45 protein-coding genes and 2 tRNA genes (1 of these 47 running past the window's edge) are annotated in these 57,671 nt (G+C 48.0%); 22 read left to right on the plus strand and 25 right to left on the minus strand.

Annotated features, from left to right (window positions below):
- Positions 1-434 precede the first annotated feature (434 nt).
- From IC229_RS21125 to IC229_RS21160, 8 genes are all read right to left on the minus strand, one after another.
- Complete coding sequence (locus IC229_RS21125) at positions 435-1,814, minus strand: PKD domain-containing protein (protein ID WP_190889011.1); 1,380 nt, start codon at positions 1,812-1,814, stop codon at positions 435-437.
- Positions 1,815-1,924: 110 nt separating this feature from the next.
- Positions 1,925-2,011 (minus strand) — tRNA-Ser (locus IC229_RS21130).
- An 81-nt stretch (positions 2,012-2,092) separates the two neighbouring features.
- Positions 2,093-3,238 carry an asparaginase gene (locus IC229_RS21135; RefSeq protein ID WP_190889012.1) on the minus strand — a complete coding sequence of 382 codons (1,146 nt, stop codon included), beginning with the start codon at positions 3,236-3,238 and terminating at the stop codon, positions 2,093-2,095.
- An 87-nt stretch (positions 3,239-3,325) separates the two neighbouring features.
- Positions 3,326-4,129, minus strand: a complete 804-nt coding sequence (locus IC229_RS21140; protein ID WP_190889013.1) for a TatD family hydrolase — start codon at positions 4,127-4,129, stop codon at positions 3,326-3,328.
- A 57-nt stretch (positions 4,130-4,186) separates the two neighbouring features.
- Positions 4,187-5,191 carry a glycosyltransferase family 2 protein gene (locus IC229_RS21145; protein WP_190889014.1) on the minus strand — a complete coding sequence of 335 codons (1,005 nt, stop codon included), beginning with the start codon at positions 5,189-5,191 and terminating at the stop codon, positions 4,187-4,189.
- Positions 5,178-5,825: a polysaccharide deacetylase family protein gene (locus tag IC229_RS21150; RefSeq protein WP_190889015.1), complete on the minus strand. Its 648-nt coding sequence runs from the start codon at positions 5,823-5,825 to the stop codon at positions 5,178-5,180. The genes IC229_RS21145 and IC229_RS21150 overlap by 14 nt, the downstream gene beginning before the upstream one ends.
- A gap of 88 nt (positions 5,826-5,913) precedes the next feature.
- Positions 5,914-7,035 (minus strand): glycosyltransferase family 2 protein, encoded by a 1,122-nt coding sequence (locus tag IC229_RS21155; RefSeq protein WP_190889016.1) that lies wholly within the window; start codon positions 7,033-7,035, stop codon positions 5,914-5,916.
- 51 nt (positions 7,036-7,086) lie between these two features.
- Positions 7,087-8,046 (minus strand): lysylphosphatidylglycerol synthase transmembrane domain-containing protein, encoded by a 960-nt coding sequence (locus IC229_RS21160; protein ID WP_190889017.1) that lies wholly within the window; start codon positions 8,044-8,046, stop codon positions 7,087-7,089.
- A 46-nt stretch (positions 8,047-8,092) separates the two neighbouring features.
- On the opposite strand from IC229_RS21160, the gene ruvC reads away from it, so the two are divergent.
- On the plus strand, positions 8,093-8,683 hold the full coding sequence (gene ruvC / locus IC229_RS21165) for a crossover junction endodeoxyribonuclease RuvC (protein ID WP_190889018.1): 591 nt from the start codon (positions 8,093-8,095) through the stop codon (positions 8,681-8,683).
- Positions 8,684-8,703: 20 nt separating this feature from the next.
- Here ruvC and IC229_RS21170 read toward each other — a convergent pair whose 3' ends face one another.
- On the minus strand, positions 8,704-10,698 hold the full coding sequence (locus tag IC229_RS21170; RefSeq protein ID WP_190889019.1) for a beta strand repeat-containing protein: 1,995 nt from the start codon (positions 10,696-10,698) through the stop codon (positions 8,704-8,706).
- A 295-nt stretch (positions 10,699-10,993) separates the two neighbouring features.
- Between IC229_RS21170 and IC229_RS21175 the strand changes: the two genes are divergently transcribed.
- From IC229_RS21175 to IC229_RS21195, 5 genes are all read left to right on the plus strand, one after another.
- On the plus strand, positions 10,994-12,100 hold the full coding sequence (locus IC229_RS21175) for a sensor histidine kinase (RefSeq protein WP_190889020.1): 1,107 nt from the start codon (positions 10,994-10,996) through the stop codon (positions 12,098-12,100).
- Positions 12,097-12,867 carry a LytR/AlgR family response regulator transcription factor gene (locus IC229_RS21180; protein ID WP_190889021.1) on the plus strand — a complete coding sequence of 257 codons (771 nt, stop codon included), beginning with the start codon at positions 12,097-12,099 and terminating at the stop codon, positions 12,865-12,867. Before IC229_RS21175 ends, IC229_RS21180 begins: the two co-directional genes overlap by 4 nt.
- Before the next feature lie 191 nt (positions 12,868-13,058).
- Positions 13,059-13,232 (plus strand): Sec-independent protein translocase subunit TatA/TatB, encoded by a 174-nt coding sequence (locus IC229_RS21185; RefSeq protein ID WP_190889022.1) that lies wholly within the window; start codon positions 13,059-13,061, stop codon positions 13,230-13,232.
- Between the two features lie 145 nt (positions 13,233-13,377).
- On the plus strand, positions 13,378-14,136 hold the full coding sequence (locus IC229_RS21190; RefSeq protein WP_190889023.1) for a dioxygenase family protein: 759 nt from the start codon (positions 13,378-13,380) through the stop codon (positions 14,134-14,136).
- Positions 14,137-14,151: 15 nt separating this feature from the next.
- Positions 14,152-14,664: a hypothetical protein gene (locus IC229_RS21195; RefSeq protein WP_190889024.1), complete on the plus strand. Its 513-nt coding sequence runs from the start codon at positions 14,152-14,154 to the stop codon at positions 14,662-14,664.
- A 46-nt stretch (positions 14,665-14,710) separates the two neighbouring features.
- Here IC229_RS21195 and IC229_RS21200 read toward each other — a convergent pair whose 3' ends face one another.
- The gene (locus IC229_RS21200) at positions 14,711-15,547 is read right to left on the minus strand and encodes a toxin-antitoxin system YwqK family antitoxin (RefSeq protein WP_190889025.1); all 837 of its coding nucleotides are present in this window, start codon (positions 15,545-15,547) and stop codon (positions 14,711-14,713) included.
- Positions 15,548-15,674: 127 nt separating this feature from the next.
- Between IC229_RS21200 and IC229_RS21205 the strand changes: the two genes are divergently transcribed.
- The 3 genes from IC229_RS21205 to IC229_RS21215 all read left to right on the plus strand — a co-directional run bounded on the left by IC229_RS21205 (position 15,675) and on the right by IC229_RS21215 (position 17,524).
- A complete protein-coding gene (locus IC229_RS21205) occupies positions 15,675-16,103 on the plus strand; it encodes a secondary thiamine-phosphate synthase enzyme YjbQ (RefSeq protein WP_190889026.1) in 429 nt (142 codons plus the stop codon).
- Between the two features lie 181 nt (positions 16,104-16,284).
- Complete coding sequence (locus IC229_RS21210; protein WP_190889027.1) at positions 16,285-16,743, plus strand: hypothetical protein; 459 nt, start codon at positions 16,285-16,287, stop codon at positions 16,741-16,743.
- 46 nt (positions 16,744-16,789) lie between these two features.
- Positions 16,790-17,524 carry a DUF4476 domain-containing protein gene (locus IC229_RS21215; protein ID WP_190889028.1) on the plus strand — a complete coding sequence of 245 codons (735 nt, stop codon included), beginning with the start codon at positions 16,790-16,792 and terminating at the stop codon, positions 17,522-17,524.
- A gap of 13 nt (positions 17,525-17,537) precedes the next feature.
- On the opposite strand, the gene IC229_RS21220 is transcribed toward IC229_RS21215, so the two are convergent.
- The gene (locus IC229_RS21220; RefSeq protein WP_190889029.1) at positions 17,538-19,604 is read right to left on the minus strand and encodes a thioredoxin domain-containing protein; all 2,067 of its coding nucleotides are present in this window, start codon (positions 19,602-19,604) and stop codon (positions 17,538-17,540) included.
- A gap of 113 nt (positions 19,605-19,717) precedes the next feature.
- Positions 19,718-21,361, minus strand: a complete 1,644-nt coding sequence (locus IC229_RS21225) for a T9SS type A sorting domain-containing protein (RefSeq protein WP_190889030.1) — start codon at positions 21,359-21,361, stop codon at positions 19,718-19,720.
- Positions 21,362-21,477: 116 nt separating this feature from the next.
- On the opposite strand from IC229_RS21225, the gene IC229_RS21230 reads away from it, so the two are divergent.
- The 3 genes from IC229_RS21230 to IC229_RS21240 all read left to right on the plus strand — a co-directional run bounded on the left by IC229_RS21230 (position 21,478) and on the right by IC229_RS21240 (position 23,503).
- On the plus strand, positions 21,478-21,936 hold the full coding sequence (locus tag IC229_RS21230; protein WP_190889031.1) for a hypothetical protein: 459 nt from the start codon (positions 21,478-21,480) through the stop codon (positions 21,934-21,936).
- A gap of 82 nt (positions 21,937-22,018) precedes the next feature.
- A complete protein-coding gene (locus IC229_RS21235) occupies positions 22,019-23,332 on the plus strand; it encodes an MFS transporter (RefSeq protein WP_190889032.1) in 1,314 nt (437 codons plus the stop codon).
- A 93-nt stretch (positions 23,333-23,425) separates the two neighbouring features.
- Positions 23,426-23,503 (plus strand) — tRNA-Val (locus IC229_RS21240).
- Positions 23,504-23,668: 165 nt separating this feature from the next.
- On the opposite strand, the gene IC229_RS21245 is transcribed toward IC229_RS21240, so the two are convergent.
- Entirely contained in the window at positions 23,669-23,872 is a 204-nt protein-coding gene (locus tag IC229_RS21245) for a hypothetical protein (protein WP_190889033.1), read from the minus strand.
- Between the two features lie 333 nt (positions 23,873-24,205).
- Positions 24,206-24,400 carry a hypothetical protein gene (locus IC229_RS21250; protein ID WP_190889034.1) on the minus strand — a complete coding sequence of 65 codons (195 nt, stop codon included), beginning with the start codon at positions 24,398-24,400 and terminating at the stop codon, positions 24,206-24,208.
- A 302-nt stretch (positions 24,401-24,702) separates the two neighbouring features.
- Between IC229_RS21250 and IC229_RS21255 the strand changes: the two genes are divergently transcribed.
- Entirely contained in the window at positions 24,703-27,360 is a 2,658-nt protein-coding gene (locus IC229_RS21255) for a T9SS type A sorting domain-containing protein (RefSeq protein WP_317171607.1), read from the plus strand.
- A gap of 351 nt (positions 27,361-27,711) precedes the next feature.
- On the opposite strand, the gene IC229_RS21260 is transcribed toward IC229_RS21255, so the two are convergent.
- Positions 27,712-32,448, minus strand: a complete 4,737-nt coding sequence (locus tag IC229_RS21260; RefSeq protein ID WP_190889036.1) for a beta strand repeat-containing protein — start codon at positions 32,446-32,448, stop codon at positions 27,712-27,714.
- 132 nt (positions 32,449-32,580) lie between these two features.
- The gene (locus IC229_RS21265) at positions 32,581-34,494 is read right to left on the minus strand and encodes a helix-turn-helix transcriptional regulator (protein ID WP_190889037.1); all 1,914 of its coding nucleotides are present in this window, start codon (positions 34,492-34,494) and stop codon (positions 32,581-32,583) included.
- 355 nt (positions 34,495-34,849) lie between these two features.
- Between IC229_RS21265 and IC229_RS21270 the strand changes: the two genes are divergently transcribed.
- From IC229_RS21270 to IC229_RS21280, 3 genes are all read left to right on the plus strand, one after another.
- Positions 34,850-36,430 (plus strand): tail fiber domain-containing protein, encoded by a 1,581-nt coding sequence (locus IC229_RS21270; RefSeq protein ID WP_190889038.1) that lies wholly within the window; start codon positions 34,850-34,852, stop codon positions 36,428-36,430.
- A 284-nt stretch (positions 36,431-36,714) separates the two neighbouring features.
- Positions 36,715-36,942 carry a hypothetical protein gene (locus tag IC229_RS21275; protein WP_190889039.1) on the plus strand — a complete coding sequence of 76 codons (228 nt, stop codon included), beginning with the start codon at positions 36,715-36,717 and terminating at the stop codon, positions 36,940-36,942.
- Between the two features lie 151 nt (positions 36,943-37,093).
- Positions 37,094-38,440, plus strand: coding sequence for a Gfo/Idh/MocA family protein (locus IC229_RS21280; RefSeq protein ID WP_190889040.1), 1,347 nt, complete (start codon positions 37,094-37,096; stop codon positions 38,438-38,440).
- Positions 38,441-38,522: 82 nt separating this feature from the next.
- Here the strand turns inward: IC229_RS21280 and IC229_RS21285 are convergent, their stop codons facing one another.
- Entirely contained in the window at positions 38,523-39,653 is a 1,131-nt protein-coding gene (locus tag IC229_RS21285; protein WP_317171608.1) for a redoxin domain-containing protein, read from the minus strand.
- A 126-nt stretch (positions 39,654-39,779) separates the two neighbouring features.
- Positions 39,780-39,980, minus strand: a complete 201-nt coding sequence (locus IC229_RS21290; RefSeq protein WP_190889041.1) for a hypothetical protein — start codon at positions 39,978-39,980, stop codon at positions 39,780-39,782.
- A gap of 154 nt (positions 39,981-40,134) precedes the next feature.
- Between IC229_RS21290 and IC229_RS21295 the strand changes: the two genes are divergently transcribed.
- On the plus strand, positions 40,135-41,019 hold the full coding sequence (locus tag IC229_RS21295; RefSeq protein WP_190889042.1) for an oxygenase MpaB family protein: 885 nt from the start codon (positions 40,135-40,137) through the stop codon (positions 41,017-41,019).
- Positions 41,020-41,199: 180 nt separating this feature from the next.
- On the opposite strand, the gene IC229_RS21300 is transcribed toward IC229_RS21295, so the two are convergent.
- Complete coding sequence (locus tag IC229_RS21300) at positions 41,200-42,633, minus strand: glycoside hydrolase family 30 protein (RefSeq protein WP_190889043.1); 1,434 nt, start codon at positions 42,631-42,633, stop codon at positions 41,200-41,202.
- 121 nt (positions 42,634-42,754) lie between these two features.
- Entirely contained in the window at positions 42,755-44,359 is a 1,605-nt protein-coding gene (locus IC229_RS21305) for a SulP family inorganic anion transporter (protein WP_190889044.1), read from the minus strand.
- A 157-nt stretch (positions 44,360-44,516) separates the two neighbouring features.
- Here IC229_RS21305 and IC229_RS21310 point away from each other — a divergent pair, with 157 nt between their 5' ends.
- Both IC229_RS21310 and IC229_RS21315 read left to right on the plus strand, forming a co-directional pair.
- Entirely contained in the window at positions 44,517-45,731 is a 1,215-nt protein-coding gene (locus tag IC229_RS21310; RefSeq protein ID WP_190889045.1) for a class I SAM-dependent methyltransferase, read from the plus strand.
- Positions 45,732-45,758: 27 nt separating this feature from the next.
- Positions 45,759-46,439: a hypothetical protein gene (locus tag IC229_RS21315; RefSeq protein WP_190889046.1), complete on the plus strand. Its 681-nt coding sequence runs from the start codon at positions 45,759-45,761 to the stop codon at positions 46,437-46,439.
- Between the two features lie 84 nt (positions 46,440-46,523).
- Here IC229_RS21315 and IC229_RS21320 read toward each other — a convergent pair whose 3' ends face one another.
- The 3 genes from IC229_RS21320 to IC229_RS21330 all read right to left on the minus strand — a co-directional run bounded on the left by IC229_RS21320 (position 46,524) and on the right by IC229_RS21330 (position 51,346).
- Positions 46,524-49,019, minus strand: coding sequence for a bifunctional UDP-N-acetylmuramoyl-tripeptide:D-alanyl-D-alanine ligase/alanine racemase (locus IC229_RS21320; protein ID WP_190889047.1), 2,496 nt, complete (start codon positions 49,017-49,019; stop codon positions 46,524-46,526).
- Between the two features lie 158 nt (positions 49,020-49,177).
- Complete coding sequence (corA, locus tag IC229_RS21325; RefSeq protein WP_190889048.1) at positions 49,178-50,305, minus strand: magnesium/cobalt transporter CorA; 1,128 nt, start codon at positions 50,303-50,305, stop codon at positions 49,178-49,180.
- 159 nt (positions 50,306-50,464) lie between these two features.
- Positions 50,465-51,346: a sugar phosphate isomerase/epimerase family protein gene (locus tag IC229_RS21330; protein WP_190889049.1), complete on the minus strand. Its 882-nt coding sequence runs from the start codon at positions 51,344-51,346 to the stop codon at positions 50,465-50,467.
- 260 nt (positions 51,347-51,606) lie between these two features.
- Between IC229_RS21330 and IC229_RS21335 the strand changes: the two genes are divergently transcribed.
- Positions 51,607-52,809 (plus strand): hypothetical protein, encoded by a 1,203-nt coding sequence (locus tag IC229_RS21335; protein WP_190889050.1) that lies wholly within the window; start codon positions 51,607-51,609, stop codon positions 52,807-52,809.
- A 45-nt stretch (positions 52,810-52,854) separates the two neighbouring features.
- Here IC229_RS21335 and IC229_RS35935 read toward each other — a convergent pair whose 3' ends face one another.
- Together IC229_RS35935 and IC229_RS21345 are read right to left on the minus strand one after the other, a co-directional pair.
- On the minus strand, positions 52,855-53,766 hold the full coding sequence (locus IC229_RS35935; RefSeq protein ID WP_317171609.1) for a Gfo/Idh/MocA family protein: 912 nt from the start codon (positions 53,764-53,766) through the stop codon (positions 52,855-52,857).
- Positions 53,767-53,840: 74 nt separating this feature from the next.
- Positions 53,841-55,304 carry a DEAD/DEAH box helicase gene (locus IC229_RS21345; protein WP_190889151.1) on the minus strand — a complete coding sequence of 488 codons (1,464 nt, stop codon included), beginning with the start codon at positions 55,302-55,304 and terminating at the stop codon, positions 53,841-53,843.
- 283 nt (positions 55,305-55,587) lie between these two features.
- Between IC229_RS21345 and IC229_RS21350 the strand changes: the two genes are divergently transcribed.
- Together IC229_RS21350 and IC229_RS21355 are read left to right on the plus strand one after the other, a co-directional pair.
- Positions 55,588-56,685 (plus strand): SMP-30/gluconolactonase/LRE family protein, encoded by a 1,098-nt coding sequence (locus tag IC229_RS21350; RefSeq protein ID WP_190889051.1) that lies wholly within the window; start codon positions 55,588-55,590, stop codon positions 56,683-56,685.
- A 69-nt stretch (positions 56,686-56,754) separates the two neighbouring features.
- Positions 56,755-57,671, plus strand: partial view of a TonB-dependent receptor gene (locus IC229_RS21355; RefSeq protein WP_190889052.1) — the beginning only. 1,168 nt of this gene lie beyond the right edge of the window; the window shows 917 of its 2,085 coding nt (coding positions 1-917); its start codon is at positions 56,755-56,757; the stop codon falls past the right edge of the window.

Raw genomic sequence — 57,671 nt, forward strand, 5'->3', positions numbered from 1 at the left:
TGGTTTGTTTTCGCACCTCAAAGTTCAGCCATTGGTTAATGCCAATCTTCATTTCTAGCCATTTTCAGACAGTTTCTCAGGCTGCCACTTTTTACATGTCCGGATTCGTAGAAAATACAATCCCTATTATCATACCAATCCCGGTGCCACACTGTGTCAATATCTCACCCGATTTTAAGGGCATAATACGTATGTTTAGTTTTGAGATAAGAATTCAAGCCTTTACCTAACTCTACCCTGATTGTTGCGCTACGTTTTATTTCTCTCTTACTAAACCAGATGGCATAAATCATAAAAGCCAACGTCAGACCTATTTCTCTCAATAGTGAAAAGTCTCTTCACAAAAAAGGATTTTTACAAAATGGTTTTATAAATAGTTTTTTCAGTGGAGAAAGCGTAAAAATTCATAATTACAGAAAACAAACTATTGCTTATTAATTTCGCTTATTTAACATATAACCTGCATTATTATTTACAACATTATGCGCGTCTATCGGATAGAAATTTATTGAGGTTTTTGAGACCAATTCAACTTTATATTTTTTCCAGGCCGGATCGAAATCGCTGTTCCAATTCCGGTAGCTCATAATATTATTGGCGTCGATTTTAAATTCAACTTTTTGACTTTTTTTCTTGCCATAATAGGTTGAATAATAAGTATAATAATTCTTCCCAGCCGAAAAATCGAAGAATACATCCGTATCAGCAGCATACTTTCCCTGATCCCAAACTCCCTGCAGAACGGAAAGCGCTGACTGTGATTTCACTACGTCATTCAGGGGTTTCTCTACGTCGCTCGTTTTGGTAAATAGATTTGATGCCTGCTCCGTTAAAGAACTGCCAGATTCAAAGATGCGAAATACGTTCATCTCGTCATCGGAAACAATTTGAAAACGAGCATGCTTTTTCTTTTTTCCAGTAGCATCTTCAACATAGATTGTATTATCTACGATACTATATTTAAATTCTACCCTGGCCGTTTCTGGACTACCTGAAATTGAGACACTAGGCTGGTAATAATCCTGATAGGCAAGTATGTTATTATCGGGAGAAAACCGATACGTATAATTATCATATTTATTACCTTCTCCTTTCACATAAACTCCCCAAACACCTGGCAAAAAATTCACCAAAGATTGGTCGTCTACTACGTTTGCCATTGTGTACTTAACGACAGGTATGGGCACACTATCTGTTTTTGATACGTTACCCCCTTTTCCAGTTGCTGTCAGTTTTACATAGTACGTTCCGGCTTTTGAATAATGTTGCGTCGGATTAGGCTCAGTAGATGTCTTACCATTCCCAAAATCCCAGACATAAGATTCTGCATGTATAGAGCTATTGGTAAATATCACCAGCCCGTTTGAATTCGCCCAGGTAAAATTGGGAGCTGGTTTTATCGTTGATATCTCAATTTCTTTAGTTAGCAAGTCGCTGGCCGTAGGGTTTTTAACAGTCAGCTTAACACTATACGTTCCGTTTCCTGAGTAAGTATGTTTTGGGTTTTTATCTGTGTTGGCTGCTGATACGTCGCCAAACGTCCATTCGTAAGCATCCCCTTCGGCAGACTCATTCTTGAACTGAATGGTGCCTTCTCCTGAATTTTCCCACGTAAATACTGCTTTTGGACCGGGACGCAGGGTTTCTTTTGGCGAGCAGCCTATTATTGGCGGAATAGTTATAGCAAAAAGGAGACTAAAGAGTAATTTCATAAGGGTGGAACGATAAAATTCTGAATAAATATAGAGCATTCTGGCTTTTTTGTAAGCATTTGCCAGAGCGGAACCATAAATCAACCTCTGTAGATTGGCCATCGCAGCCAGTTTGGAGGATTTTTTGATACAATTAATTGGGAGGAAGGCTGGTCAACTAGCAAAAAAGGCTTATAACCACCTGAATAAAGTAGATTATAAACCTTTATAAGCAGAGAGCGAGGGATTCGAACCCCCGGTACCCTTGCGAGTACTTCTGATTTCGAATCAGACCCGTTCGACCACTCCGGCAGCTCTCTTCGAATTTCGGACTGCAAAGATGCACGTTCACCCTTAATAACGCAAGGCATCCAGGCAAAAAATAGCTTTCACAACCTAATTTACTCGCTCATTTCACCACTGATGGATTGCGCCAGCAGGGTCCGCAGACGCGTAGTGACCACCAACTCCCGGCCTTTTTCACTACCCAGCAAGACCATCAGCTTCGTAATAGCGGCTTCGGTGGTGATATCGGCTCCACTGACGACGCCAATCTCTACTAGCGGAACGCTAGTCTGATACTGCCCCTGGGTAACACGTCCACCTTCACACTGTGATACGTTGAAAATCAGTACGCCCCGGTCGATAGCGCCTTTTAACGTCTCCAAGAGCCAGGGGTCGGTGGGGGCGTTGCCAGCTCCAAACGTTTCCAGTACAATACCGTGTAAGGTAGGCGCATTGCAGATTGCGTCAACAACAGAGGACGTAATTCCCGGAAAGAGTTTCAGGATCGCTACGTTCGGATCGAGTACCGTCCGAATTGTTAACGACTGGTCTGGCTGATGTGCCTGAATGAACGGTCGATTGTAGTCGATACTCACGCCTGCCGTTGCCAGATGCGGATAATTTTCCGACACAAACGCGTTAAACTGTACACTCTCCCGCTTGGTAGATCGATTGCCACGTAGCAGCAGCGAATTGAAATACACGCACACTTCGGGCACCATGGGCGGAGCTTTTATTATATTTCCCGACTCATTCCCGCCCGTATCAACAGTTGCCACGTTCACGGCGGCAGTATCCACTGCGGCCGCAATCTCCAGGGCGGTCAGGAAATTTTCGCGGGCATCGCTTCGAGCGACACCGATGGGTAGTTGGGCGCCGGTCAGAATAACGGGCTTATTTAGTCCTACCAGCATGAAACTCAGCGCCGATGCCGTATACGACATGGTGTCGGTGCCATGCAGAATCACAAAACTGTCGAACGTAGCATAATTGCTCTGAATGATTTGGGCCAGTTCTACCCACACTTCAGGTTTCATATTCGACGAATCGATGATATTCGGAAGCGTCAACAGCGTAATATCAAAATCCAGTCGATGGAGTTCGGGCAGCCGTTCGATAGCGCGTTCAAAATCAAACGGTACTAGTTGACCGGCATGTTGGTCATACACCATACCGAACGTACCACCAGTATAAATAACGAGCACTGACGCTCGTGGATGACTGGACGAACGTGGTTTAATGTGAATGGTTCTGTACGACATACATGTGTCTGGGCCAAGCTCCAGCTTGACCCGTTTAGCAAACTTACTACGTTAATCACGGGTCAAGCTGGAGCTTGGCCCAGACAATTAGGGGAGCAAATTAGCGTATAAAGCTGGTAACAGCGATTGTGCATTAGCGGTCGTATGCCGTGCTACGTCGTCAATATGGACTTGTTTAAGATCGGCTACGCGTTGGGCAATGCGTTGTAAATAAGCCGGTTCGTTACGTTTCCCACGATACGGCACCGGGGCCAGATACGGCGCATCCGTTTCCAGAACGAGGTGATCCAGATCAACGTAGGGCAACACCTTATCCAAACCGCCATTCTTGAACGTAGCGACTCCACCAATACCTAGTTTAAAACCGAGTTCAATAGCCCGATTAGCCTCATCAAGCGTACCGACAAAACAATGAAAAATACCCGTCAGGCCAGGCAAGGCTAATTTCTCGATCAGGTCGGCGGCTTCGGCAAAGGCATTACGATCGTGACCCGAACGGGTGTGCATCGAAACGGGTAAATTTTGCGCTGATGCCCATCGGAGCTGCGTTTCAAATGCAACAAACTGTTGCTCGACAAATGTCATATCCCAGTAGAAATCCAGCCCAATTTCACCTATCGCCATAAACGCGTTCCGATTCAGCGCATCTTCCACAGCGGTCAACTCCTCCTCGAACGTATCACTTACGTAGGACGGATGCAGCCCCATCATCGGCAGACAACGGTCGGGATATTGATCGGCCAGCGCCATCATTCCTGCTACAGTTTCGCGGGCGCAGTTGGGCATCCAGATTTGGCTGATCTGTTGCTTTTCAGCCTGTTGAAGCATTACGTCCCGGTCCTCATCAAACTGAGAATCATAAATATGGGCGTGGGTGTCGATTAATGTCATTTTATAGCATTATAAAGTTGTAGAGTTATAAAGCTTGGAATCCTTCAACTCTACAATTCATTCATACCTTCTCCCCTTCCACTCCAGACCCGTTGGCAGGAGGTAAAAAAGTACAGCCAGTGGGCCAATAATGAGTTGGTAGGGCTCAAATAGCAACGCATACGGCCATAAGCTGGTTCGACGGAGTCGGCTGATGCCGAAGGAAATGACGAAGGTTTGTACAAATAATCGCATCAGATACAGGGCAACTGCCAATACCGGAGAAAACAAAGCCAGCATCAACAACAGTGGCAGAGTCAGGTATTGTCCGAACAACGAAACAACCATCCAAAGGGGTAATTGCGTAGCCCCGCGCATCCAGCGTTTGCGTTGCTGAAAAAACGTCCGAACTGAAGTTACGGGCTTTGTGTGGGCTAATACGTTCGTATCAAGAATATTCCGAAAACCGTATCCTTTAGCGATAATCGTCCGAAACAGGCTGTAATCTTCAGTGACCGAAAATGGCAGCGACGCATATCCCCCAACGGCTTCATAAGCGACCCGGCTCACCGCCATGTTGTTGCCCATCGCCGTCACCGGAATGCCTAAACTGCTTATAATATGCGTCAGGGTGAGGTTATAGAGCCAGTCAATCGTTTGGAGTTTATGGAAAATAGTCGCGCCTTCGGGTAACGTAACGCCGGTGATTATACCTGTTTTTGCCGTTAGTTGTCGGCCCATTTCCGTGAGCCACTCGACGGGCACCTGTGTATCGGCGTCGGTAAAAAACAGTAGCTGTCCACGCGCCTGTTGCGCTAACTGCGCCAGCACGTTCGCTTTTCCCCGCAAACCCGTCAGCGCCAACGTAACGTCAATGAGCCGATACGTTGGTTTGTCGGCAATAAACTGCATGACTAATTGCCGGGTCTGGTCGGTGGACTGGTCGTTGCCGATAATCACTTCGACAGTATTCGGCGCGTGGTGAAGTTGGTCGATAGCGATTAAGCAATCCAGAATGCAGCTTTCTTCGTTACGAGCGGCAATGAGAATGCTGATGACGGGCTGCGGCTCAGTAACCGGCATAAATGGGTTGCGGAACAGCCCGGAACGAATACCCCCGCTCGGCAAAATGGGCGAGCATTCGGGGCAGTACGTACCGCATGGTAGGCCAGGCCTTCAGGCTGTCGTGAAAGACAACAATAGAACCAGGGCCGGTATACTGAATGGTTTTCCGAAGACAGCTTTCGGCAGGTAGATCGGGGTCGAAATCACCGCTCAGTACGTCCCACATCACAATTGAATACGATTCCATCACCTCGGCTACCTGCGACTTTCGGATACGTCCGTATGGCGGGCGAAACAGGTCCGTTTCAACACCTAACTCCTGCTGACATTTTTGGATATTTTCCAGATACGTTACGTCGTCGGTACGCCAGCCATTAAGGTGATTGTAGGTGTGATTACCGACCATATGTCCTGCTTCGAGTACCTTATACAATACGTCGCGATGCTTTCGAACATTGTCACCGATGCAAAAGAACGTAGCCTGGGCTGCAAATTTATCCAGTTGCTCCAGCACGAATTCCGTTACGTCGGGTATTGGCCCATCGTCGAAAGTCAGGTAAATCGTCGGTTCGGCATCGTCCTCAATTTTCCACCAGCACTCCGGATACACCGTCCGAAGCAGAAAATTCGATTTATGTAGAAACAGGCCCAAAATAATGTATGATATAAGATGTAGGATGTATGATATTTAGGTGGGATGATATATCATACTTCATATACCATACATCCTTTATCTTACATCAATTCAGTTTTCGTCCTTTCCAACTATATCCTTTTCCCTGAGCAGCCAGCCCGAAGAAAAGGACGTAGAGTGGATAGATAAGCTGCGTCAGCGGAATGGCTGCCACCGACATTTTTTTTTGTAAAAAAACAAGAACTTGCCGTAAAAACAAAAACTCCGGCAAGACCTTCAGCCCTATAACGGAAAGAGCAACATTTCCGTTTAAAAAATCGAGGCAATAGCCTATCACAGCCAGAACTGGAGCGGCATTACTCATAAAGATAAACACCGCCAGTAGCGAGGGCAGTGGACTTGAATAGGCCCGCCATTTGCTCGCCCAACGTTTCCGCTGATTATAAAAGGCCCCCCACGATCGATGCGGCCCGGTTCGGACAATGGCGTCGGCACTTTTCAGAAATCGAACACCCTGCGGATACCGGCTGGCAATCTTGTGCATCAGAAATTCATCATCGCCCGACGCCAGATGATCGACTCCCGCAAAGCCGTTTACTTCCCCGAATACTTCCTTTACGTAGCAAAGGTTGGCTCCGTTGCACATGGTCGGAAAACCGAGTGCCAGGGTGCAGGCCCCCGCCCCGATCAGGCTGGCAAACTCTACCGTTTGTAAAGAGTCGAAAACGCTACGTTCGGTTGTAAACGTGACCGGACCTGTTATCATTTTTGCACCGGTTTTTGCATAGGTCGTTGCAAACGCTGCCAGCCAGTTCGGTCCAACGCGACAATCACCATCGGTGGTGATGATCAGTTCGCTGGTTGCCAGCGCAATACTTTGGGTTATCGCCCGCTTTTTGGGCGACGTCGTGCGCTCGTTAGGTAAGGGCAGAGGGCGAAGGGCATAGGGTGTTTGGTTAACGTAGCGCTGAACAATCGCCAACGTATCATCGGTGGATGAATCGTCGGCGACGATTACTTCGAAATGCCGATACGTTTGCGAGTTGAGGTCCTGCAATAAGTTGGCAATGTTGCTGGCTTCGTTGCGGACGGGGATTATAACGGTAATGAATGGACAATCATCCAGACGCGATTCAGTTCCTATCGATGGCATTCGAAGCCAGGTCAACCAAAGTACCAGCGTAAAAACGGCGTATAAGCTACTGATTATGAGGAGAAAAAAGGTCATTTAGTTGATAGTCGTCAGTCAGTATTCGTTAGGTTTACTGTAGCCTAACGACTATCGACTAATTTTCAGTTTCCATACCCAAATCAGGCCAACCAATACGGGTGTTAATAAGTTAGCGACCCATAACGTTAACGTAGCGGTCAGCAATACAGGTGCGGGTATGCCAAAAGGCGCAAATACCCACAGCGAAGCGGCTTCCCGAACACCCAGATCGCTTAGCAGGTTGAAGGCGGGCGTTATGGTTTTCACCAGAAATACTACACCAATTCCTGAGGCCGCTACGTTCGGCGAAGGGTTCAGGCCAACCAGCCGCATCGCCAGGTAAAATTGAATGGAAAATACAACGTAACGGAGGGCTGCTACGCTCAACGCCCTGATGATATCCATATCGGAATACTGACCCGCTACGTTCCAATACTCCGAAAATCGACGTAGCGTCGGGCGGTTTTCAAGCCAGTTTATCAACCGATAACGTAACAGTCCGAATACCACGCCCCCTAGCGACAACGTAATGAGTATCATTGATAGCCATTGTCCGGTGGTGTTGTTACGTTCGGGAGCAGCGCTCAGATGATATGCCCAGGCCACTGTGCCAAAAACCAGTGCTACGTAAAACTGCATCCCGCCCGACACCATCGACGCCCCTATCGCCTTTGCCCGATGATTTGGCAATGATAAAACCCGACCAGCCGTATCACCCAGTTGAGCAGGCAGCGCGAAGCCTAACGAAACACCTACCAACACGCCTTTGTAAGCATCGGCGAACGTAGTGGTCTCGACGCGCCGGAGGAGAATTTGCCATTTCAGGGCTTCGAAACCCCAGTTTATGGGCGTCAGTAAAAAAAGTGCAACGACCCAGCGCCCGGGGTGGTTGACGCTACGTAGTTGTGCCTGAATAACCGACCAATCGACGGGTTGTTGACGCACTACGTAGAAAATGTAGACGACCAACCCGACAAAAACGGCTGTTTTTGCCCAGAAAATGAATTTTTTGCCCGATTTTAGCGACAAAACAAACGGAGAACACGTTACTTTGTAAGAAACCTCAACCCAACTCATGTTTATTACCCCAAAATCATCCGAACAACAGACCGAGAAAATCATTCTCGGTGTCGATCCCGGTACACAGGTTGCCGGTTACGGCATCATTTCGGTGAAAGCGGGGGTCATGCACATGGTGCTATCAGATGTGGTTCAATTGAACAAATATAGCACCTACCAACTGAAGCTCCAGAAACTATACGATACCATCCTGCGACTTATTGATGAATATCACCCCGACGAGATGGCTATCGAAGATCCTTTTTTCGGTAAAAATGTGCAGTCGATGCTCAAACTGGGTCGGGCGCAGGGAGTCGTTATGGCAGCAGCACTCTCGCGGAGCATTCCGATTGTAGAATACGCCCCGCGACGTATCAAACAGTCGGTGACGGGCAATGGTAATGCATCGAAGGAGCAGGTTTCGCAAATGGTGAGTCATTTGTTACGGGAAGATCTGAATCCAAAATTTTTCGACGCAACCGATGCTTTAGCGATTGCCGTATGCCATCATTTTCACGAAAACGCTCTGCCCACCGTTTCTGGCAAAAAAACTAAAAAAGGGGCTTGGGGCGCGTTCGTCAGCGAAAACTCAAACCGAATCATGTAACGCAGACGGCCGCGTTACGTCTATTTTTTTGTCAAACGCCGTTTGATGGCCCTGTTTTCGACACGTAACGCATTAATTTCCCGCTGCTGCTGAATCATATACAGGGTTAGCTCTTCAATCTTTTCCAGCAGTTTGGCCTCCATTTTTACGGGCTCAATTCCTTCTTTTACTACGTCCTCTGCCGAGGGAACACCCGGCAAATGACCATACTGCTGAATATGCCGCTCCACTTCCGAAAGTGACTTTAGGTGATACGTAGTCGAAAATACCTGATCACTCCATTGATTCACATTGTCGATACGTAGTCGATGCTTAGCCAGCACCGTTTCCCCCTGCTCGTTGACGGTCAGGAATTGATCTGTGGAACCGTTACGTAGGTTGGGGTTGAGCAGGTGGGTAAATTTGATGGTGCCATTACTACGTAGGCGAATGATGCCGCGAACGTCCAACGGAAACAGCGGAGAATCGGTGCCGATGCCGACGGCAATGCTGGTGTTGGAAGGGTCACCCAAAACGATGGCGTTGTTTAACGCGACCGATGTATTAGCCCCAATCGCCACCGAATTCTGGATTGTACCACTGGTTGGTTTGGTGTTGGCCCCCAGCATGAGGTTATTGCTGCCGGTAGTAATGACTGTTCCCGACGATGGGCCAAGCGCTACGTTATTTACACCCGTGGTGTTATTGTAACCCGCCTGATAGCCGATAAACACGTTGGCGGTAGCGGTCGTGTTGGAAAACCCCGCTCGATAGCCGACGAACGTATTTCTGTCGGCCGAGGTGTTGTTGTAGCCCGCCTTGGAACCGATGAACGTATTGCCTGAAGTAGTGTTGCTGTAACCTGCCGAATCGCCAACCATCACGTTTAAACTACCAGTCTGATTCGTATTGTTGGCAGATGACCCTATGGCGACATTGCCAAAACCAGTGGTATTAAGATAACCGGCCCGGTAGCCTGTAAAGCTGTTTTGCTGCCCCGTTGTGTTTACAGCACCGGCCTGAAAGCCGAGCACTGCATTAGCAATGCCAGTGGTGTTATTATAGCCAGCCTGATGGCCAACAAACGCATTTAAAGAACCCGTCGTATTCTTATTGCCGGCAAAATTGCCTAGAAATGTATTCGTGCTTCCTGTCGTATTGGCATATCCGGCCTGATAGCCCAAAAACGAATTGTTATTGCCTGTTGTGTTTGAAAAGCCCGCCTGATAGCCCAAAAATTCATTGAACGTCCCGGTTGTATTTGCGTATCCCGCTCTGGAACCAATGAAGACGCTATTAGAAGCCGTGTTGTTGAAGCCCGCCGAATCACCCATCATTACGTTGTGGTCAGCACTTCCATTTAAATTTCCGGTGTTTGCCCCTACCACCACATTGCCAAAACCTGTTGTATTACCCTGACCCGCCCGCGAGCCTATAAATACATTAGAAACGCCTGCGGTGGTGCCATAGCCCGCGCTACGACCCACTGCCACATTGTTAAAGCCTGTCGTGTTACCAAAGCCAGCAAATACACCTACAAACGAATTGCCAATCCCCTCCGTGTTTTTGTTGCCTGTATAATAACCGAGAAATGTATTGCCACCTCCTGTTGTGTTTAGAAAGCCGGACTGGTAGCCCATAAATACATTGTCGGAGCCCGTCGTGTTAAACTGGCCCGCCGAAGCGCCCACGATTGCATTGGAAGACCCCGTCGTATTCTGGCTGCCAACAGAAAGGCCCATGAATACATTATTGGAGCCCGTCGTGTTTTTAGCTCCAGCATAAACACCTACGAATGCATTATACTCCCCCTCCGTGTTATCCCGGCCTGCTGAACGCCCAACAAACGTATTAAACGAACCTGTCATAGTCGCGTTGCCAGCTTCATACCCTACCAATACGTTAGAAACTCCAGGAGTACTTGAATTAGCCACGTTGGCCGTATAGTTGGTAGGTTGCCCCTGAGCCACTAGATTCATGCCTGTCAGTAACAGAAAAAAACCGAAAACACGACGTAGGATAGTTTTTGTGTGCATAGCAGTAATTGGTAAGAAGTTAGGATAAACCAAAGGTAACCTCCTGACAAACAGAAGCAATAACATCATTACCTATGTTGACAGGTTTTTAGCGAACGGAAAACCAGCGTTTACAGAAAGATTATTGATGACTTGTATTGGACGTCCAGGCTACTAACTACTACTATTCATTACCGGAATTTCAGGGCTTTACCAGCCACCCTTCCAAGGTTGATTCACCGACACATTCGGGCTATTTATCCCAATTTTTGCCCCTATTGAGATTGATTCACCAATTGAGCCGTAAATTTCCCGAATGACAAAACGGCTTTCGACCATAGCCATTCATGTGTTTGGCTGCCTGACGTTTCTGGCTCTGCCCTATCTTTTCGCTTCGGATGGGTTTGACAAACTGGCGGAACTGTCGTACAATCCCCACGAACGTAGGAACGTAGTGTCGTATCTGATTACGATTGCTTTTTTCTACATCAACTACTACGTACTGATTCCCAGGCTGTACTTCAACCGCCGATACGTTCTGTATGGCGTCAGTGCATTAGGTTGTTTTGTGCTGATTGAAAGTGTATTATTCGTTATCAACCGGGGACAATCGCGTCCGCCAATGGAACGCCGACAACCGCCCCCCGAACGTAACGACTACCAACCTTCATTCCCTAACGACAATCGCCCTCCTCGTCCATCTGAAGAGTTTGGCCAGATGGGGCCGTCAGATCGGCGGGGTTTACCGCCTGAATCCAGTCAGACGTTTTTTCTGACGCTGGCGGGATTTCTGCTGGCGCTGGCTATCCGTGTAAACAACCGCCTGCGCGAAACCGAACGCGAAAAAATCCAGACGGAACTTTCGTACCTGAAAGCGCAGATTAACCCTCATTTTCTGTTCAATACGTTGAATAGCATCTACGCCCTGTCGATTATCGATTCCCCCCCTACCGCCGATGCCATTGTGAAACTGTCGTCGTTTCTGCGCTACGTCATTCAGGATTCACAGAAAGATCTCGTGTCGCTGGCGAATGAGCTGGATTATATCAGTCACTACGTTGCTCTGCAAAAACTCCGGATAGACAGTTCGGTGGAAATTGATTTTACCATAAACGGGCGTCCGAATGGCAAGCAGATTGCACCGTTGCTGCTGATTTCGTTTATCGAAAATGCGTTCAAATACGGCGTCAGTCCTGAAGAACCGTCCGCCATTAAGATTCGGATTACCATTGGTGATACTGAACTGGAATGCTACGTCTTTAACAAAAAGGTGCGGGTGTTTCAGCCGATGGCGGTGGCGAGTGGAATCGGTCTGACCAATACGCAGGCCCGGCTCGATCTGTTATATCCCAACCGGCACCGGCTGGTTATTAGCGACAAACCCGATAGTTTTATCGTCGATTTAACCCTTACGTTGTCATGATACGTGCCATAGCTTTAGACGACGAACCGCCCGCGCTACGTGTGCTGACCCATTTCTGTCAGCAGGTAGATTTTGTTGATTTACAGAAAACGTTCACCCGAACCGTCGAAGCGCTACGTCATCTGGAGCAGTTCCCGACCGATTTGCTGTTTCTGGACATCAATATGCCGTCGGTATCGGGCATCGATTTTTACAAAGCCCTGAGTGATACGTCGGCAGATGATACGTCGCCGAAGCAGCCGTTAATGGTCATTTTCACGACTGCATACGCCGAATATGCGGTAGAAGGTTTCACACTCAATGCTGTCGACTACCTGCTGAAGCCTTTTACGTTCGAGCGGTTTTTACAAGCCGTCAACAAAGCGGCTGATTTTCAGCGATGGCAGCAGCATTCGGAGACTACTGGCGAGGCTTATCTATACGTGCGGGCCGATTACACGCTTCATAAAATCGCCTTCAGCGATATAGTTCTGATTGAAGGGCTTGACGATTATCTCAAAATTCACCTTCATCCAGTCAATCGGGCTGACGTGCCCCGGGCTGGCGTGCCCCGGACTGACGTAGCGCGTCCTATTGTGGCCCGCATGACCATGAAAGCGATGCAGGAACGGCTCCCTCCGGCTGATTTTATTCGGGTGCATCGGTCTTACATTGTACCGCTACGTCGGGTTGAAGCGGTACGTAACAAAACCATTTTTATCGCTGGTCGTGAAATTCCCATCGGCGCCAGCTACGAAGCAGATTTTCTGAGCCGGTTTAGTACGTAGATTGATTGGAACAGAACTCACCGAATTAAACTCCCGAAAGACTATGCTTTTCGGGAGTTTGTTTTAACATCTGTTTTACCGACACAATCGGGTGGTTCACCTATAAGTAGTGCCTTCGTGCAACGAAACGAGGGCATTTGACGATAATAGTAATAGACAACCGCAACGTATTTACCTAAAAACTCCGACTGATGTTTGGCTTAGGCACCTCCGAAATAGTGCTGATTATCTGCACCCTTCTTTTGTTTTTTGGCGCGAAAAAACTGCCCGAACTAGCGCGTGGACTGGGCAAAGGCATCCGTGAATTCAAGGACGCCACGCAGGACGTAAAAGCTACGATTGATCAGGCGTCTATCGAAAAGTGATGAACGATGAGTGATAAGTAATGAGTTGGTTGACGCCAGCAATTATTGAGTGCGAACGTCAACCGCTATGGCGGACCGTTCATGGTTTATCACTTATCGTTCATCGCTAAATATTTGTTCTCTACTACAATTGATTTTCAGAAACATGGAACGTAAAGAATTTTTGAAACGCGGCTTTGGCAGTTTGTTAGGCATTGCGGCTGTAGCACCACTGGTAGGTGGCTGCTCAAAAACCGAAATCGACCCAACAACCACAACTGGAACAAGTACAGGAACCAGTACGTCGACGGGTTCAACCAACGGGAGTTCGGCCAGCAACTGCGCTGTAACGCCCTCCGAAACCGAAGGGCCATTCCCAACCAAAAGCCCGGCCAGCTACGTTCGGAAAGACATTACTGACGGACAGACAGGTGTGGCTTTCACGATGAACATAACCATTAAAAACGCGAGTGCCAGTTGTGCCGCTCTGGCTGGTGCGCTGGTCGATGTGTGGCATTGCGACAAAGGCGGCAATTACTCTGAATACGGCGGTACGGGTATGCAGAGCACGAATTATACAAGTGTTCACTTCCTGCGTGGGCGTCAGACGACGGATGCGAACGGGCTGGTGTCGTTTACGTCTATTTTTCCCGGCTGGTATTCGGGCCGTGCTCCGCACGTTCACGTACACATCTACAATGCGTCGGGTAAATCGCTGCTGGTCACTCAGATAGCTTTCCCGTATGACATTTGCACTACGGTTTATACAACCGGACAATCGTATGGCTATACGAAAGGGAAACAGGATACGCTGAATGAGAAAGATAACGTATTTAGTGATGGGTTTACAACAGAATTAGCCACTGTTTCGGGCAGTTTGTCGGGCGGTTATACGCTAACGCACACCATCGTCGTAAACGGATAAATCACCGCTTATTTTATGCGTATTATTCACCTGAGTTATCGGAAAATTATCGACTCGTCGTCTCAGAAATTGTGGGACAAGTACGTATTCGAGGATACTTACATGGAATTTTACATGCAGGCCCAATATTATAACCAGGAAAATAAATACGCTACGTTCCAGGAATTGCTCGACAATGTACCCAATGCCGACCGACTGCATCAACAGACCAGTATGGCCGCCATTGGGTACATTCGGCAACTAAATAACATCGTTCCTGATATTGTGAATCAGTCGGGTAAACTCTGCCTGCCGTTTACTCAGTTCAAGTTCGACATCATCCACTCGCACGTATCGGACAAACAAGCTCACAAAGTAGCGATTACGTTCTACAGCGAACCCCTTACCTGGATTGATACGGTGGGTAATACGTTGCTCATTGCCTATGGCGACCGGCAATCAACCCTTCAGAATGGAGAAACCGTTGATACAGACATGATTACGCTTCAGCCGTACCTGAGTATTGCGTCCTGCCAATATCAGGTTTAAAGGGTGTGGCACAGCCCTTGGCGTCAGCAATACTTTTGAGCTACATCTACATCTGATAGCTAAGGCGAAACTGCATATCGCCCTGAAACCGAAACACGGATAATACACAGGTCGATGCAATGGGCCGGCCGTCGTTAACAGCGGGCTGCCAGTTCAATTTTTCGGGTGTCCATTCGGGCATGTTTCGAATGGTTTGCTGCATGTAGGCCTGAATGGCTGTTACCTGTTGGGGAGCTAACGAGAACGCCCGCACATCCACATTCACGCGAATTATCTGCCCAATCTCATTGATAGTCAAGGTAGCTGTCAGGTTTCGAACCCGATCGCCATCGAGCACAGTCCCCAATTGTTTTTTCAGATAGGTCTGAAGATCCTGGGGTTTACCTAAAAATTTAGCTGCCTGATAATAGGGTTCGCACTTTTGCTGAACGCCTTCGGTTGTAAAGCACTGGCTTTTAGTCAAGCGCCCACTCCGGTAGAACTCCCGACGTTTTATGGAACCATCTTCGTAGAAAACCATAAACGGCCCATGCAGCAGATTTTGCTTATACTCGCAACTCAAATAAAGCTGACCCGAGGGATACATAATTTTGGTTGGGCCGTGGTGAATAATGCGACTCAGGCTGTCGAGCGACAATCCATTGGGCAGCGTTTTTGGCAATAATGAGTATGAATCCAGCCGAAACAACGTACCATCTTTCTTATAAATCCGAACGGAATAATAATCATTACGTTTACCGTAATACAAAATTTCTTCATCATATTCGGCAAACGCATGACGTATCGCTGGTTTCGACGTAGTGCGCAGGGTATCAGCTAGTTCGCTGGCTTTGACTGGCCAGCTAGCTAGAAAAGCAAGTAGCAGAACGTAAACGATTTTCATTAGCCACCCCCGTTGAGTTGATCAGCATCTATCGGCTTTACGAGCCAAAAATAACCAGAATCACAACTCAATGTACTCAAAATAGTTACACACTAACGCCATTAACTTCTATTTACATTCATCGTCAATGCCTGTTTACCAACACACGCTGCAATTACCTGCTTATACACGAGGTTTTCATCTCATCACCCACCTTGTTGAACGTGAATTTCTGGAATTATCTACTATTCGTGTGGGGGTATTACACGTATTTATTCAGCATACGTCGGCTAGTTTAACCATCAATGAAAACGCCGATCCCACCGTGCGAGGTGATTTTGAGCGATTTTTCAACAAAACGGTACCGGAAAATGCGCCCTACTATCAACATGATTACGAAGGTTCTGACGATATGCCTGCCCATTTGAAAGCGGCTATGCTGGGGCATTCGGTCAGTATTCCAATTACAAACGGGCAACTCAACTTAGGCACGTGGCAAGGCATTTATTTAGGTGAACACCGCAATCACGGCGGCCGCCGAACCCTGATTCTTACCGCCTGGGGAGAGGATGAATGACTAATTGATAGTGCAGAATGCTCTGGAGAACCGGTTACTCAAAACTTTGGTCGCTCTTAAACGTATCTATTTTAACTTGTGTGGAGAAGAAAAATAGGCTTCTCAAGCCGTCTTCATGCAGGAATAATCCCATATGAGCTGATCTAAACGGGTATTGCCTGGTAAACACCGATTAAGCAATATGGAAGGTTTCACCGACGACCTGATGATTCCAGCAGAAACAAAGATTTACTATTCAAAAGGGAAAAACCTGTTTAAACTAGTCGCTAGCGCAGTTTTTCTGTTCAGTGGAATTATCATTTTGATGCAAAAAGATTATTTATTGAGCGCCATATTTCTGGCAGCAGGTGGGTTCCTCATTTATTTAAGTTTGAAACGAGTAGCCAACCAGAGAGCACAGATTATTCTCAATGCTAAAGGAATATGGACGGTATCCGCCCAATTCAACGCCTGGCGTGATATATCTCATGAAAACGTTTACCAGGAGGGTAAACTCAGTAATTACCGGAAATACTTGTATTATGAATACCCTCCCCACAAACAGGAAAATTTGTCGATTGACGATTATAACATTGACCAGGCGGAACTCAAGCGCTTACTGCATATATACCGGGGGCGAAGCATGAACGAACAGACGTAGCGCTACTTTGCTACGATGTTTGTAAAGAATACTAAACAAAAGCTACATGAATAGTAAACCTGGAAGTTTCAAAACACGAACCACGGTGACGATGAAATCAATACGTTACGTACTATTGACAATTGGTTGTTTATTGATTACTAAGCAGTCTTGGGCAGAAAGCCTGTTTTTTTTACGAATTGCGGATATTGGTCGTTATACAGTTACCATCGGGGAGCAAAGTTTAACCCTTTCGACACACCGATACCGGTTTTTCGAATTACCAGCCGGACAGGCGCGCATAACTATTGCGCAAAACAATATAGCCGTTTATCAGGGCTGGGTAGATCTGCATGCAGATAGTCGCATAATGGCTGAGTTTAGTGCTCGACAAGGGCTTCGCATTTTAGGTTCTTCCCCTATTTCTGTCGATGATCAGCTCTGGAATGGCGGCCAATCGAGGAGCAGTTCGCAAGGTTTTCCCCAACAGCCGGGTCGTTATGATAACTTATCAATGGCAATGACCGCCCAAGCTTTTGATCGAATTCGGGAAGCCATAAGTAAACAAACTTTCGATAACGACAAGTATGAGTTATTCAATACCCTACTTACGAATCAGTCGATTGCCTCAGCTCAACTGGCTGAATTACTAAAGCTATTTGATTTTGATAAAAAGCGTCTGGAGGCCGCTAAAAAGGTATATCAGCAGATAGTGGACCGGGAGAACATTTATAAAGTCTTTGATAGCTTTACGTTTAACACTAGCGTTAACGAGCTAAAGGCCTTTATATCAAAAAACTAGTATCTTAATTTCATTAGGAGTGCTTTACATTTCTCAGCAACTTCCAGGTCTCCTCTACGCTTGTTACCGGCAGTTGGCATGCGCGGTTATAGCATACATAGATCGCTGTTTGTCCATTAATAGGCCCGCGTTGTTGAAGAAGCGGAAAATCGCTTTTGTCGGTAGTTCCACAGAGGACTTTGTTGGGGTAATAATCGGCGTCTAATTCGGCTCGGAATTGGTCGGCTTCTGGACCTGCTATCGCGATTTCGGCAGTTGGGCGGACACGTAGCGCAAATTGAGCGGCCCAGTTGGTCAGGTAATCGGCATTTTGCTGAACCAATGGTTGAATTCGACCCAGCATCTGATCGGCCCGCTCGGCGTAAGATGGTCGCTCCAGCAACAAACTCAACGTGTAGAGATTTTCGGCCATCATCGAATTTGAGGACGGTATTACGTTGTCAAACAGTTCTTTACGCCGGGCTATAAGTTCTTCGCCGTTTTTATCGGTGAAGAAAAACATCGGGTCAGTATCACCATTACCATCACGAGTATCGGAGAAATTAGCCAGAACGTACTGCGTCAACTGGTCGGCTTCGGTGAGCCAGCTTTCGGTGAATGTCGCCTGATAAAGTGCTACAAGTCCGTCGATAACAGCGGCATAATCTTCCAGAAAACCCGCCTGCCGCGCCCGTCCCAACTTATACATATGCCACAGTCGACCATTACGGCTATCGCGCATTTTTTTCACCAGAAAAAACGCCAGACGTAGCGCCAGGGTCAAAAACTCTGGTTCGTTAAAAGCACGATAAGCCGTTACCAAACCTTTCAGCATCAGCCCATTCCAGGAGCAAAGAATTTTATCATCCAGCCCCGGACGGATGCGTTCATTACGTACACGTAGCAGTCGTAGGTGTGTAGCATCGAGTCGTACATTCAGCTCATCCATCGACCAGCCGATACGTTCGGCAAACGCTTCATCGGTTTCTGTTCGGTGAAGAATGTTACGACTGTGTTCCCAGTTTCCTTCTTCGGATATATGATACAGATTAGCAAACCAGTCGAAGTCATCGCCCAAAATTTCGCGTAGTTCTGGTGTTGTGAACGTATAGAATTTCCCTTCAACCCCCTCGCTGTCAGCATCCAGCGCCGAGTAAAATCCACCTTCTGGGCTGAGCAATTCACGCTGTGCAAAGCCAATTGTCTGATAAACGACGTGTTTATAAAGCGGGCTTTTCGTTAAACTATACGCTTCTGCGTACAGTGTCAATAACTGCCCATTGTCATATAGCATTTTCTCAAAATGCGGGGCAAACCAGTCTACATCGGTCGAATATCGGGCAAAGCCACCGCCGAGCTGGTCATAAATTCCGCCCAGCGCCATTCTATCCAGTGTCAGTTTTACTTGGTGAAACGCCCGCTCCGACGTAGCAGACTCTTCCCCCATCACTGCGTGGTAACGTAGCAGAAACCGCCAGACACTCGGCATCGGAAACTTCGGCGACCGGTGCATACCACCTTTCTCGCTATCCGTTTTTACAGCAACCTTACGATACAAACCGTCGAGCACATCAGGCACAAATAATGGATTATTTTGAGTGAGACCGTAGCGTTCCGAATCGCTGAGGTTCAGTTCCGTTGCAAATCCCTCTGCGGAATTCGCCAGATCTTCACGATGTTCGTCAAACGCGTTTCGGATACTGTCGAGCAAATTGACCCAGTTTCGTTTGGGGAGATACGTAACGCCATAAAACGGTTTGGCATTGGGCATCAGAAATACGTTGAGCGGCCAGCCTCCCTGCACGCCCATCGCCTGCACAGCATCCATATAGATCGCGTCGACATCCGGGCGTTCTTCCCGGTCCACTTTAATGCACACAAAATGCGTGTTCATCACCTGTGCTACGTCGTCTTTTTCGAACGATTCATGTTCCATGACGTGGCACCAGTGGCAGGCCGAATAGCCTATACTTACCAGAATCGGCTTATCTTCATCGATAGCCCGATTTAATGCTTCCTCGCCCCACGCATACCAGTCAACAGGGTTGTTAGCGTGCTGAAGCAAATAAGGGCTGGTTTCGTATTGCAGTTGATTGGGCATACTTGAAGAGAGGTTGTTACGCAGAGATGCGCGGAGCAACACAGTGACTCACAGAGAAAAATAAAACTTCTATGAATCTCTGTGTTGCTCCGCGCATCTCTGCGTAACATGCCTCATTTAATACTTATTTTCTTCGTCTGACTTCCGGTTTCGTTCTGGATACGTAGCAGATACATTCCGGCAGGTAAATGTGCTACGTTTACCTGTTCCTGAACGCTCTTAACTATCTTTTTAACGACGATTTGACCGGTTGTGTTTAGTAAAACAAGTTCGGTAGGTACAGTGGGCACTTTCCCTAACGATACGTTCAGTTCAGTTTGGGCTGGGTTTGGAAATACCGATACGATCGACAACAGAGGCTCATTCGCGGTGACGGTCCCCATATCGAAACGACACAGATATACTTCCCGCCCCGTCAACTCAATGCTACGTTGCCACGATTTATAACGTACCGTCAGCGTGGTTTTCTGCGCGTCGGCTGCGTACGGATTCTGTGCAGCAATCAGAATTTGATTGCCCTTTGCAACACCGCGCCACACTGGTAACTGCTTGTCCATGAGATCACGGGCGGGTGTTTCAATGACCAGTTCGTACGTCCCCTGGAACATATCCGCAAAGCGTGACAGGCGATAAAGGCCGTGCGTGAAATGTTCGTAAGCGGCATACGTATCGGTACGAGTGGGCGTGAGCGTCGGATTTTCCCAGAGCCATAGGCCCGCAGCCCCCGAAAAAAACGGGAAAATAGCCGTGGCTTCGGCCATAAACGGCTGAATGAAATTCGGATAACTACTCGAACTGTCATGATAGCGCAACCAAACCCAGGGCACCACTGGCTTGTTGCTCCACGCCCGGTTTACCTCAACCTGAAAAAGAAGATAAGCCAGATAGTCCTGCGCCAGTGGATTTGGGTAGTCGTAATAAAAATAGGACGAAGGCGAAAGGGCATCGAGCTGGTCGTAATACGGTCCGCCAATGCTACGTCCGGTTGAGTCCTGCACCATGTAGTTGGTCAGGCTCAGGTTGGTTTTCCAGTTCTCCCAGGTAAAGGTTGGTACGTTCAGATACGTATTGAGCACGGGCGTATCAGCATAACTGCTAACACTTACGCCAGTCAGGTCGGCTCGTTGACGAACGTAGCGCATCCCATCGGCGTAGAGGTTGCGCATGGCTTTTTTATAAGCTGCTATAAAATCAGCATCCGTCAAATTCCGATACGTAGCAGGAACGCGACTATCCTGTTTGAGCCGGAGAATACGCGTATCCGTTTCCAGAAATCGCTCGATATCCAGTGCAAATCGACCAACCGGCATTACGTACTGACCATTTGCATTCTTCTGGCCGCCAGAAAGTTCTGATAAAAATTTATCCCATTTAGCACGATAGACCGTCAAATCATTCCCCCAGGGGCTTTCAATGGTTTCCCAGGGCTGATTTAATCCCGTAGCAAAGCCATAATAGACAACAGCCCGTTGGGTCGGTTTTACCAGCGAGCCATATTCGTTAGGCTGTACATCCGTTAAATGACTGAATCCGTGACGTAACGGGCTGGCTTGCGTATCCGTAAAACGGGGGCCTCCATAAATGACTGGAAACGGTAGGGTGAAGTCAGGAAATTTGTTCCACTCAATCTGATTCGGCTGACTAACGGGCGTAAACGTAAGCCGGTCGGCGCATTGTTGCTGGGCCATCGTCATCGGGCAAATCGCCAGCCAAAAACCGAGCAGATACGTAGTAAAAAAGCCGAAAGAAAGACGCATGGCTTGAAGTTTCGCCAAAAGTACAGAATTTTAGGGGTGTAAATCGTTTAGTAGAAAACGCACGTTACGAATAAATCTGCCCCTTCGGTTGATTAAACCGTCTAAATCAATTCGTTATGAATACGTTCCGATTGCTGTTTGCGCTTGCAATTTTCGCTCTAACCCTGGCTGGTTGTAAAAAAGATGATGGCACTACGCCTGGCGGTACTACCAATTCACAAACCGAACTGCTGGTAGCGAACAACTGGCGCATGAAGCGGGTATCTGACGTAGCAAATCAGGAAATAAACCGAAATCGGCTGAATCTCACTACACAGGTCATTTATGATCTGGATATGCAGTTTCGGAATAACGGTACGGTTCGCGCGCTTGACCCCAAACAAAGTGGTACGGTTGTGAATGGCGGCTCGTGGAAATTAACTACTGATAATCAGTCTATTGACGTAGACGTACAGGGTTTTAAAGGAATTTTTCCGATTATTCAACTCACGCGCAATAAGCTCGTTCTGCGTCAGCGGGCGCCCGTCGATGGAAAAGATGCCGACATCAATCTGGAATTCGACCCGTCATTATAAAGAGCGAAAGCGTGAATGAGTGAAAGAGTGATGTATCTTGCGCAACCACTCATTCACGCTTTCGCTCTTTCACGCTTTAAGAATGAAAAATATCCCCCGTATCTTGACTGCCTGGACTTTTTACGACTGGGCCAATTCGGTTCATTCGCTCGTCATTGTATCGAGTATCTTTCCGGTTTATTTCTCGGCTACTGCCTTAAATGAAGCTGGTGGACCCATCATCAATTTTCTGGGCATTTCCATCAAAAACTCCGTTCTGTTTTCGTACACGATTTCATTCGCTTTTCTGTTTACTGCCCTGTTGTCGCCCATCTGTACCGCCGTTGCTGACTACAGTGGACGTAAGAAGGCGTTCATGAAAGTGTTCTGCTATACAGGTGCTGTGAGTTGCAGTTTGCTGTATTTTTTTGTGCAGGAAACCACTACGTTTGCTGTCATCTGCTTCTGGCTCAGCCTGATTGGCTGGAGCGGCAGTATCGTATTCTATAATTCCTACCTTCCCGATATTGCCACTGAAGACCAGTACGACCGAGTGAGTGCGCGCGGTTTCTCGATGGGTTACCTGGGCAGCGTTCTGCTGATGATTTTAAATCTAGTGGTAATTTTAAAACGCGAGTGGTTCGGCAATATCTCCGAAAGTATGGCTTCACGGCTCGCCTTCCTGACAGTTGGACTCTGGTGGATTGGCTTTGCACAGATACCCTTCAACCGACTGCCCGACGGCACCAAAAAGGGAGCCGGAAAAACAGGAAACTACCTTCTGAATGGGTTTAAAGAACTTCGTAACGTTTGGGCCAAATTGCAGGAGCGCCCACTAGCGAAACGATTTCTGGTTTCGTTCTTCGTGTATAACATGGCCGTTCAAACCGTGATGTACGTAGCAACCATATTCGGAAGTGATGAGTTGAAGTTACCCGGTCAAAGCCTGATTATCACTATTTTATTGATACAATTGGTAGCCATTCCAGGTGCTTATGGCTTTTCACGCCTGTCGGAACGTATCGGCAATACGTATGCCCTCATGACGGCCGTTTTCATCTGGATAGGTGTTTGTGCCTGTGCGTACTACGTTCAGACTGAGATGCAGTTTTTTATTCTGGCATCTGTAGTTGGACTAGTTATGGGGGGGATTCAGTCGCTCTCGCGCTCTACGTACTCAAAACTCATTCCCGCCACAACCGAAACGGCTTCGTATTTCAGCTTTTACGACGTAACAGAAAAAACGTCGATTGTTTTTGGTACGTTGGTCTACGGACTCATCGAGCAGATAACGGGCAGTATGCGGAATTCGGTGCTGGCTTTACTGGTATTTTTTGTGCTTGGCTTTCTGCTGCTTTGGCGCATTCCTTCGCAAAAAATCTATCACACCCGTTTGGAAACAGAGGAAGTTTCGTAAGTTTGCGAGCGATATATGAAATATGATGTAGGGTATATGATGTATATATTCTACCTCTAAATACACCATATATCCTACATCATACATCAATAAAGGAGGTTAGCTCAGTTGGTTCAGAGCGCTGCTTTGACAGAGCAGAGGTCAGCGGTTCGAGCCCGCTACTTCCTACCAAAGAGGACTGGTTACCAATTCATGTAACCAGTCCTTCTTTTTTGGCATTGGTAGGCACTCACTTACTGGATTATTGAGAAAGGTAAACGGCGACCTGTGGTGTTAAGAGGTGGAGCGATTGCTTCCTGTTTCTTTGCGCTTGCTTGATCATTGATAAAAGGCAGGTTAATAACTACCCAGTTTCAGTTTGCTCCCCATTCCCAAAATCAGTCTGCCTGTTGGTGTATACATCACCCGCAATGCCTGCCCCTGATAGCTCGCGGGCAAGTTTACCCCGTGATTCAACGTCACTACGTCACTGCTCACCGGTACCCGTCCACACGACCACACACTGCCATCACTCCAATCGCCCGCCTTTGGGGTAAACATACTCCCGTAGCCGCCTGGATTCACTACGTAGGCTCTATCACTGCTTTTAGTGCATAGATTCTCTTTAATCCTTCCACCAGTTTGTTTGTGTTTTACCAGTTAGGGTCGCTAAGGATGGCTGTCTACACATTTTTGTGGCCAGTCTTTCTTTTTGCCCTCAAAATAAGTAGTACCAGTTTCTCTTCAGGAGGGATATAACCAGTTATAGATTGCCAAAATGGGGCACATTGGTTTTCTGATCTTCTCTCATCAGCAAAGATTTATGATTATAAACCTGACTTTAGCCTGGGCTGCATAAAGTTAAAGTCAAGTTAAGAAGCAGTACCTTTGTGGTTAACTGTATTTTAAAAAGCAGTATTTTTCCCATTGGTAATCCTGAGACATGGTGTTTTCAACCCCTAAACCACAATTCCCAACCTGAGGGCCGGAGTAATCAACAGTAATAGTTAAAGCTATCAGAGGATCGCTGTAAAATCTTGGTAATGAACAAGCTTGCATCACCACATAGGCCAAAATTTTGGCGTCCATTGCTAATTCCTACAGCTTGCTTATCAACCCGTTGTTTTCGACTTCAATTAGGTTGCTTACAGGCTAAAGGTAATACCCCTGCTGATTGAGGTCAGGAAGGACCTGAATACGGTTACAGGTGTATCGCCAATTTTCTTAGCGCAACCAACCATTTATAGTCGTAGAAGCAGATCTCTGTACTTAACTGGATTTGTCGTCCGATTGACAACTGAAATAATTTTAGAGAGTTCATGAAACGAATTTGTATCCATTATTTAGTCATTTTATGTTTTTTTCCATTACTGGCTCTTTCCCAAATTCAAGTGACCTTTCCCGTAAGTCGGGCCGTTTTTCAGCGATCGAATAGCAATGAATCGAAGATTCGAATCAATGGTTATTTTACCCTGCCTGTAAGCCGGATAGAAGCCCGTGTTCAGGCACGCAATGGCCAGGGAACTTCATCCGACTGGGTAACGATTCAGAGTAATCCATCGGGCGGAAATTACGCTGGGGATTTAACTGTTCGGGGGGGCTGGTACAATCTGGAAGTACGGGGCATGAAAGACGATCAGGTTATAGGTTCCACGGTCGTTGAGCGCGTTGGCGTTGGTGAGGTATTTATCGTGGCGGGTCAGTCGAATGCGCAGGGGATATACGATGAAATGGGTAGCGCAACTGATGATCGGGTAAATAGCATCAATTACTTCGATGCAACCGAATCAGCTAATGAGCCATCCGTCAACGTATTGAATCAGTTCTCTCATATGGATCAGGGGGCCAGAGTGGCTCCGCGTGGAATGGGTACCTGGTGCTGGGGACGTTTAGGCGATTTGTTAGCACAACGCTTAAACGTACCCATTTTGTTTTTCAATGCCGGCTATGAAGGTACAGCAATGCAGAATTGGCGGCAAAGTATCGAAACGGGACGCGCAAAGAGCGTTTATATAGCCGATGCATTCTACAAGGATGGCCAGCCCTACGCCAATTTACGGATTGCCTTGCAGTTTTATACCCATATGCTGGGCGTGCGAGCGGTGCTTTGGGAACAGGGAGAAGCCGAGATTTTTGCGCAATCAACAGCAACCAGCTATTTTAACGATTTACAGTTTGTCATCAATCGGAGCCGCCAGGATTCAGGGAAAAATATTGCCTGGGTCGTATCGCGATCATCTTATTCAGGCGATATGTTTGGTCCTCGACCAGAGCTCATAACGGCTCAGAATCAGGTGATAGCTGTCGGATCGAATGTATATGCGGGTCCTGCTACCGATGCGATCCAGATTCCCCGTCTGCGTCCACCCCGGACGAATGCTGATGATGTCCATTTCGATGTCGTTGGTTTGGGAGAAGTTGCTACAGCCTGGAATAACAGCCTGAGCGATAGTTTCTTCAGTATGGCACAGCCCCAGCCACCTGTTCCAGCCCCGACGGTATCCGTTACCTGCTCGGCTGCCAATCAATTGTCTATTGCTGTAAATGGGTCGTTTTCGTCGGTAAGCTGGAGTTCCGGTGAGACTGCCCAGACGATTGTAAAAGGAGCCGGTACGTATCGGGCTAAAGTAAAAGATGCTACCGGAAATATATTGTTTTCCTCCGTTGTGCGAATATCCGATGCGCCAACCATACAAGCTCCCAGCTCGACTACCTTCTGTGCCGGAGGCAGTGTTAAATTGAAGGCCTCCTACGATAATAATATTGCCTGGACAACTAATGCAACCAGTCAGGAAATTACGCTGACGACAGCGGGCGATTATTCAGTACGTTATCAGGATGTGAGTGGATGCTCGTTCGTTTCAGCGCCGGTAACTGTACGAGTCAATCCGTTGCCAGCTATACCAGCCATCACGGCAGCCAATTCTACCACCTTTTGCCAGGGAGGAGCTACGACCCTGAGTACAAGCGATAATGCAGCTTATAACTGGAGTTCAGGGCAAACATCCCGTAGTATTACGGTGCAGACTGGAGGGACTTACACCGTAGCGGTAACCGACCAGAATGGATGTACATCGCCCCGCTCATCGGGGGTTGTTGTGGTCGTCAATCCGTTACCACCAACGCCAAGTATTACAGCCAGTCGCAGCACGACGTTTTGCGCCGACCAACAGCTCACGTTGACAGCCAGCGAAGATCAACTATACCAATGGACAAATGGGCAAACCTCACGTGCGATTTCGGTCAGCCAAACGGGTAATTATGCCTTACGCACCCTGAACAGTTTCAGTTGTGTTTCGGCTTCTTCGGCCTCCGTTCAGGTACTGGTGAATCCCCTACCGCAATCGCCTACGCTCACGGCCAGTGGACGTACCGTTTTTTGCGATGGAGACCAGGTCATTTTGACGGCAGCCAGTTTATTAAAGCCCATCTGGACAACGGGAGACACAACGAGGACCATTACAGTGCGACAATCTGGAAGCTATACGGCCCGTGTAAAAGATGCCAACGGGTGCGATTCTCCTCCATCCGTAGCGCTGACAGTTGATGTGAAGGCCTTGCCAAGTATTCCCCTACTGAAGCAGACGGGTACGTATACACTAGAAGCTATGGGCTCACTAACAGGCGATTATTACCGCTGGTATCTTAACACCGATATTCTCGCGTCCCAGACCGCAACTATCAAAACCAGTAGATCAGGTTCATATTCAGCGCAATCTTTTATAGAATATAGTCCTACGTTAACCTGTTTCTCCAAAGTATCTACCGATTTGAACTTTATCGTTGATGATACTAATCAAGGACTAAGCATTTATCCAAACCCGAGTCCTACGAAAATGATCTCAATCGAAACGCTGGCAAACCTGACTGACGCGACCATTCACATTTATACACTTTCCGGTCAGGAAATCGCCAAGTTTAGCGTACCGGTATTTAACGAACGTAAATCAATTGATCTTACACTTTTCTCAGGAGGAATGTACATTATGCAGGTGCGGGCACCTGGTTTTTCAGTTGCCAAACGCTTTTTGATTGGTGTTGGCAATTAAGTACGGAAGTAATTTGTAGGAGCTTACTTGTATGGATATGCTTATTATAAATCTTTCTTGAGCAATAAATCTACCAGACTTCCTACCCGTAATTATAGACTGAGTACAGGCTCAATGACCGCTTTTAGCTCATAGATTTTCGTCAACCCTTCCACTAGTTTGTTCGAGTTTTCGACAGTTAGGGCTACCAAAGAGGACTGGTTACCAATTCATGTAACCAGTCCTTCTTTTTTGGCATTGGTAGGCACTCACTTACTGGATTATTGAGAAAGGTAAACGGCGACCTGTGGTGTTAGAGGAACCAGCAGTTGCTTCCTAGTTGTGCTTGCTTGATCATTGATAAAAGGCAGGTTAATAACTACCCAGTTTCAGTTTGCTCCCCATTCCCAAAATCAGTCTGCCTGTTGGTGTATACATCACCCGCAATGCCTGCCCCTGATAGCTCGCGGGCAAGTTTACCCCGTGATTCAACGTCACTACGTCACTGCTCACCGGTACCCGCCCGCACGACCACACACTGCCATCACTCCAATCGCCTGCCTTCACACTGTACATACTCACACAGCCGCCCGATCCCACCACACTCATCGGCCAGATGGTCGACACCGAACTGCCACCTGCATCACTGGCGGTCACCGTTACGCTATAAAAAGAACTGGCAGACGCCGAAACCGTACCCATAATTCTGTTAGGTGCAACAAAACTTAGTCCTGCTGGCAAGCCCACCACCGATAAGGTGAGACTATTGGGCGTTTCAGCATCGGTGAACGTAGTGGCCGGGATGGTGTAACTGAACACCTGTCCCACGGTGGCCGACTGGGGAGGAATCGGATTGGCTACCCTGGGACTGCCATTAGCACAGTTAGCCAACCAGTTATAGCTAAAACTAGCCTCACCCGGTGTGCCTTGCTGACAAGCCTTCAGCACAATCACCGGATTGTCGGTGAACAGGTTCAACTGGTAAGGCTCATAGATGGTGATACCCGGCACCTCATTGACCACCGACAGACTGATGGGCTGACCATTAGTACCTTCAAAGCTGACCGTAAAATTGATCCGTCGTTCAAAATAGCCGATATGATTACAGTCCAGCATGGTCACTCCGGTGACAGCAAAGCCGCGAGATTGTACATTCAGCCCAAAGCTGGTAGCCACTGACAAGCCGCCGGGGTCGGTAGCGGTTACCGTTACGTTGAAGGGGGTACCCAATGTAGTAGAGGGCACGCCCGTGATGGTGTTGGGCGAAACGAAACTCAGGCCAGCGGGCAGCCCTGCCACCGATAAGGTGAGGCTATTGGGCGTTTCAGCATCGGTGAACGTAGTGGCTGGAATGGTGTAGCTGAAGGCGTTACCTACCGTAGCGGATTTAGGCGAAATGGCATTTGCTACGGTGGGGGCACAGTTCTGGTAAGTTACGGTAGCGCTCGCCGTAACAGTACAACCATTGGCTCCGGTTAACGTAACCGAATACGTATTGGCCAGACTCACTGAAATACTGGACGTAGTGGCCCCACTGCTCCAGCGATACGTACCAACTCCCACCGCCGACAAACTGGCTACCGGGTTATTACAGGACAACGTAGCACTGGCTGGTGAAATGGCAACAGAGGGTGGAGTCTGATCCTGACTAACAGTGATTGTGGCGGTGGCTGAGCAACCGTTGACTCCCGTTACGGTCAGGGAATACGTAGTGGCTAAACTCACTGAAATACTCGCCGTAGTGGCACCCGTACTCCACCGATATGTACCAACTCCCACCGCACTCAGACTCGCCAACGGACTGGAACAGGTCAACGTAGTACCGGTCGGCGTTCCGGTGCTGGGGTTTATGCTAGCAGCAGGCGGAGCAGTATCCTGACTCACCTGACGACTTGCCACCGCTGTACAGCCATTAGCTCCGGTCAGCGTCACCGAATACGTATTACCGGCAGTTACGCTGATGCTAGCTGTGGTTGCTCCGGTACTCCAGCGATACGTACCAACTCCAACCGCCGATAAGCTCACCGTTGGACTGGCGCAGGTAATTGTTGCCGAACCTGGATTGATGCTCACCGTTGGCGGAGTTATATCCTGACTAACAACCGTACTGGCCGTAGCAGTACATCCGCCGGCATTCGTTAACGTAACAGTGTACGTAGCAGGCTGACTGACCACAAACTGGCCGGTCGTATTGGTCTGGGTACCCGAACCGCCGGTCAATGTATAGGACGTACCACCCCCGGCCGTTAACGTAACGCTGGGACTGGCGCAGGTCAACGTAGCACTAGATGGTGAGAGACTGGCGGTTGGGCTAACAGGGCCGCTTAAACTCGCCGACAGCGATAGAGGTAGTGGCACACAACTACCGCCCAGGGTTAGCGCGTAGTTACCCGGTGTCAAATAGGAAACAGTCAGTTGACCACTGGCATCGCTGGAGGGATTGGGGCTTACGGTAGCACTAACGCCGTTGACGGTATAGCTAATGGTGTAGGTCGTACTGGCGTGTACGCCACTGATGGTAATTGCCCCGTTAGTCGGGCTACATGTAGTTGCATTGGTAACGCTCAGACTCAGCGGCTGATTAGGGCCCGAACCGACATCAAACGTACCACCGTTAAGATTCTGGACAATACCGGTGTTGTTGCTGATTTGGCTGTAGATACCGAAATTTTCGATGATAGTGCCCGAGTTGGAAAATATTCCATTCTCTATGAAGATGTTGGGCGCTACATTGAGTAGAGCCGAACAACCACTGTTGTTGAACAGACCAAAGTTGGAAATGGAATAATTTCCCACGGCAGCGATGGCCCCAATGGTGATCCTGGCATAATTGGTGAGCGTGCTACCTTCTCGGTTAAACAAACCAATTAACGTGCTTCGATCAATCGTAATCTCCCCACCCACATGGTTGGTGAACATACCGATATTATCCAGACCAAAGTTACGCCCAGTGGCTGTACTGCTGATGATCATCCGCCCGCTGTTGTCGACATGACCAGCATTGTGGAAAGCCGCTGTTGTGGTATTACCCTGCGGTGCCTTCGAGCCATTGAGGGTCAAACTTCCTGCCGCCGTAATAGTCAGGGAGGCTCCGCTTATTACCTCCACCGAGTTGACTACCGCCGTTGTGCTCAGAATGGGTTTATTGGCTAGGCTGGCCGGAATCACTACGTTATCGATGGCCGTGGGTAGTGTTCCGTTCAACCAGTTGGAGGCCGTGTTCCAATCGGTGCTGGTGCAACCCAGCCAAAGCTTACCGGTAGTCGTGATAGCCGCATTAGGCCCCGACCCGACATTAAACGTACCGCCGTTGAGATTCTGAACAATGCCCGTGTTGGTGGAAATACTGCTATTACCACTGGCATTTTCGATGATGGTACCCGAGTTGGTAAAGTTGGCCATATTGCGGATATAGGCATTAGCCACTATATTAATGAGCGCCGAACAGCCACTATTGTTGACCGTACCCTCATAATTGGCAATGCTCAATTGTTCTCCGCCACTGGCGGCCCCCAAGGTGATTCTGGCATAATTGGTGAAGGTGCCAGAGTTGTTCACTAGTTGACCAGCCTTATCAATTAAAATATCCCCGCTCGTTTTGTTGTCGAATGTAGCGTCATTTTTAATGCCATAAGAACCAGCTAAAGCATTAGCCCCGATGATCAACCTGGCCTCATTGGTGAAGGTACCGCCGTTATTCTCCAACCCTCCGTAATAGGTTCGATCAATCATGATTTCCCCGCCCGTATGGTTCTTGAATAGAGCGTTATTCCAAAGCCCATAATGCCGAAAATCATTAAACCCACCCACCAAGGGCTTACTACCGATAATCAACTGGCCATTGTTGTCGACAAGTCCATCATTATAAAAAACCGTCGTAACAGAATTATTGTATACGTATCTGGCGCCATTGAGGGTCAGGCTGCCTGCAGCAGTAATTGTGAGTGAGGCCCCGCTCTGCACCTCTACTGTATAGCCCACCGCCGTTGTGCTCAGAACTGGCTGGTTAGTCGGACCTGATGGAATCACTACATTATCAGTGGCCGTGGGCACGGCTCCCTTCGACCAGTTAGAGGCCGTGTTCCAGTCGGTGCTGGTGCAACCTTTCCAGATGTTACCGGGAGTCGTGATGGCTGGATTACCCGACTCGACGCTAAACGTACCGCCGTTGAGATTCTGAACAATGCCTGTGTTGTTGCCGATTCCGCTGTTGCCACTAGCACTTTCAATGATGGTACCCGAGTTGGAAAAAGAGAACATTAAGTCGATGGGAGCATTAGCCACTATTATGGCCGAACAGCCACTGTTGCTGAAGGGAAAAGCGTTACTCTGAAGCGCGATAGAGCCCACGTTATCATATATTTCAATGGTAATCTTGGCATAGTTGAAGAATGAACCTCCGTTGCCATACACCCCACGGGAAGACGCATTGTCAATTGTGACCTCCCCACCAATTTGGTTGTTGAACGTACCACTGTCAATCAGAAGACCAGTATTGCCCACACCAGCATTAGCTCCGATGGCTATTCTAGCATAATTGTCGAAGGTAACGTCGTTAACTAATCCTGCTTGAGAACTCCTGTCAATCGAAATCTGCCCCCCCGTCTGGTTGGTGAACGTAGCAGCATTCCAAAGGCCATAGCTCCCTACGTCACCTGTACTGCCAATAATCAGTTGCCCACTGTTATCGACACTACCAGCATTGTAGAAAGCCGTCGTACCACTGCCGAAATTGCCACCCACTTCTTTCGATCCATTGATGGTCAGGCTACCGGCCGCCGTGATGGTTAGCGAAGCCCCACTCTGCACTTCTACCGAGTAAGCCACCGCCGTTGTGCTCAGAATAGGCTTGTTCGCTGGCGCCGACGGAATCACTACGTCATCCGTGGCGATGGGTACGCCCGTCGGGCTCCAGTTGGTGGCTGTGTTCCAGTCGGAGGTCGCACCCGTCCAGGTTTTTTGGGCCTGAGCCGTCAGCCCGGTCAATAGCAGAATCAGTACGAAAAGCCAGCGACGGTCTGGACGAGCAATACTACGTAATCGTTTGACTATCGGTTGATGGCGCCCGTTGATTGAGTAACTATAAAAGAGGGTAGTGGTGTTGAGCATGTGCTGGTTGGTTAATTGTAGGAGAGGGTAAATTAGTCTCCCAGCCAGCAAGCGCAATTTTTAGGGTCTGGACAAAAATCTGGACAAAATATAATATGCTGATTTTTAGATTATTACAATATTAATTTTTGGTTAATTTAGGAGTTTTGACAGGATCGAATGGCCGTCGGTACCTAATTTTTTACGCAGGCGGTACGTTGCTTTGTGAATCGAATCGGTTGAAATACCCAGCATTCGGCTCATTTGTCGGGTATTCATATTGAGTTTGGAGAGCGCTAACAGCCGCTCTTCGGCGGGGCTAATGTCGGTAATATGGTGTTTTAACTTCACAAAAAAAGTCGGATGTACGCGCTCGAAGCGTCGTTGAAATTCCTCCCAATCATCATTCGTGAGTAAGCTGGAGTTGAGTAAACTTTGCTGCGCTTCAACGAACATATCCTGTTCATCACTTTCGTCCCGGTTTTGCGACAGCCGTTCCAGATCGGCGTTCAACGTATCGATCAGGGCATCTTTGGCCTGTAGATTCTCAATAAAAAGGGTCAAGTCGGCTTTGGCCCGCTGCAACTCGTCGTCAACGATCTGTTTGGCCAGTCGCATCGACTTTTCTTTTTCCGCATTGATCACCTGATCCTGTTCACGTTTCGTGCGAACAAATCGGTATAGGGCAAAGAAAAACAGCGCGACTAAAGCCAGCACTACCCCTGTGATCCCGAAGAGGAACTGTTGCGTATTTTTCTGGGCATTGAGCTTATCAACCTCCGACTGGTGTTTCTGAACCAATAACTTATTATTGGCTAAGGCCAATTGGTTGACATCGTAGCGTTTATTGATTCGTTCACTGATGGTTAATAAGCTATCCAGATAGACGTACGCAAGTGGCAGATTATGAATAGCCTGATAGTATTGCCGGTTAACATCATAATAATTTTTATGATAAACCGCATTGTTCAGCTCGCCCCCGAACTCCGTGTTGACCACCTTAAACAGGGCAATTCGTTTTGATTCATGGAGAAAATAAGCACAGCTATCGAACTGCTGGCGCATCAGATAGAGTCTGGCTAATTTTACCGCCGTTGCGCCAGGATGAGATCTGTCCTTGCCAAACTTTATTCCCATTTCGTAATCGATCCGAAATGCGGTTAGGGCGGCTGTCAATCGATTCTGTTGCACATAAACATCACCCAGATTCGAGTTGGCAATCCCAATCCACACTGAATCGCTGACAGAAGCAGCGACTTGTTGTGTTTTTTTAAAGCAGAGCTCTGCCCTTCGCAAATTAACGGCGTTGTCGATTTGCTCAATCCGGGCATACGCCATGCCCATCGTATTATGGGTCTGTATGGCCAGATTATCGCTGAAAACCGGGTAACGAGTGGCCTCATTCAGAAAATGGATGGATTTCGCGTATTCATTGAAATGATAATAATTGAACGCCAGGTCATAGAGATACCGGCTTATTTCGGGGATGTTGGCATAACCAATTGCCCGAAAGCGACTATTAGCCGCCAGCAGGTATTCGAACGCTTTGCCGTACTCTTCATTGATGAAGTAGTACTCTCCCGCAAAATGCTGACACACAGCGGCAATCTGCAAATCATCGTTCTGTTCCGCTGTCTGTCCCACCGCTAAAAAAAGTGCTGCTTTCTGATCGTTGCTAAGCGGGCTATTTTTGGCATAGGTATCTTTTATGAACTGGCTATACCGACGCAACTGCCCGTCTCCCACCCTTTCGCTAATAGCATTGATTTCGTCCAGAAGCTGAAATGCAGCAACCTTATTTTGGGTAACGACTGAACACGTATCGAAATAATTCAGAATTAGAATAACCCGATTGGCGGGTGTTGCTTTTTCTATTTTTTGTAGAACCGGATTGGCTGATGCCATAAATGGAACGAGCAGCCACATCAGGATACCAATTCCGTAGCAAATGAGCGAATAAGAGTCTAACCCAGTACATGACGTCTTAGCTCTGGCATGATTACCCATCATTATGCAATTGCCCTGGATGGACGAGGAATTGGTAAGTATAGGCTCGTGTGACTGCATACACTGGCAATTGAGGGAGGCACGAACAAACAAGTTACCAAGCATTCTAAATGGATTATTTGTAATGAAGCCGTTGCCTTTTGAAACTCCAAATTAAGCCAATAATACTACAGTTTTACAGATTCAGTCTACTATGAAAATCAGTTGATTCATAGGTTCTTAATAACCTGCCAGACTATGTTATAATTTTCCGTTCCAGACACGGCACAGTGCATAAAGCGGAAGTTGCTATAATTTCCAGCTCGTTATTTTTAGTATCCATAGCCTATTCAGTTACTCAATATTACCTTCAGGATTATACAAAACACCTTAAATTTTAGTTACTTGGGAGCTCATTACTTAACTAATCTTTATCATGAAAACCAATACGCTCAACAACCGTCTAAAGTACCTGTTGCTTTCGGTAACCCTGAGTGCGACCTGTGCATATAGCCAGGTCCGCATAGGCCCCCCTACCGGTACACTCGATGGCTCAGCCAGCCTGGAAGTCGAATCGGGTCCATACGCTTCGGGCAGTGCCTACCGAGGTTTATTAGTTCCCGTAGTTAACTCCACACAAAGGGGCCAGATTGTCTCTCCGGCTAAAGGCCTGCTGGTCTTTAACTCAACGTCCAATCAGATTGAGGTCAATACAGGAACGCCCGGTGCCCCTGTCTGGACACCCGGTGGAGCGGTTAGCGGTGGTGGCGGTGGAAGCGGCTGGTTACTAACCGGTAATGCCGGAACAGGAGGCACCGCTTTTCTGGGCACTACGGATAATGCTCCACTCAATTTCAGAGTGAACAACGACAAGGCTGGCGTTATTAATACCGCTAATAATAACGCAGGGTTTGGCAACCGATCTTTGTACAATAGCACAGGTATAGCGAATGTAGGGTTTGGTTCCTATACACTAGAACAAACAACGACTGGTTTCCACAATACAGCGGTTGGCAATGGAGCCCTTCGTCAGAATAATGGCAACTTCAATACAGGAATTGGTACTGGTGCACTGGCACTCAACACAACGGGTACCGAAAACGTGGCCCTGGGCGGAAACTCGCTTCCCAAAAATACGACGGGGTTTTCTAACGTGGCTGTTGGTCAGGATGCGATGGCAGAAAATACAGTAGGCCAAGACAATACAGCTGTTGGTGCCTCCGCTTTATTAAGTATGACTGGCTCTCCCAATGTAGGCAATACATCCGTAGGTGCTCTGTCTCTGCGCCAATTTACTTCGGGTCAATTAAATACTGCCCTTGGCGATTTGGCAGGCCAGAACCTTCTTACAGGCAATCACAATACGTTCGTTGGGGTCGATACAGGGCCAGGCAGCAACCTTACAATTTTTAATTCTACTGCCCTTGGCTCTACGGCCCGGGTGAATCAAAGTAATACTATTGTGTTGGGCAATACTGGAGTTACATCGCTACAGTGTGCTGTACAAACCATCTCGGCCCTGTCCGACCGACGTATCAAGGAAAATGTAAAAGAGAATGTGCCGGGGTTAAGTTTCATTACAAAACTTAATCCGGTTACCTATAATGTCAATAAATTTAAAGAAGCTAAGCTGGTGGGCTACCCACTAACCAATATTAAAGAAGACCCAAGAATACACAGCGGATTTATAGCGCAGGATGTTGAAGCTGCCGCCAAAGCTGTGGGTTATGACTTTGAAGGTGTGAAGCAGGAAGAGAACGGTAAGTACTATACGGTAGGCTATACATTATTTGTTATGCCGCTGGTTCAGGCTGTTAAAGAACTTAACACCGAAGTAGAGACCCTTCAGGCGAAACTGGCGAAAACAGAAAAAGAGCGGGATACCGACGTAGCGAAGCTTCAGGCCAGAGTTACGGAAGGAGAAACAGCGTATAACCAGTTAGCCGCCCAGGTTAAACAGATGCAGGCGCTGCTAGGTGTCAAAGCTGACGCCAACACCAAATTAGGTAAAAAATAGAGCGTCTTTTTTTGCAGAGTCAGGTTGAAAATCTGACTCTGCAAAATAAATAGCTGATACTATTCTATTCCGCTTTTTTAGCAGTAAAATATCCCTTTTGCCTCAGAAAAAATATTTTCTACGTGGTATTTACACGTACTCAAAGCGTTACATTACCACCAAATACAGTAAATAAATTGTTACCTTTTATGGTATTTTATTAAATATTAAGTTTTTCTCAAAAAATAATGTAACCAACAATAACTGCTAACGTCTAAAGAATAGAACAATACAAATAGACAGCTATGCAAAAGGTACTGAACGTAATAATGGTAATTTCATTAGCCTTTTCTTTATTGATTTGCTTCTACAAAGTAACTGGCAATGAAAGTTTAACCCAATTGACCGCTGAGGTTTCAGGGGGCCAGGTTAAAGCAATTTCTGGCGGAGAAGGCGTACGTCCTCAATTAGCGAATGTTTCTACCAACGCTAACAGCATCCAAAAGCAACAAAATAATCGCATCGGAATCTAATTATCCACACATACTAGACATTTCACTTTAATAGCCCTAAACAGGGCTATTTTTGTTTTCTTTAATTTCCGTTGGCCAGCACTCGATTAGTTAAACAGCCTGTTGTGCTTTTTACGTCACTACGTTCTGATTACTAAATCCAGATAAACTGATGAAAACAACACGCAGGCATTTTTTACGTAACTCGGCCCTGTCGGCGGCCGGTGCCGGACTAATCCATCTCCCCTCTCCCGAAGCTATCGCCCGTCAACGGAAACAGGTTTCGCCCAACGATAAAGTACAAATCGGTGTGATCGGCTGCAATGGTATGGGCTGGTCTGACCTGCGTTCGCATTTGCAGATGAGCGACGTAGAATGCGTGGCACTCGCCGATGTAGATCAGAGTGTGCTCGATAAACGCGCGGCTGACGTCGATACGATGCAGCACAAAAAGCCCCAGCTTTTTAAGGATTATCGGAAAATGCTGGAAAACAAGGATATCGACGCCGTTATCATCGGTACGCCCGACCACTGGCACTGCATGGCCATGATCGACTCACTGTCGGCTGGCAAAAATGTCTACTGCGAAAAGCCGCTGGCTAACAGCATAGAAGAATGTAACCTGATGCTGGCGGCTGCCCGCAAGTACAACAAAATCATACAGATTGGTCAGTGGCAACGTAGCGGTTCGCACTACGCTAAAGCCATTGAATACATCCGTTCAGGTAAGTTAGGCAATATTCGGCTGGTTAAAGTATGGGCGTATCAAGGCTGGATGAACCCAGTTCCAGTACGTCCTGATAGTGCCCCGCCAGCCGGTGTCGATTACGATATGTGGCTCGGTCCGGCTCCCAAACGCGCTTTCAACCCGAACCGTTTTCACTTTAATTTCCGGTGGTTCTGGGATTATGCTGGGGGCCTGATGACCGACTGGGGTGTCCATGAAATCGACATTGCGCTTTACGCCATGAATGCCAAAGCGCCCAAATCGGTGATGGCTTCGGGTGGCAAACTCGCTTATCCGGATGATGCCTCCGAAACGCCCGATACGTTGCAGGCCGTTTATGAATACGAAGGTTTCAACATGCTCTGGGAACACGCTACAGGCATCGATGGTGGCAATTACGGACGTACCGAAGGCATTGCTTTTATCGGCAACAATGCTACGTTGGTACTGAACCGGGATGGATGGGAATTGCTACCCGAAACGGAGACGAAGAACGGCATCAAGGTCTATAAAATAGAAGACATACCAAATCAGGTACGTAACGGCGATTATTTAGGTGAGCACACCAAAAACTTTGTGCAGGCCATTAAAACCAACGATCCCAGCATCCTTAAGTGTGGCATCGAAACGGGCAGTATAGCAGCCATCAACGCGCATATGGGTAACATTGCTTACAAAACAGGCCGTAAGGTTTATTGGGATGCCAACACCAAAGGTTTCAAAAACGATACGCAGGCGAACGCCATGATAGCGGCCCACTATCACAATGGCTGGAAATTACCTGTTGTTTAACAATATATTACGTTCAAAACGACTCTTGCTCAAATTTGCTGAATTTAAGCAAGAGTCGTTTTGATAAAAACGCTACGTTCGGTTAGAAATACCGGCCAATTTTTTCGACGATCTTCTTTTTCATTTCAGCCGGATCTATACTTCCCTGATGCCGGTAAATGACCTTACCACCGGGTTCGATCAGGAGCGTGTAGGGTAATGCTCCCTGCCATTTTGGATCGAGGGTTTCAATGAGTTTATATTTATCCGTCGAGTTAAACAGATAATTTTTACTCGACACCTGAAGTCGTTTCAGCGTAGCGAGCGCTTTGTCTTTTTTATCGGGTACATCGGCGCTGAGTGTAATGAACTCGAATTCACGGTTCCGGTACATCCGATTCATGTTCACAAATTCGGGCAGTTCTGTCACACAGGGGCCGCACCACGTAGCCCACACGTTTACGAGACGAACTTTATCAGAATCATTTTTCAGCAGGATTTTGAGGCTGTCTTCGTCGATCAGTGCGAGCGATACTGGCTCTTTAGCCCAGACCAGTGGCGCTTTTTTAGCCCAATCGCTTTTATCCATCCACTTGATCGAGCAACCAAACGTTTTTGTCGTCGCGACGGGCACCGGCTTGCTGGCCAATAGCGCGTCGATAGCAGCCCGAATGTCCTCGGAGTTAGCCGATCCCGGCTTTTCGGATGCATCGAGTCGACCCGTATACTGAAGTTTTCGCTGCTTATCAAAAACGAAGGCATGGGGCGTAGCAATGGGACCGTATAAACGTGACATTTTTTCGGTTTCGCCATCGAACAGGTACTGGAAATTATAGCCCTTATCCTTAGCTCGCTGCTTCATTTCCGCAAAACTGTCTCCTATATCGGTGTAGCCCATTTCGTCCAGCGATACGGCCTGCGGGTAATTTGGCGACACGGCTACTACCGTTACGCCTTTGCTTTTGTAATCGGCCGTCAACGTTTTCAGGCGATCTTCATACGCCTGTGCCGTTGGGCAGTGATTACAGGTAAAAACAATGACTAGTACGTTGGCGCTGCCAAAACTTTTGAGTGTATACGTTTTTCCGTCGATGCCCGGCAGGCTAAAGTCAGGAGCCGTAGCGCCGATGTCCAGCGTTTTAGGATCTTCTGCCAAACAGCAATTGACCCATACCAATAAAAACAGGACAATTTGGGCCATTTTCATCGGAATTTTGCAAGTCAATACGTTCATGAGGTGTTCTGGGAAGAGGTCGTTTTATTAATTTATTGATACGAATTTATAAAATAACCAGAACAAACTCAGTATACGTAGTAAACTCCTATCAAATGTAGCCGGGCTGTCGTAGCAACGTAGCATTCAGCTTTTTTCAAACACCTTCCGAATTTTGGCTGATACGTCGCTAAAGGATTCGACACAATAAAACTCTCCACTGGTTGTCAGAATTTTACATCCCTGGCCAGCCGTGCTATCCACTTTAATAATGTGGTTGGCGTTGATGATATATTCATCGCCGGGTTTTGCATCAGTAGATTTCAGCAGAATAAGGAACGGGTTCATCGTTGTGTTAGTTAAGTCGCGGCCCCTGAACCTGTACAACTCGGTTAAACCGCTTCTTTAGGTATGACGTATTAAACAATTACTGCTCAAAATGTTCCGTTCATTCCGGTTAAAAGTTGCTATCTTTCCGTATCCGTAGCGGCCAGAATTTTCCATGAATGTCATTTATAGTAAATGGTTGGGCGTTTTTCGTAATCCCGCCGTCCGACGCGAACTGCAAGCGCTCGACCCCGTCAGCGACCACCAGCGAATGGTCCATCTGCTGACCGCTTATGAATTTCCGTTCGATATGACCCGTGCGCTCGAACTGGCTCTTTTCCATACCTACGCTAGTCCGCGCATATCAGGATTGCTGGCCCGAACAGGCGAATTTGCCAAACACGGTCAGAAGCGGTACGACGACACCAGCCGCCTGATTGCTGAATTTATGGAATCGGGTTATGACAGCGAGAAAGGTAGGCGAGCCATCGCCCGCATGAACGAGATTCATAGCCATTACCGTATCGACAACGCCGATTATCTGTTTGTACTCGCTACGTTCGTGTTTTACCCCATCAACTGGATAAATGAATACGGCTGGCGAAAACTGACATCAATGGAAGAACTTGCCTTGTTTTATTTTTTCCGGGAAGTTGGCCGGCGCATGAACCTGACTGATTTACCAGAATCTGTAACGCAGTTATCGGCGTTTACGGACGATTACGAACGTCGTTATTTCCGGTACACCGAAAGCAATCGTAACGTAGCCGACGCTACGGTGAATATCGTAAAAGGCTGGTTTCCCGCATTTCTGCATGGTTTGGTACGTCCTACGTTTGCTGCTCTGATTCCCGAAAAACTACGCATCGCTTTCGGTTACGAACGGCCAGCCGAGTGGTTTATATCCCTAACGAAAGGTGCTTTATGGCTCCGAAAATGGCCGTTACGTTGGATTACGTTCAAAAAATACCCGACTCTGGTCAATAATACAACGTACCGCTCCTACCCGACCGGCGCTCCCGAAATCGAATCCGTTGGGCCAGCAGGTTTGGGGGAATAGCATGGGGCGTGGGGCACAGGGTAATTCGAAACATTCCTGCCTACGCAAAAAATTTTATCTTTTTTCAAACACCTTTAACTGATCGTTAGTTATATTAAGTGTCTTTCGCTAGTCAAAAGTGTTTTTCAATTCACTTTAGAAAGCGAAACCCAAAAGCCAGGTGACTTCGGTTGTCTGGCTTTATTTATTCCACACGTAGGTACCAACCGCACCAGCTGGCAACGTAGTGGAAATATGGTTGTTACGTAGCGCGATGGCAAATTTCTGCGGGACTTTACTATCATTCAGCACGATGACTGCTGTACCACCTTCCGGGGTTTTAAACGCTACGTTCGGCAGCGATTTTAACGTATCGGACGCAATACGTACCGAACCCGGTCGAACGAATTTAGAAGCTACTGCTACGTTATAATAGGCCGGATTTCGTTTTACCGAATTTCCTTTAATGGTCAACGCCCCCAGACATTCGGTACAACCGCCCGGCGTATGCGGCTTTTGCTCCGGGTCGGCGGCCAGATTCCATTGCAAGACGGTTCGGCTCCAGTTGCGGGTGGCCCCAATGATCAGTTCACGGACGTGCCAGGCCAAATCACCTTTCAGATTTCCGGGTGCGCCAATCCATTGTTCAGTGAAATACAGGTTTTTATCCGGGTAAGCGTTGTGTACTTCCGAGAGAGCGGTAATCGGCCCAGCATACAGGTGAAAAGCAGACCCATCCACGTATTTTCGGGCTTCCGCATCATTTAATATCGAAATCGGGTAATCAGGTCGGTCGGCGTTGTGATCGTAAAGAATAATTTTTGTTTTAATGCGAGCCGTTTTGAAGGCTGGTCCCAGGTTTTTTTTGATGAACAGAGCCTGTTCGGCGGGCAACATCAGCAGGCTCGGATTATTACCCGGATGCAGTGGTTCATTCTGAATGGTGATGGCATCAATACGAATGCCTTCTTTTGCCATTTCCTGAATGTACTTGACGAAATAGCGGGCGTAGACATCGTAATACATTGATTTCAAACTTCCGCCTTTCGAATTTCCGTTACTTTTCATCCAGGCCGGGGGTGACCAGGGTGAGCCAAGAATTTTAATGGTCGGGTTTATTGCCAGAATTTCTTTAAGTACCGGAATCAAATGGTCTCGATTAGGGGCGAGACTAAACTTCGCCAGCTTTAGATCGGTTTCGCCCGCCGGTACGTCGTCGTACGAGAAAACGCGCTCGTCAAGGTCCGACGCGCCAATACTTAATCGCAGGTAACTAACACCGATTCCTTTTCCAGTTGCCGAAAACAATTCGTTAAGCAGCGCAGCTCGGGCTTTGGATTCCATACTATGAATGAGCGTAGCGCTACCCCCGGTGAGCGTATACCCAAATCCGTCGATGGTCTGATACGTTTGCGTGGCATCCACATGAATCACTTCGCCACTTGCTGGGCCGTTCACCAATGATAACGGCGGTTGCTTCACAAACAGAACCTGTCGGCCAGGGTCAGTAAGCCAGTATTCGACCTCCCCACTACCCGTTTTTTTCGAGCCAGACTGCCCGAAACACAACGTAGTGACACTGTAAATAACAACAAAGCCGAACGCCCGAAACAAAGGAAATATGAATTGCGACATAGGTAGGTTTGACTTCACTTCATGGCCGAAGTAACACATACTCCTAACCCATCTAGGCGCAAAACCTACCTATCCATACAGAATAAATTAGGGTAAGGAATTTCACTACGTTGCTACATCCTCAGCTCACAACCGCTGTTTTATGCTTCTTTTTCCGAGGGCTCAGGGTTATGTGCTGCAACTCATAGTGAATGCCCTGCGCCTTGGCCGTTTCTCGAAAATCGTGCAGCATATTGAAAATATCATGGTCGATGAAGGGAGCTTTACGGCCATCAATCACTACGTCGTCGCCCGATCTAAGCTGTCCCAGAGCTTCTTTCAACTGCGGTTTACTCAGAAAATACATATCCTTATCGAATTCAATCAAAACTTTTTTTCCGTCGCGCATGACCCGAAACGTGGACTGGAAGTTTGTGTATAGAACGAACCCAATACCAACCACAGCACCAAAGGCAATACCAATCAGCAGGTCGGTGAAAATGATACCCAAAACGGTTATGATGAACGGAATAAATTGGCTCCAGCCGTCGCGATATACCTTTTTAAAGATAGATGGTTTCGCCAGTTTATAACCAACCATAACCAGCACCGCAGCCAGACACGACAACGGGATCAGGTTCAGCAACGCCCCGCCCAGAAACACAGCCACCAACAGGAAAACACCGTGTAAAATGGCGGAGACCCGCGTACGTGCACCCGCATAAACGTTCGCCGACGTTCGGACAACCACCGATGTAAGAGGCAGCCCGCCAATCAGCCCTGACAACATATTGCCAATCCCCTGTGCAATCAGTTCCTGGTTAGTAGACGAAACCCGTTTTTGCGAATCGAGTCGGTCGGAGGCTTCCAGGTTCAACAGGGTTTCTAGGCTGGCAACCAGAGCAATTGTACCCGCAACACCGTAAATCTGCGGGTGAGCGAGCATGCTGAAATCAGGAAAATCAAATATCGAAAACACACTTTTTCCGGCTGCGATGGTTGGAATCTGCACCATGTGCTGGTGCGCCGTGTCGCCCAGATACCACTCCGGAACTGCGGTGCGGAAAAACTCATTCAGGGCAACTCCACCGCAAACCACTACCAACGGAGCCGGGAAATTTTTCAACACAGCCTTAGTGCTTTTGCCCACCGTCTGGTCCCAAATGATTAAAAATGCCAGCGAAATCAGGCTGATGATCACCGCCCCCGGACTCGCCGTTTCGATGGCCCGATAAATTTCAGAAATTGTATTTTCGCCATCGGCCAGTTGCTGAAACTCAAATTCACCTTCGTAGTCATTATCACGACCCAGCGCGTGCGGAATCTGCTTGAGAATGATAACGATACCGATGGCCACCAGCATGCCTTTGATAACACTGTCGGGGAAGAAACTGCTGAAACGCCCGGCCTTAATAATGCCCATCACAAACTGAATCACCCCGGCCAGTACAACCGCTACCAGAAATGCTTCGTAAGACCCTAATTTTATAATGGCATCGGCTACAATAACGGCCAGACCAGCCGCAGGGCCGCTAACACTAACCTCTGAGCCAGAGAGCGTACCGATGATGATGCCTCCAATCATACCAGCTACCAGACCGGAGAATAAGGGGGCGCCTGATGCTAGTGCAATACCCAGGCAAAGTGGCAATGCCACTAAAAAAACTGATAATCCGGCCGGTAAATCCTGGCGTAAATAACCAGCTTTATAAGTGCTCAGCGTGCGTATTGGGTTTACTTGTTTCATGTAACGCGATATTTGGCAAGAGTGGTTTAGTTTATAGTCTCGAAGCGATTCAGTACGTTTGTTTTTTGATGGAATAGCTCAATAAGCACAAATCAGAGCGTAAAATTAGAAATAAATTAAAAATAGGTTAAAAGTTGATTAAAACTTATTTTGACTATTGATTAATCTTTCTTCCAACGAGCAGGCATTTATTCAGGAAAACCTTCTGTCTGACGTCCATACACTGTTATTACGCGCCCAATCCACAGACGAATTGGCGATAAAAAAACTGGCTGCCCAAATTAAAGCCCGCCAGAAAGCTCGCGAAAAACTTCCGACCTGGTACGCTACTGATTCGCTTGTTTTTCCGCCTGCCCTATCTGTCGAACAAGCTTCTTCAGAAGCAACCGCTCGCTACAAAGCATCGTTGGTGGATGGCCGATTGCTACTTGACCTGACGGGTGGAATGGGCGTGGATTCGTGGGCATTTGCACAACGTATTGAGCGGGTTGTGTACGTTGACCAGCAACCCGAACTGGCCGAACTGGTCGCTCACAATCTTCCGCTGCTGGGAATAACGAATGTTGACGTTCATACAGGCGATGGACTGGCTTTACTCGACGATACAAATCTGTTGCCAAAGCCTGCGGACTGGCTCTACCTCGATCCACATCGACGTAACGAACAGGGTGGCAAAGTGGTACGTCTGGACGATTGTGAGCCTGATTTATCGCAACCGGGACTGGTGAAGAAGCTCCTGAATACAGCCACAAAAATTTTAGTGAAGGCCTCCCCGTTACTTGACATCAATACCGCCGTCAGACAGTTACAGTACGTTGAATCGATACATATTGTGGCTGTGCAGGGCGAAGTGAAGGAAATCTTATTTACACTTGGAAATCAGATAGTTCCAGAGTCGACTATAAAATCTAACGCTGTTAACCTGCTTCCAGAAGGTCTGGTTGATCTGAGTTTTTATCGGTATGAAGAGCAACAGGCTACTGTTACGTTCGGGAATCCGCTCCAATACCTTTATGAGCCGAACGCTGCTGTATTGAAAGCAGGTGCTTTTCGGTTGGTAGCCGAACGATTTTGTCTGACTAAACTCGCACCGAACAGTCATCTGTACACGAGCGATACGTATCAACCGAATTTTCCCGGTCGCGTTTTTGACGTTAAGGCCACGATTAAACCTGATGCAAAAACCCTCAAAACCATAGTGCCCAGCTTACAGGCGAATCTTACGGTACGTAACTTTCCGCAAACTGTGGCCGCGCTAAGGAAGCAATTAAATTTGCGCGAAGGAGGTTCTATATACATATTCGCAACAACCCTGCTTAATGGGGATAAACGTTTATTAATTACTCAAAAAACAGACTTTACATCACCCTAGTTACTACCTTATAAATCGTACCCACTCATGCGCACTTCATTACGTTTCATTTGGCTTTTTTGCCTGATTGCTTTAACCTATCGCTCATATGCCCAAACAGTTTACGCTGGTGAGAGTACCATCGATAAAGCAAAAGTGGATGGGTTGTATCTCACCATTCAGGGCGATGGCAAACAGCTTGAAAAAGATTGGGAAACCGAATTGAAAAAGTACGGCAACCTGACTTCGTCGCGCGGTACGTATCGCGTCACCAATGCCGATATATCCGCTATTTCGTCAGAGCCGATTAATCTGGCCAGTACCGTAAAATCCTCACGTTCATCAGCGACTATTTTTGTTTCTTTCGATTTGGGGAACGGCAATTTTGTAAGACCCGGCAGCACTGGCTATTCGGCGGCTGAAAGCTTTCTAAAAAACTTCTCCGACAACAGCCTTTTTGGGCTTGAGGTAAAAAACGCCGAAGGCAGCTTCGATGACGCACAGCGAATTCACCAGAAAACAGTTCGCCGGGGTGAGCAACTTCAGCGGGCCATCGAGCTGAACGCCAAAGAAAAAGATAAGCTACTGAAACGTATTGAAGAGAACGCCAAAGAACTGGAACAGCTTCAGAAAGATATAGAAACCAACAAAACTGAGCAGGCAACCGCCCTGACCGAGCTCGAAAGTCGGAAGAAAAATATCGAAGCAGTAAAAGCGAAGAAGAATTAAGGGGCGGAGGGCATGGGGGTAAGGGCAAAGGGTTGTGGGCTATGAAACGTCTCCCTCTGCCCTTACCCCCATGCCCTCCGCCCCTTAATTCTTAAAAAACACCCGTTTCACCCGTTCGCTGACGCCGGTCAGGATTTCGTAGGGGATGGTGTCGATACGTTGGGCAAGTTCGGCAATGGGCAACGTATCACCGAAAATTAAGACGTCGTCGCCTTCAGTTGCCGACGCTTCCGTTACGTCGATCATCGTCATATCCATGCACACATTTCCCACAGTGGGGCAACGTGTGCCATTTACCCAAATCTGCCCTACACCGTTACCAAGTCGCCGGTCGTAGCCGTCAGCGTATCCAATGGCAATCGTCGCGATACGAGCGTCGTGCTCCAGTACTCCCTTGCGACTGTATCCAATTGATTCACCCGCTTTTACGGTTTTAATCTGACTGATCACCGAACGTAACGTACCCACCTGTTGCAATGCTAATGGGTCGATACCGCTGGCTTCAACGCCATACAGACCAATGCCCAGCCGAACCATATCCAGCTTATACTCTGGAAACCGGACAATACCCGCCGAATTGAGCAGATGACGGGTAGGACGGTAGCCCAGAGCCGATTCAAGGTAGGCAGTGCTCCGTAGAAACGTATCGTATTGCTGGTGCGAAAACGAATTGAATTTTGCTTCATCAGCACCAACCAGATGGCTGAAAACTGTTGATACCCGTAAATCAGGACGTTGATTCAGGTAAGCCGCTACGTCCGGCAGTTCACTCTCCAGAAACCCCAACCGATGCATCCCCGTGTCGACTTTTAGGTGCAGAGGGCGTGGGGCATGGGGCATAGGGGACAGGGCGGAATGACCACTTTTCCCTAGGCCCTCTGCCCATGCCCGCAACAGTCTTATGCTGTAGATTTCGGGTTCGAGGTTGTATTCGAGGAGGGCTGCGAAGGTTTCGGGGGCGGGATTCATAACCATAATGGGCAGATGAACACCATTTTGACGTAGCGAAACACCTTCGTCAGCGTAAGCCACGGCCAGGTAATCGACTCGGTGAAACTGAAGCAGTTGGGCAACTTCGGCACTACCGCTCCCGTAGGCAAACGCTTTCACCATTACCATCAGCTTTGTCTCACTGCCTACTTTTTCGCGGTAATAATTTAGGTTGTGCGTCAGCGCGTCGAGGTTAATTTCCAGGACGGTGCCGTGTACTTTTCGCTCCAGTCGATGAACGATACGTTCGAAGGAAAACGGACGCGCTCCTTTTATCAGCACCGTACTATCCCGCAACGTACTAACTGGGAAATTCGCCAGAAATTCATCCGTAGTTTGGTAAAAAAGGCTGTTCGTTCCAAAAAAATGGGCATTTCGGCTGAGAACCGGGCCAATTCCGATGAATTGCTCTACCTGATTACTTTGTACCAGCCCGCTTACCTGCTCATACAAATCGGCTTCGGGCTGCCCCGACTGCAATACGTCCGACAAAATAACCGCCCTGCGACTACGTGTGCTCTGTTGATTCAGAAAACGCAACGCCAGTTGCAGACCCGCTACGTCGTTGTTGTATGAATCATCGATCAGCACGCAGTTGTTGATGCCTTCTTTTTGTTCGAGCCGCATCGATACCGGACGTAACCGGTTGAGACGTGGCTGAATGGCATCGGCACCCCAGCTACGAAGTGTCAGCATGGTTACGATGCAGTGCAACAGGTTTTCTACCGAAGCAGAATCCTGAAAAGGCAGCACGAGATAAATAGGCGTTATCTCATTGCCGGTCAACTGGAGTTGTTTTCCCTGCAACGTAGCCTGATACGTAGCGTTTTTGCCCGTTAACGACCACGTAACGAGTCGCATGACCGGGTTGACGGCTTTTAGCAGTAGGTTAACTTCTTCATCAATATCGGCATAATCGACACTGTAAATGAGCGTATCGGCGTGAGTAAACAACCGAAGTTTCTCGGCGATTTTCTGCTTACGCGTACGAAAACCCTCATCATGTGCCGTACCGATGTTGGTGAAAATGCCAATTGTAGGGCGAATAATGGCTTCCAGAGCTGGCATCTCCTGTGTAGTCGAGATACCGGCTTCGAAAATACCCAACGTATGTTCGTGATTCAGTTCATGGACCGACAGCGGAACGCCTAGTTGAGAATTGTAACTTTTGGGGCTTTTGGCCACCACAAACGTATCAGTTCCTTCTCCCCCATCCAGCAGTTGTGCCAGCCACTCCTTCACGATGGTTTTACCGTTGCTTCCGGTAATACCAATCACCGGAATCTGAAACTGCTGCCGATAGTCGGCGGCAAGATTTTGAAGCATCCGCAGGCTACTATCGACCTCTATGAACGTAGCATCGGGATAGTTGGCCAGTTCGTTACGTCGTTCCGGGCTCAGCGCCGACCGTTCGACCACAAACTGCCGAATGCCTTTCTGATATAGATCGGAGATGAATTCGTGCCCGTCGTGGTGCTCGCCTTTAATGGCAAAAAAAACACCGTCGGCTGAATCGGTTGGGGAGCCGGTCACCTGCCGGGAATCCGTAAACCACGCCGAGTTTATCAGTTGATTATCAGTTGCTGTCATATACAATTGATAGAACGCAGATTTTTATGATTGGTATGATTGACCATAATTAGTTACCTGTTTGGCCGTTTTCGTGGTTAGAATAAGACAAAAATCATAACTAATTATAAAAATCGGCGGCCTATTGATACGAATAGCGTTACGTCCGAACGTAGCGTTCACATCCACCCACGCCGTTTAAAATAAATGATTTCGCCGACGGCTATTATCGCCATGATAATCAGCACACCGAAATAGCCATGTGGTTCACGCAGCTCGGGCATATTGTCGAAGTTCATGCCGTAAACCCCCACAATAAAGGTCAGGGGGATAAAAATGGAGGAGATGATGGTCAGGGTTTTCATCACCGAATTCATGCGGTTGCTCACGATGGAGTAATACACATCCATCAAGCCAGCAATCAGTTCCCGGTACGATTCGAGCGTTTCGATGACCTGGTTAACGTGGTCAGCTAAATCGCGCAAATACGGTAACGTAGCAGGTTTTATGAGTTCCGATTCTTCCCGAAGCAACGTACCGATGATGTCGCGGACAGGGTTCACCGTTCGACGGATCACGGCCAGTTCGCGTTTCAGCGTGTACAACGTAGCGAGGGTTTGCTGAGTGGCACGTTCCTGCACGATTTCTTCTTCCAGGTCGTCCATTTTTTCGCCGATACGTTCCGTAAGCAGAAAATAATGGTCGACCATTACGTCCATGAGGGCGTAGAGCAGGTAATCCGTTCCGTTACGTCGGGTTTTGCCGGAGGAAGCTTTAATCCGGTCGATAACAGGCTCGAAGATGTCTTTAGTACGTTCTTCCTGGAACGAAATCAGGTAATGTTTACCCACCACGAAACTCACATGCTCTACGTCGATCTCCTGCTTCTGCCGACTGTGGTGCAGCATTTTCATCGTCACAAAAACCACTTGCCCCGCCGGATGATACGTAATACCGTTATCGGTTCGGGGAGGAGCATCGTCGTAAATATCAATCTTGGGTTTCTGTTCTACGTTCAAAACATCCTCCAGCAGCAACGGGTGCAGGTGGTACTGCCTGCCAAGAGCCGCTACTACGTTGGATTCGTGGATTCCATCGACATCAATCCAGCTTACAAACTGTGTTTCTAGTTCGGGTAGGCGACAGGAACTCAGCTTGTTACTTTCATCGATGTGAAAATCAGTCGCATTGAAATCAATACGTTTGATTTTGGTAGCGTGCTGAATTTCTTCTCCTACGTAGGTGAGTGTACCGGGCGATGTGCCAAGGGTTTTTTCGGCCGAATGGTAGCGACGGTGTTTCGACATAAAAGCCTGTCTGTTGTTCCAGGCTGATACCCGGAGCAACTGTTTTCTTCAAATATAAATCAACTGGTGCTACCGACGATAACCATTCCAATATCGTTTGGTTCCAGTTACGTGTTCAGTAGGTTGATTTCCGTATTGCGAAACATGTTCAATGGCCTCCTACACTTTGGCAATCATCCGGTCGAACACGGCGCGTTGCTCTTTCATCGATTTTACTTTATCGGCGGGGTTTGTATGACATTCGAGCAAGACCCATCCGTCATAATTCATCTTTACCAGATTGGTCAATAATTCCTGATAGGGATAATCGGTTCGGTCTAGCTCCCGGACGTGACACGTAGTGCCAAATCGGTCTTTCACCAGATTGAAATTAGACGCAAATCCCTTGCCGTTCAGATCCTGCGGATTGCAGTTCCAGCAGATGGTGGCGTTGGGATGCGTCGCCACATCCATAATCTTCTTTATGTTAGGGAGTTCCTGTGTTTCTTCTCCGTGGACTTCCAGCCGGATTTGCTGCCCTAGTTCCGCACCGAACCGAGCCAGTTCATTGAGCGATTCCCCAATTTGCGTCAAGGTTTTTTCGGTCGGCACTTCTTTGTGTAAGCCGTTTGGTTTCACTTTTACACCCGTTCCGCCTACGTCGGCGCTTAGCCGAATGAATTCTTTAGCCCGTTCCATCGACGCTTTCAAACGGTCTGGTGCTACGTAATCGAACTGCTGATTCGTACCCAGGCCAATCAGTTTAACCTGACTATCGGCAAATTTCTTTTTGACCTCCTTTCGTTGATCGGCAGTCAGTTCGGGCATTACGTTGTGGGCGTGCTCTACCCGCAATTCGACACCCAATATGCTGGTATCTGCACAGTTCTTAATCAGCGTGGGCAAGTCCCAGTCTTTGCCCCACAGGTACGTAACAAACCCCAGTTTGACCGCCGATTTTTTAGGAGCAGCCAACGTAGTCCAGCCTGTATTCGCCAACAAAGAAGCGCCAGCCAATAAGGAAGCTTCTTTCAGAAATGTTTTTCTATCGATAGTAGCCATGTCTACGGTTACGTGTTGAAGATGAATTTGATAGCGAGTGCTAACCAAAATAATGACTTACTAACCGGTAAAGTATATCAATTTCTGTTGCTACTTATAGATGAAGTCTGCTTTAAGACGTAGTATGTAGGGTGTTCGAATACACATCATACTTCATAAATCATATACTGTTCATACAACTCTTTGCCAGATTTTCGCATCAAGGATAAACCAAGCGTACGAATCGCTGTCGAATACGTAAAAAATAAGCCCTTACGGTCATGTTCCGGCCAATCCTACTTTCCGTCCTTACAGCTTTCCTGCTCGCTGCATGCAGTAGCGGCAAATCTGCCCTCAAACGAGGTGATTTCGACCTTGCCGTCAAAAAAGCCTCTCAACGGCTCAATCAGCCCCGTTTACTGTCGAAGCGGGGGCACGAGTTGGCCCCTTTAGTGCTCAGAGACGCTTTCAAACTAGCGTATGACCAGCATCAGGCAACGATTCGTCGGTTTTCATCAGCCAATCCAGTTAACTCCAGCCAGACACCCACGTTCCGTTGGGAGACGGTTTATCAGGAATACGGCCAGCTTCAGGCATTAACCGATAATGCCCGGGCTGGTAACTGTGCAGCCTGCGCCGAATGGCTGGCTACATACCCTACTTCCTATGTCGAACAGCAGCGTGAAATCCGGCAGTTGGCAGCGGCCGACCGTTACGACGTTGCGGAGCAGGCGTTTGCTTATCGGGAAGACGACCGGTTAGCCGCCAAGGATGCTTACCTAAACTATCGAAAAGCCATTGACTGGGTACCCGATTTTCGGCAGGCGCGGGGCAAAGCCGAGGATGCCCTTCCCTTTGCGATTCTGCGCGTCGTGATTGAACCCCTGAGTCCAAGTCATGAATTAGACAGATCTGATAGTAACGAATTACAGCGGCTTATATCCCGGCAAATTGGTCAACAGACAGCCCCATCAACTTTTGTGCGGTTTTATCCCCCTGATACGCGAGGAAGCGAATTCGTACCCGGCGATGGGCACCCGATTCATCAGGCTATCCAGATGGTTGTGAGTGGCTACACGCCCTCTCTCGAAAATACGTCATCGACTTGTACAACCGTTTATAGCAATCAGGAATACAAAGTGGGCGAGAAAAAAATCAATGACTCCACTAAAGTGGATATCAAAGAAAAAGTAAAAGGCACGCTTACTACGTACCGCCGGGAAATCCACGCAAGTTTGGACATGCGCATGCGGGCCATCGATACCCAAACCGGAAAGGTCTTGTGGGAAGAGCCTATCGGAGAAACGCGCAACTGGGCTACCGAATGGCAGACGTTTAGTGGCGACGACCGCGCCCTCAATGGTCAGTCATTGGCAACCGCCAACGCCTTCCCGCCTTCCCGTTGGCAGTTACTCGATAGTATGCGCGACGACCTGGCCAGTAGTATAGCCAGCCGATTACGCTCCCGTTACTCTAGAGAGTGATGAGTTGGCTGACGCACTCATCACTTATCGTTCATCACTCCACACTCAGCTTTTCCAGTCGAGCTGGATTTTACGGCCTGTTTCGGCGGCCTGGAGAATGGCTTCAATCAACTTTATATCCTTCCAGCCTTCTTCGCCTGAGGCTTCGGGTTTTGTATTTGACCGAATAGACTGGACAAAGGCGTCCATTTGAGCAATCTGCTGGTAATGAGGGGATAGAACGTCCATAGCGCCTTTGCTGGTAACTCCCTGAGCGCCTGTAGCATTATATGCCGGTTCGAGCTTATACCAGCCCCAGCGTTCGCAGGTAACGTAGAGCCGGTCGACATAAGATGAATACGTAGTACGGCAATCAGCAATGGTGCCACCCGGAAACTCAAACTGCCAGAACACCATCTCATGAACGTCTTTAAAATGTTCCTTGTCATACGTAAACGCCTGCGCCGTAACGTTGATAGGATCAAGATTGAGCGCCCGGCGAGCGCCCTGAATGGCATAGACACCCAAATCCATGATGGCTCCTCCCCCACCAATTTTTTTATCTAATCGCCAGGAGTTTGGCCCGGGAACAGTGAAGCCTAAGGCGGACTCGATCACTTTTACAGGCCCGAATTCCTTCGCGGCCACCAACCGACGTAGTTCCAGATGATGAGGCTCAAAATAGAGTCGGTAACCTACTGATAACTGAACACCCGCTTTTTCGCAGGCAAGAATCATCTGCCGGGCTTCGGTGGTGTTCATAGCCATCGGCTTTTCACAGATAACATGTTTACCCGCCTGAGCAGCCCGTATGGTGTATTCGGCGTGCAGAAAATTGGGAAGTACTACGTAGATGATGTCAATATCCGGATTGTTCCGAATCTGGTCGAAATTCTGGTAGTTATAGATGTTTTTGGCCGGAATGTTGTATTTCTCTGCCCAGATTTTCGCCGAGAAATGAGCGCGGACATGAGCTATATGATTTCAGTAAAGAACATAAAAAAAGGCAGCCCGTTGCAAACATCAGGCTGCCTAAATGCTGGAAAAGCGAACTACTCCCCTGCCGAAACGGATGGTACGGAAACGGGATTAGCTTCTGATGTACGTCCTTCTTTACGGGGTCCACGTCGACGTTTTTTTCGTTTTGACGCCTTATCCTGACCAGCGGCATTATTTGCTACGTTCAGGCCAGGGTCACTTCCCGTCACCGCTTCAGTTTGCGGTTTTGGGGTTATTTCTGCACGATTACGTCGGTGATCACTACGTCCTTCCTGATGTTCACCAGTAGGCGTTCCTTCCTGACTTTGTCGTGGATTGTCACCCCGTCCTCGCTTCCGATTTTTATTTCGTGTATTATCCCCCCGACGGCCTTCCTGTCGAGGAGGATCGCCACGTCGTCCACTGAATCGGCGGGGATCGAACACGGGCGATTTACCCAGACCCAGTTCTTCCGTAATGGATTGCTTGTCGACTTCCCGCTCGATTAGTTTCTCAATACGGGTAATTCGGTTCTGGTCCTGATCACTGATGAACGTAATGGCTGTGCCCGTCGTGGCCGCCCGAGCGGTACGTCCGATGCGGTGAACGTAATCCTCGGCATCACGCGGAATGTCGTAATTCACTACGTGTGTCAGGTTGTCAATATCAATTCCTCGCGACAGTACGTCGGTAGCGACCAGAATCGGGAACGCTTTATTTTTAAAATCACGTAGCACGACCTCGCGGGCGTCCTGCTCCAAATCTGAGCTAATACCACGTGCTTCATAGTTAAGCTTACTCAACGCACGAACGATACTGTTTACTTCGGCTTTCTTCGACGTAAACAGCACCATGCTCTGCACCGGTTTCGGGCTGTTAGTAATCAGGTGAGCCAGCAAGGGTAATTTCTGGTTATCGTAAGCCAGGTAGAACTGTTGATCGATACCAGCCGCCGGTTTCGACACCGCCAGCCGAATTTCTTCGGGATCCTGTAGAATTCGCTTCGAGAATTCCCGAATTTTATTTGGCATCGTGGCCGAAAACAGCAGCGTCTGCCGTTTCACAGGTATCTTGGCCACAATGTTCAGAATATCGTCGGAGAAGCCCATATCAAGCATCTTGTCGGCTTCATCAAGCACCAGATAATCGAGCTTACCAAAATCGACGTAGCCTAGTTGCATATGAGCAATCAGTCGTCCTGGTGTGGCAATAATGATGTCGGCACCCGTTTCGAGCGCCTTGCGTTGTTTGTCCCAATCGTCGCCTTTGCCGCCCCCGTAGATGGCTATGCTGTTGGCTTCTACAAAATAACCGAATCCTTCTACCTGCTCGTCAATCTGTTTGGCCAGCTCGCGCGTGGGCACCAGAATGAGCGTACTGGTATGGTCGTGATTGGTGTGGGAAATACGGTCGAGCAGGGGAATCAGGTAGGCGGCTGTTTTACCGGTACCGGTCTGAGCACTGGCGATGAGGTCGCGCCCTTCGAGAATTTTAGGGATAGCCAGTTCCTGAATGGGCGTGGCTTTAAGGTAGTTCATGGCATCTACACCGGCCAGCAGGTCGTCATGCAGATTAAATTCCTGAAATGTCAAGGTACAGCTTCGTAAAAGTGAAAAACGCTGACCTTAACTTCCCGGCCAGCAAACCGTCGCTGCGTTGCAACGACACTACATCGATTTGAAACAAATATATTAAAAAAGAGCGAATTTTCCTCGATTTGCGTCTTTCTTAGGACCGGCTTATTACTTAGTAGGTTAACTACTGATAATAACCTTCCCTTGGTATGCCAGTTATACCAGCAGAAAGGTTGTTCCATTACTTATGAGAAACTTGTTTATTTTCAGCGCTCTGATTCTCGGCAGGCCCTTGGTTTCTGCTCAATCGACTCCAGCCGGTAAACTGGAAACGGTTGCAGAATTTGGCAAACATCAGTGCATTGGTTTAGCCGTTGCCCAGCCCACAGCCGCCAGTCCTGCCCGGATTTTCGTTACGTTCCCGAAGAATCCGGACAATTACGATTATGGCTTGGCCGAGATACGTAATGGTCAGCGCCACCCCTATCCAAACGCCGAATGGAATCAGTGGGATTCACTGAATCCGCAGAACCGATTCATGAATGTGCAGGCCCTTTTCGTGGATCAGACCAATGCGCTCTGGGTACTCGACCCCTCTAACCCATCCGGCCAGAAAGCGATCCCAACGGGTATCAAACTTCTGAAAATCAATCTAAAAACGAATCAGGTTGAAAAAATTTACCGTTTCGAAGATTTACCACGCGACCGACTCGGTTTGAACGATGTACAAATTGATACGCGCCGTCAGAAAGCGTATTTGTCGGCCCCCGGACGAGCGGCTATTGTTGTACTCGATCTGGTTTCCGGCAAAAGCAGACTCGTACTGGAAAGCGACAAAGCCACGAAAGCCGATCCAAACTTTGTGCTACGTATCGACGATAAGGAAGTCCGTGACAAACAGGGCGTTCCGTTCAGTAGTAACGTCAACGGTATTGCACTTACGCATGATTTCAAGTACCTCTATTTCCGCCCCATCACCCAAACGAAGCTGTTTCGTATTACCGTCGACGACCTCACTAATCCAAACGTATCGCCAGCCGATCTTTCATCACGCGTGGAGACGGTAGGGGAAACAGGCGTATCGCATGGCATGATTGCCGATAAAAAAGGGAATGTTTACCTGACTGATTCACCCGACAAAGCCATCCGTTATTTCACTCCTGACCGTCAATTGAAAATGCTTGTTCAGGACAATCGCCTGCTTTGGCCAGACAGTTTTGGCATCGGCGCAGACGGCTATCTATACGTAACGACGGCCCAGATTCAACGTACCAAACGCTATAACGACGGACAGGATAAAGTCGATTACCCATTTCGACTGTTTCGAGTTAAGTTGCCGAACTAGTTAACGTAACGGTAGGTTCACATCAAATACAGCTTTCCAGTTTACATTTACGCTACCTGCTGTAGCTCCATGCAAAATTACTACTCACTTATTGGCCTTCTTGCCATTCTTTTCAGCACTTCCGGGGTGTATGCTCAGGAGACTCAATCTTCGCTGGACGATACGTTACATCTTAATGAAGTCATTGTGCGGGGCTATGCTACAAACCGGCGTTTGCTGGAAACACCAGCTTCGGTTGGCTTACTCACACGTCGGGATTTGAACCAGCGATTTGGTACGCCTACGCTCGTACCGGCGCTCAATACGTTGCCGGGTGTGCGGGCCGATGAACGGTCGCCGGGGAGTTACCGACTGGCCATTCGGGGGAGCGCTATCCGGTCACCGTTTGGTGTTCGGAATATCAAGGCGTACTGGAACGAAATGCCGCTCACTGATGCCGGTGGAAACACTCCTTTGAATGCGCTCGATGTGCGGGCTTTAGGCCGGATTGAAGTTATTAAAGGGCCGTCGGGAAGTTTGTATGGGGCTGGTACGGGCGGTACGATTCTGTTCAATGGGTTAACGGTTCCCGTCGACAAAAGTAGTGTTGAGATTTCTGCACTAGGCGGCAGTTACGGACTTTTTGGCAATGGCATTTCATTACAAACGGGCAAAAACAATTCCGCTATTTCGCTCAATTACAATCATTTGCAGAGCGATGGCTACCGCGATCAGAGTGCCGTAGTACGTGATAATCTGAGTTTTGCCGGGTCGTTTAATGTGAGCCCGAAACGAACGGTTTCAATACTGGGTTTTTATTCGGATTTACACTACCAAACGCCCGGCGGACTAAACGAAGCACAATTCAAAGCTAATCCAAGAGCCGCCCGACCCGCTACACCAACCCTTCCCGGCAGTATCGAACAGCAGGCAGGTATTTACCAGAAAATCGGGTATCTGGGCGTTTCGCACGAATATCGCTGGAACGACCGCATTCAAAATACAAC

This window comes from Spirosoma profusum (assembly GCF_014699005.1).
Taxonomy (GTDB): domain Bacteria; phylum Bacteroidota; class Bacteroidia; order Cytophagales; family Spirosomataceae; genus Spirosoma; species Spirosoma profusum.

Excerpts from the sequence above, each read along its gene's own strand:
- IC229_RS21195 (WP_190889024.1), top strand. The coding sequence starts at position 14,152 with ATGCGTATTATTCACCTGAGTTATCGGAAAATTATCGACTCGTCGTCT.
- IC229_RS21215 (WP_190889028.1), top strand. The coding sequence starts at position 16,790 with ATGAATAGTAAACCTGGAAGTTTCAAAACACGAACCACGGTGACGATG.
- IC229_RS21260 (WP_190889036.1), bottom strand. The coding sequence starts at position 32,448 with ATGCTCAACACCACTACCCTCTTTTATAGTTACTCAATCAACGGGCGC.
- IC229_RS21225 (WP_190889030.1), bottom strand. The coding sequence starts at position 21,361 with ATGCGTCTTTCTTTCGGCTTTTTTACTACGTATCTGCTCGGTTTTTGG.
- ruvC (WP_190889018.1), top strand. The coding sequence starts at position 8,093 with ATGTTTATTACCCCAAAATCATCCGAACAACAGACCGAGAAAATCATT.
- IC229_RS21220 (WP_190889029.1), bottom strand. The coding sequence starts at position 19,604 with ATGCCCAATCAACTGCAATACGAAACCAGCCCTTATTTGCTTCAGCAC.
- IC229_RS21315 (WP_190889046.1), top strand. The coding sequence starts at position 45,759 with ATGCGCACTTCATTACGTTTCATTTGGCTTTTTTGCCTGATTGCTTTA.
- IC229_RS21145 (WP_190889014.1), bottom strand. The coding sequence starts at position 5,191 with ATGCCGGTTACTGAGCCGCAGCCCGTCATCAGCATTCTCATTGCCGCT.
- IC229_RS21335 (WP_190889050.1), top strand. The coding sequence starts at position 51,607 with ATGTTCCGGCCAATCCTACTTTCCGTCCTTACAGCTTTCCTGCTCGCT.
- IC229_RS21245 (WP_190889033.1), bottom strand. The coding sequence starts at position 23,872 with ATGTTTACCCCAAAGGCGGGCGATTGGAGTGATGGCAGTGTGTGGTCG.
- IC229_RS21250 (WP_190889034.1), bottom strand. The coding sequence starts at position 24,400 with ATGGACGCCAAAATTTTGGCCTATGTGGTGATGCAAGCTTGTTCATTA.
- IC229_RS21125 (WP_190889011.1), bottom strand. The coding sequence starts at position 1,814 with ATGGCCAATCTACAGAGGTTGATTTATGGTTCCGCTCTGGCAAATGCT.
- IC229_RS21200 (WP_190889025.1), bottom strand. The coding sequence starts at position 15,547 with ATGAAAATCGTTTACGTTCTGCTACTTGCTTTTCTAGCTAGCTGGCCA.
- IC229_RS21155 (WP_190889016.1), bottom strand. The coding sequence starts at position 7,035 with ATGACCTTTTTTCTCCTCATAATCAGTAGCTTATACGCCGTTTTTACG.
- corA (WP_190889048.1), bottom strand. The coding sequence starts at position 50,305 with ATGTCGAAACACCGTCGCTACCATTCGGCCGAAAAAACCCTTGGCACA.
- IC229_RS21285 (WP_317171608.1), bottom strand. The coding sequence starts at position 39,653 with ATGAACGTATTGACTTGCAAAATTCCGATGAAAATGGCCCAAATTGTC.
- IC229_RS21275 (WP_190889039.1), top strand. The coding sequence starts at position 36,715 with ATGCAAAAGGTACTGAACGTAATAATGGTAATTTCATTAGCCTTTTCT.
- IC229_RS21330 (WP_190889049.1), bottom strand. The coding sequence starts at position 51,346 with ATGGCTACTATCGATAGAAAAACATTTCTGAAAGAAGCTTCCTTATTG.
- IC229_RS21270 (WP_190889038.1), top strand. The coding sequence starts at position 34,850 with ATGAAAACCAATACGCTCAACAACCGTCTAAAGTACCTGTTGCTTTCG.
- IC229_RS21205 (WP_190889026.1), top strand. The coding sequence starts at position 15,675 with ATGCCTGTTTACCAACACACGCTGCAATTACCTGCTTATACACGAGGT.
- IC229_RS21185 (WP_190889022.1), top strand. The coding sequence starts at position 13,059 with ATGTTTGGCTTAGGCACCTCCGAAATAGTGCTGATTATCTGCACCCTT.
- IC229_RS21345 (WP_190889151.1), bottom strand. The coding sequence starts at position 55,304 with ATGAACTACCTTAAAGCCACGCCCATTCAGGAACTGGCTATCCCTAAA.
- IC229_RS21280 (WP_190889040.1), top strand. The coding sequence starts at position 37,094 with ATGAAAACAACACGCAGGCATTTTTTACGTAACTCGGCCCTGTCGGCG.
- IC229_RS21290 (WP_190889041.1), bottom strand. The coding sequence starts at position 39,980 with ATGAACCCGTTCCTTATTCTGCTGAAATCTACTGATGCAAAACCCGGC.
- IC229_RS21140 (WP_190889013.1), bottom strand. The coding sequence starts at position 4,129 with ATGACATTAATCGACACCCACGCCCATATTTATGATTCTCAGTTTGAT.
- IC229_RS21210 (WP_190889027.1), top strand. The coding sequence starts at position 16,285 with ATGGAAGGTTTCACCGACGACCTGATGATTCCAGCAGAAACAAAGATT.
- IC229_RS21265 (WP_190889037.1), bottom strand. The coding sequence starts at position 34,494 with ATGCAGTCACACGAGCCTATACTTACCAATTCCTCGTCCATCCAGGGC.
- IC229_RS21190 (WP_190889023.1), top strand. The coding sequence starts at position 13,378 with ATGGAACGTAAAGAATTTTTGAAACGCGGCTTTGGCAGTTTGTTAGGC.
- IC229_RS21135 (WP_190889012.1), bottom strand. The coding sequence starts at position 3,238 with ATGTCGTACAGAACCATTCACATTAAACCACGTTCGTCCAGTCATCCA.
- IC229_RS21300 (WP_190889043.1), bottom strand. The coding sequence starts at position 42,633 with ATGTCGCAATTCATATTTCCTTTGTTTCGGGCGTTCGGCTTTGTTGTT.
- IC229_RS21320 (WP_190889047.1), bottom strand. The coding sequence starts at position 49,019 with ATGACAGCAACTGATAATCAACTGATAAACTCGGCGTGGTTTACGGAT.
- IC229_RS21235 (WP_190889032.1), top strand. The coding sequence starts at position 22,019 with ATGAAAAATATCCCCCGTATCTTGACTGCCTGGACTTTTTACGACTGG.
- IC229_RS21350 (WP_190889051.1), top strand. The coding sequence starts at position 55,588 with ATGAGAAACTTGTTTATTTTCAGCGCTCTGATTCTCGGCAGGCCCTTG.
- IC229_RS21175 (WP_190889020.1), top strand. The coding sequence starts at position 10,994 with ATGACAAAACGGCTTTCGACCATAGCCATTCATGTGTTTGGCTGCCTG.
- IC229_RS21230 (WP_190889031.1), top strand. The coding sequence starts at position 21,478 with ATGAATACGTTCCGATTGCTGTTTGCGCTTGCAATTTTCGCTCTAACC.
- IC229_RS21305 (WP_190889044.1), bottom strand. The coding sequence starts at position 44,359 with ATGAAACAAGTAAACCCAATACGCACGCTGAGCACTTATAAAGCTGGT.
- IC229_RS21170 (WP_190889019.1), bottom strand. The coding sequence starts at position 10,698 with ATGCACACAAAAACTATCCTACGTCGTGTTTTCGGTTTTTTTCTGTTA.
- IC229_RS21295 (WP_190889042.1), top strand. The coding sequence starts at position 40,135 with ATGAATGTCATTTATAGTAAATGGTTGGGCGTTTTTCGTAATCCCGCC.
- IC229_RS21180 (WP_190889021.1), top strand. The coding sequence starts at position 12,097 with ATGATACGTGCCATAGCTTTAGACGACGAACCGCCCGCGCTACGTGTG.